Here is a 57,671-nt window from a genome sequence, read left to right on the forward strand (position 1 = left end):
GAGTCCGGCGAGGTGGCGGCGGCGGCCGGGGTGCCGGCCGTCAGCGACGTGACCGAGACCGCCGTCCGGGTGGTGGGGGGCCGCATCGTCGCCCGTGCCGACGGGCACGGGGCCGGGCACGCCGCAGCGTCGGTGTCGGACTGAGCGACGACGAACCGGCCCCGACCGGCCGTGGTGGCGGCGGGTCGGGGCCGGTCGGTGGTGCGTACGGCACTGCCGGGGGACCCGTGGTCGGGCCCGGCGGCGCCGCAGTTCAGTTGTCGAAGCCGACAGGGGAGTTCGGCCGGTCCACGTCGACGAACTCGATGTCGTCGACCGGACGGTCGGCGCGGGCGATCGCCGCCCGAGCCGCGGTGCTGGCCGCCCAGCCGACGGCCGCACCGACGAGTGCCGCACCGATCAGCAGGGTCCAGGGCAGGGCGGGCCGCCGGCCGGCGAGGGCGTCGAAGGCCGCGACGGCCCGCTTGCGGGCCTCGTCGGTGGCCGTCCCGACCAGGTCACCGGCGTCGCCGGTCAGGTCGGAGCCGCTTCGGCGGGCGGTCCGGGCGGCGTCGCGGACGCTGTCCCCGGCGGAGCTCACCGTCGAGGTCAGGTGCTGCCAGGCCTCGTCCGCGATCCGCTCGGGCTTGCTGCGGCGCTCCAGCAGGTTGGTTCCGAACATCGTGGGTTCCTCCTCGGGTGCCGAAGGCCACTTCGGATTCGGCGACGGTCGGGCGTTGTCACGTTCAGCTACTCCCGCCTGTGCCCAGACCCACCGGTCGGCAAACCCCCGGACGGCCGCCGATCGTGCGTCGATGTCCTCAACTGGTGTGGGGAAGGCGTACGCGGGTGGGATCCCCCGTACGGGGCGCCGTCGGGTGCCGCCCCCGATGGTAGGTACGCCGATCAATGCCGGTGGGGCCGGGCCGGGTGCGCCGGCCCGGCCCACCCCCGGCGGACGCCCTCGACGCGCCAGCCCCGCCGGACCCCGGTGTGTCCGCCGGGCGGTACACCTCCCCGGGTGTTCCACCGGGCGGAACCGCTTGCGGGCGGGCGGTGGAGGTGACTGTGCGCGACGGGTGAACTGCGATAAACAGGATGAAAAGCCGCAGGATTCCGCACCGGTGTCGGTTGGGGTGCCCGGTCGGTGACGAGGTCCGGACGAAGCGTTCGGGTGGTCGGGGGCAAGGCTCTGACCAGCATCGTTGCCGCACGGGGCGCGCCGGTGGCAGAGGGTGTGGGCCGAGGGTGCCCTCGGACGTTACCCTTGTCCGGCGACGGGCGGCCGATGGCCGATCGTCGTCACAGGTGACCAGAAGGTGCGGAGAAGGGCAGCTGGCATGTCCGATCCGCAAATTGCTCATCCCGAGGGGTGGCGACCGAGGCCGTGGGAGGAATACTCTCGGTCGCGGCCCGCGTACTGATGAGGCGCCCGATAACGGGCGAGTGGAGGTGCTCGCGTGAGCCTGTCGATCGTGAAGTCGGTTCTTTCCGGTGGTGTCATCGAGATCGCCCCTCGGGGTGAGATCGACGTGGACACCGCGTACGAGGTGCGCGAGGCCATTGCCGAGGTCCTCGCCAAGGGACGCCCGTCCCGGATCGAGCTCAACATGCGGCTCGTCACCTTCATCGACTCCGTCGGCATCAGCGCCATGGTCGCCGGTTTCCAGACCGCCGAGGTCAGCGGGGTGAAGCTGGTGGTCACCGAGCCCAGCCGGTTCGTGCACCGGCAGCTCTGGGTCACCGGCCTGCTCGGTCTCTTCGGTGCCCCCGAGCCCTACTACGCCGGTTCGGCCACCCCCGAGGTGCTCCCCGGCGCCTGAGCCGTCCGTCGACGTCGTCGCGGTCACAGCGGTACGTCGATCACTTCGGTGATCGCCCGGATCGCGGTGACCGAGGCGTACCCCTCGGCGAGCAGCGCCAGGTCCGAACCGGGTGGCAGGGCCTCCCCGGGCTCCTCCAGGGAGGTCCGGACGAAACCGTGTCCGGCCTCCGCCACAGTCATCTGCACCTGACCGAAGCTGGCGAGCGACCCTCGGCGTACCCCGAGGAGCCTGTCGTAGGGGCGGTCCGGCACGTTGACGTTGAGGATGTCCTCGACGGGCAACGCGGTCAGCCGGGGGAGCAGGTCGAGGGCCACCCGGGCCGCCGTGGACCAGTGCCGTTCGGCGTCGCGGACCAGGGCCGCCGCAGCCACGGCGGCACCCCCGCTGCCGGGGGTGGCGTCACCGGCGTTGAGCACGTCAAGCGAGACCGCCAACGCCCGGCAGCCGTTGGCACCGGCGGTGAAAGCGGCCCCCACGGTGCCCGAATGCAGCACCGCCCGCCCGGCGTTCGCCCCCCGGTTGATCCCCGAGAGCACCACCGTCGGGGCCGGACCGAAGGCACCGTGCAACCCGATCAACGTGATGAAACCCGGAGAGCCGCTCACCGCGTACGCCGGGACGTCGGGCAGCCCCGGCAGGGACTGCTGGTGGACCACCACGTGCCCGTCCCGCTCCACCGCCGTCATCGCCGCGCCGGTGCCGCTCATCTCCTCCTGCGGGGCGGCGACCACCACGTCCAGCCCCCGTTGCACAGCCGCGCGGGCGAGCTCCTGGATGCCGGGGGCGGCGATGCCGTCGTCGTTGGTGACCAGGACCCGTAGCGTCATCGCTCGACCGCCCGGTGGGCCAGCTCGTCGGGGCTGATCCGTTCCTGGGGGCGGGACCCGGCCGGAACGAGACGGACCCGGTCGACGAGTCCGTTGATCGAGTCGAGCCGCCCGGTGCCCAGCCCGTGCCGGGTGACGTTCAACGCCCCCGCCGCCGCCCCGGTACGGATCGCCGTCCGGATGTCACCGCCGACAGCCACCACCGCCGCCGCCCCGGCGGTCATCGAGTCACCGGCCCCCCGAGGGTCGGCGGCGTGCAGTCGGGGCATCTCCACCTCGAACACCTCCCCGTCGACGAGGGCCAGGGCCGGTTCCTCGGCGCGGCTGACCACCACCGTCTGGGCACCGGCCTGGTGCAGGTCGTACATGACCCCGGTGAGTTCGGCGACGCTGTCGTCGGCGGCCAACCCGTCGCGCAGCAGCTCCTCGTGGCTGACCTTGCAGAGGAACACCCCGCTGTCCAGGACGGCGGCGAGGTGCTCCCCGGAGAGGTCGACCACCACCCGACTGCCGTTCTCCCCGAGGTCGGCGGCGAACCGGCGGTACACCTCGGGTGGGACGAGCGACGGCTCGTTGGGGCCGCTCAGGACGCTCACCGGGGCCCGCAGCCCCTCCCCGAGGGCGAGGTTGTAGAGCTCGTCGAGCTCGTGGCGGGTGAGCCGCTCACCAGTCACGTCGACGATCTCCTGTCGGGAACCGTCGCGGCGGTCGTGCACGTACCCGCCGTTGGTCGAGTGGCGGCGTACCGTCCGCAGGTCCACCCCCTCGGTGGCGAGCAACGGCTCCAGGACCTGGCCGAGTTCCCCGCCGATGCTGGCGCAGAGCACCACCGGGACCCCGAGGGAGGAGATCATCCGGGCCTGCCAGACGCCCTGCCCGCCCGGGTGCAGGTGCAGCTCCGGGTGGTCACTGGGCTGTTCGATGGTGACCGTGAGCAGGGGAGTGGGCGCGAACACCATCACGTGCCCGTCCATGGGGCCACCTTCCGTCCGTACGCCGGGTCGCTCACCTGATAACCGTCGACGCGGTGGTCCGGGCACGCCTCGTCGGGCACGAAAACGCCGGGCGTACGCCTCGTCGGGCACGAAGAACGCCCGGTGCCCCACCGTCGTGGCGGGACACCGGGCGTACCCGAGGGTCAGTACACCGACAGGTGCACGTGGTTGGTGTGGTCGCTGGACGGGTCCCCACCCGCTCCGCTGTAGGCTCGCCAGCCGCTGCTGGGCAGCCAGATCTGCCGGTACCAGATCACGTACAGCACGGCCAGCCGGTCGGCGTTGCGGACGTAGTACGCGGCGAGGTTGTTGCCGTACGTCCGGTCCCCGCCGGTGGCGTGCCCACCGAATCCGTTGCGCTGTGCGGCGAAGTCGCACGCCCGACCCTTGGGGTGCTCACCGGAGCCGCCCGGCCGGTAGCAGGAGACGTACCGGGTGAAGCCGGCGGCCTTGGCCTGGTTGAGGGCGTGCAGGGTCCGGGGGGTGATGCACCCGTTGGCCGGGGTGGGGTCGTTGACGCTGCACGACTCCCGGGGCCAGGACCCGTCGGAGTTGCGCGGGGCGGGCTTGGCGGTCTTGGTGCTGTTCCCGCCCGGTCCGCTGGACCCCGTGGACCCGCTGGACCCACTCGACCCGCCGCTGCTGCTGCGCTGCTGGGCCTGTTGCTGCTGCTGTTGCTGGCGGCGGCGCTCGGCCTCCTCACGGCGCTCCTGCGTGACGGCGACGTCGAGGGCCTTCTCGGCCTGGTCCTTGCGCTTTGCCATCGTCGCGACCTGTTTGCGCTGCTCGTTGACCTCGGCATCCAGTTCGACCTTGGTCCGGGCGGACTGGTTGCGGGTCTCCTGGAGCTTGCGCAGCTCCCGCTCCTCGCTGGCGGCGACCTGGTCGAGCGCGGCGGCCCGGTCCATGAAGCCCTCCGGGGAGGTCGCGTTGAGCAGGGCGTTCGCCGCGCCGAGTCGGCCGGTCCGGTACGCGACCTGGGCGATCTCACCGACCTTGGTGTTCTGGACGGCCAGGTCGGAGTCGATGGTCTTGAGCCGACCGTTGAGTTCCTGTTGCCGCTGTGTCGACTTCTCGAGCTTGGCCTTCGCCTCCAGCCATCCCTTGCTGGCCGCCTCCAGCTGGTTGCGCAGAGCCGGGGTGCCGCCCTCGGGATCGGCGTCGGGTGCCGCCAGCAGACCTCCCCGGGTCGCGGCCTGGGCCGGACCGACCGGTGCGACCGCGCCACCGAGGGCGAGGGTCGCGACGAGCAGGGCCGCCATCCGGGCGGTGATGCGTCGCGGTGATGCCACTACTGCCAATGGACCTGTCCTTCCGTCAACCGCCGACCGGGTTAGCTGACGGGTTCGGGACGGAAGATCCCTACCGCTGACGCGGATGCACCCCAGGAACGTGGTTCCCCGGCTCGCCCGGGTGGGCGATTAGGCGGCGGCCACCGTGGGCGCCGATGGGCGCCGCCCGGCGGAGGCCGGGACCGAGCCTACCGGGGTGGGTGTGACGGTTGCAGTCAAAGTGACCGATGGTGTCGGAGAGGCGCACGACAAAGCGCAGCAAAAAGAACATTCCTCGTGGAAATTTAAGCCTGTGCTAATCACCACTCGATGGTTCCGCAGACACCCGCTGACGCTCCGGGTTCGACCTGCAACGTGGCGTGCTCGATGTGGAACTCCTCCCGGAGCGTGGTCCGGGCCGCCGCGAGCACCGTGGCGACCTCCGCGCCCGGGGTGGTGGTCAGGTGGGCCGAGGCGACCTCCATCCCGGAGGTGAGCGTCCACAGGTGCAGGTCGTGCACCTCGGCCACGCCGGGGACCGCCGAGAGCCGGTCGTGCACCTCGGTCACCTGGAGGTGTTCCGGGGCGGCCTGGACCAGGATGCGCAGGGCGGCCCGGGCCAGCCGCCAGGTCCGGGGGAGGATGAACACGCCGATCGCGACCGCCACCACCGGGTCCACCCACCACCAGCCGGTGAACGCGATGACCAGCGCGGCGGCGATCACCCCGACCGAGCCGACCAGGTCGGCGAGCACCTCCAGGTACGCGCCGCGCAGGTTGATGCTCTCCTCGGCGCCCTTGCGCAGCAGTCCGAAGGCGACCACGTTGGCCAGCAGGCCGAGCACCGCCACCCCGAGCATCGGGCCGGTGAGGACCTCCGGCGGATCGCCGATCCGGCGGGCCGCCTCGACGAGGACGTAGACCGCGACCCCGCTGAGCAGCGCCGCGTTGGCCAGGGCGGCGAGCACCTCCAGGCGGTAGAGGCCGAAGGTGCGCTGCGGGTCGGTGGTGGCCCGGCGGGTCGCGGTGATCGCGGCCAGGGCCAGGCCGATGCCGAGCACGTCGGTGAACATGTGCCCGGCGTCGGAGAGCAGGGCCAGCGAGCCGGTGCGGAAGGCGGCGACGGTCTGCACCACTGTGAAGACGGCCAGCAGGGCCAGTGCGGCCCAGAGTCTGCCGACGTGTCGATGGGCGGCGTTCGCCACCGCCGCCGAGTGATCGTGCCCTGCGCCCACGCCCACACCCTCCGTCGTCCGACCCGACCGGGATACAACCTATGCTTACATCGCTATGTATGCAAGTGTCGGACGAGGGGAGGCCGGTCGACAGTCGGAGTCGACGTTCAGCCGGTGGGATCGAGGGTGACCAGGCGCTGGGTGGCCCGGGACAGCGCGACGTAGAGCGTACGAACCCCGGAACCCGGATCGGCCCGGATCTCCCCGGGCGCGACGAGCACCACCCCGTCGTACTCCATGCCCTTGGCCTGGAGGCTCGTCACCACCTGGAGCCGGGGCTCGGCCACCTCGGCCAGCCACCCGGCCACCTCGCGGTGGCGGTGCACCGGCGTGATCACGCCGACGGTCCCCGGCACCTCGGCCAACATGGCCGTCGCCGCGGCCACCGTCTCCGGCGCCAACTCGGCCGCCGACAGCACCCGCTGCACCGGCTCCACCCCGGTGGAGCGGACCGCGACGGGAAGGGGCAGGTCCGGGTCCACCCGACGGATCTCGGCCGCCGCCACCGCGAAGATCTCCGCCGGGTTGCGGTAGTTGGTGGTCAACGTGAACCGGTGCCGCCGACGTCGACCCAGCGCCTGGTCCCGGGCCCGGGTCAGCTCCGCCGGGTCACCCGTCCAGGCGGTCTGGGCCGGGTCGCCGACGACGGTCCAGGACGCCAGCCGCCCCCGTCGGCCGATCATCCGCCACTGCATCGGCGAGACGTCCTGCGCCTCGTCGACGACCACGTGGGCGTACTCCCGGTAGTCCTCCGGGCGCTGCCGGGCCGCCTCCCGGACGGCCCGCTGCCGGTCGGCGAAGGTGCTCAGCTCCCGCACCCCGCCCGCCAGGGCGTACGGGTCCCGCCGGGGGCGGGCCGGCTTCACCGGCTGACCCAGCAACGCGTCCAACTCGTCGAGCAGGGCGATGTCGGCGATGGTCAGGCCCTCGGTGTCCAGGCTCCGCCAGGACTCGGAGAGCAGCCGGACCTCCGCCCGGGACAGGATCCCTCCCGCGTACGCCCGCAGCCGCTCCGGTCGGGTCAACCAACCCAGCACGTGCCGGGGGTGCAGGCGGGGCCACCACGCCTTGAGGAACTCCCGCAACTCCGGCCGGTCGACGATCTCGCCGTCGAAGGTCCGCTGGTCCGGCAGGTGGCCGACGTGCAGCGTACGCACCTGCGCCCAGAGCGCGGTGAAGATCCCGTCGAACCCGGCCCGGCGAACCTCGTTGCGGCGGGCACCCCGGACCAGCGCCCGTTCCCGGATGCGGTCCAACTCCGCCTGGCCCAGCCGCAGCAGTTCACCCCGGTAGAGCAGGCGCAGTTCGGTCGGACCGTCCGGCACCGCGTCGCGGGTCGCCCGCTCCAGCACCTGGCGCATCCGCAGCGACCCCTTCACCGCCGCCACGTCCGCCGGATCGGTCCGGGTCGCCGACATGCCCACGAAGAGGGTGCCCAGGGAGCGGAGTGTCGCGCTCTCCTCGCCCAGTGAGGGCAGCACCGAGGCGATGTACTCCACGAAGACCGAGGAGGGGCCGACCACCAGGATCCCGCCACCGGCGTACCTGTTGCGGTCGGAGTAGAGCAGGTACGCCGCCCGGTGCAGGGCGACAGCGGTCTTGCCGGTGCCGGGCCCTCCGGAGACGATCGTCACGTCCTTGCCGGGGGAGCGGATCGCCTCGTCCTGCTCCCGCTGGATGGTGGCCACGATGTCGCGCATCCCGCGACCGGTGGCCTTGGAGAGGCTGGCCAGGAGGGCACCGTCACCGACAACTGTCATCTCCGGCCCGGCGGCGGCCGGATCGAGGAGGTCGTCCTCGATCCGGGTGACCCGCTCGTCCGAGGACTGGATCATCCGCCGCCGGATCACGCCCAGCGGCTGGGCCGGGGTGGCCCGGTAGAACGGCTCGGCGGCCGGGGCCCGCCAGTCCACCACCAGGGTCTCGGCGTCGTCGTCCCGGACACCGAGCCGACCGACGTAGAGGGTCTGCCTGTCGCGCAGGTCCAGTCGGCCGAAGACCAGCCCCTCGTGCTCGGCGTCGAGCAGGTGCCGCCGCTGCGCGGCGTGGAAGACCATCGCGTCCCGCTCCACCAACGCCCCGAGGGTGCCGACCCGGGCCTGCCGGTATCCGTCCCGCTCGGCGCGGGCCGCCGCCCTGCGCAGTTCGGCCAGGCGGGTGTACACCCGGTCCAGGTGCCGTTGCTCGACGGCGATCTCCTGGTTCAGGCTCGTGTGGTCGGTCAACTGAGCTGGCTCCCGTGGCACGGCGGCCGTAGCCGCGGTGGGCGCGTCGGCCGGATGCCGGGCGACCGGGTGAGACTACGACCCGTCGCTGTGGTCCCTGTCGGCGGCCATGCCGATCCGCAGGTCAGCAGGGGGTGTCGCGCTCGGGCGGAGAACGAGCGCACCGCCCGTCGGCGGCCGACGGGCGGTGCGGGGTGTCGCGGGGTGGGGGTGAACCCGAGGGGCTCAGCCCTCGAAGACACCGGCCTCGACGAGACGCTTCTCGGTGGCGTCCCAGCCGTCACCCGGGAAGCTGGCGTTGAGGGCGTTGATCTCGGCCCGGATCTTGGTGGCGTGCCCGGCACCGGCCAGCACCCGGATCTCCTCGACGAAGGCCTCGGAGTCGGTACGCAGGTGCGCGGTCTTGCCGTTGGTCAGGTTCCGGATGTAGGCGTGCTTGCCGCCGTTGAGCGGGATGAGGTACTTGAACTCGCCCAGCACGCTGAGGGCGCCACCCTGGCCAGCCTGGCCGGCCCGGACGGACGCGCGCGCGGTCTTCGAGGTGTTGCTCGCCACGGAGGTGCTCCTTGTAAGACGTACGGGAAGGTTTGGGTGACGTCCAGGAGGGACGGGACGTCAGGGATCTTCCGGCGGCAAGAAACCGCCGAGGGAACTCTACACGACCAGGAAGCCCGAGTGCTGCTCGCGGCCGGTCCCGAACGTGCGCGGACCCCCGCTCGGGTGCGACTGTTCCGTCCGCGAGTTTTCCGATTCCCTGGCGCACCATCCGTCCCAGCAGTCATGCTGTCTTCGCAGACCACTCGGTGGACGCGAGGTCGTAGGGGAAGACGCACCTCGGTCTCCGGGAGGTCACCGTGCCAACGCGTGGCGTCGTATACGTCCACTCGACCCCGCTCGCCGTGTGCTCACACGTCGAGTGGGCGATCGCGCGCGTCCTTGCCGCGCCGGTCAACCTGCAGTGGACGGCTCAGCCCGTCGACCCCGGCGTCCGCCGGGCGGAGTGCGGGTGGACCGGCCGCCCGGGAACGGGCGCCGAACTGGCCGCTGCCCTCCGACAGTGGCCGATGATCCGTTTCGAGGTCACCGAGGAGCCCAGCCCCGGGGCCGACGGGGAACGCTTCATGTACGTCCCCGGCCGAGGGCTGTTCCGGGCCGCCGTCGGGGCGGCCGGTGACATCCAGCTCGGTGAGGACCGGCTCCGTACCATCATGGCGACCGCACGCGCACCCGAGGCGCTCGCCCACGCCCTGGACAAGGCGCTCGGCACGGCCTGGGACACCGAGCTGGAGCCCTACCGGCACGCCGGCGACGGCGCCCCGATCACCCTGCTCACCCGGGTCGGGTGAGCCCGGCGGCCGACCCCCGACCCGATCGGTGATCCTGGTCACCGACGCCCGGTCGCCGTGGTCGGCGTGTCGGAGCCGGGTTGCCCCGATCCGTGACCGGCTGGTGGGATGGGCCGCGTGTCGACTTCCCCTCGCCGCGTCGCCGTCGTGCTCGTCGCCCTGACCGCCCTGCTCGCCTCGGCCTGCTCAGGCGAACGGGAGCGACCCGCCGCAGGGACGGCCGAGCCGTCGACGGAGTTCGTCACCCCCACCCCGTCCCCCTCGGGGGCCGACGCCGCCGGTCGCGCCGCAACCCTGGTCGGCACCCTCTCCGACGAGGACCTGGTCGGCCAGGTGCTGATGGCCTACGCCTACGGAGACTCGGCGACCGAGGTGTCCGCCGGGTCGGCGGCCGGCAACCGGGCCCTGGCCGGGGTGGACACCCCCGCCCAGATGATCGAGAAGTACCGGCTGGGTGGGTTGATCCTTGTCGGGTTCAGCGCCGACGACCCCACCTCGGCCAACCAGGTGACCACCAACGTCGACAACCCCACGCAGGTCCGGAAGCTGACCACCGGTCTCCAGGAGGCGGCCGGGAAGCTGACCACCGGTGCGGCACCGTTCCTGGTCGGCATCGACCAGGAGTACGGCGTGGTCACCCGGGTCACCGACGGGGTGACCATGCTGCCCAGCGCACTGGCCGCCGGTGCCGCCGACGATCCGGCCAAGACCGAGGCCGCCTGGCAGGTCGCCGGTACCGAGCTGGCCGCGATGGGCGTCAACATGGACTTCGCCCCGGTCGCCGACGTCCTGGTCAGTCGGAGCACGGTGATCGGTTCCCGCTCCTTCGGCGGTGACACCGAGCGGGCCGCCGCACAGGTCGGGGCCGCCGTCCGGGGGTTGCAGTCGGCCGGGGTGGCGGCCACCGTCAAGCACTTCCCGGGCCACGGCCACAGCGCCGACGACTCACACCACGAACTGCCGGTCCTCGGGCAGACCAAGGGGAAGCTGGCGAAGGAGGCATGGCCCCCCTTCTCGGCCGGGATCGACGCCGGGGCGCTGGCGGTGATGTCCGCCCACCTCGACGTCCGCTCGGTCGACCCGGGCACCGCGGCGACCTTCTCCCACAAGGTGCTCACCGACGTGCTCCGGGGCCAGCTCGGCTTCGAGGGGGTGGTGGTCACCGACGGGATGAACATGGAGCCGGCGAAGAAGTGGTCGCCGGGGGAGGCGGCGGTCCGGGCCCTCAAGGCCGGCAACGACCTCATCCTGATGCCCCCGAACGTCACCCAGGCGTACGACGGGCTGCTGACCGCGCTGCGCGACGGGTCGCTGCCCCGGGAACGGCTGGTCGAGGCGGCCACCCGGGTGCTCACCCTGAAGTTCCGGCTGGCCGACCGACCGGCCCCGGACCTGTCGGTGCTCGACAGCCCGGCGCACCGGGACGCGGCAGTGCAACTGGCCACGGCGGCGGTCACGGTCCTGCGCGGGCCGTGCCGCCCCGCCCCGGTCGGCGGGAAGCTCACCATCACCTCCTCCGGCGGCCGGGAGGGCACCCGCAGGGCGCTGACCGAGGAGTTGCGCCGGGCCGGGGTCGAGGTCGGCTCCGGTGGCAAGGTCGTGCACCTGGTCGGCTACGGCGACAGAGCCGGCGACCTGCGGGCCGACGCCGACGTCACAGTGGCCATGGACACCCCGTATCTGCTGTCGGGGGCGAAGTCGCCGGTGCTGATGGCCACCTACTCGTCGAGCCGGGCGGCGATGACCGGACTGGCCCGGGTGCTGGCCGGGTCGGCGGAACCGACCGGACGTGCCCCGGTGAAGGTCACCGGACTGCCCGCCACCACCTGCACCGACTGACCGGGCCGAGGCCCGACCGGTGACCGTCCCGGGGCGGAGTCGACCCACCGTCGCACCCCGGACCGACTCCCCGGCCTGCCGTCGGGCTGCCTCCCCGGCCTGCCGTCGGACCGACTCGTCGGCCTGCCGTCGGGCTGCCTCGTCGGCCTGCCGTCGGGTGGTCTCGTCGGTCGGGCGGTGGGCACCGGGAGTCGTCGGCTTCGGGTTCGTCGCCGCCGTCCTGCTCGCCACCGGTACGCCCCCGGCCGACCTGCTCCGCTTCACCGGGTACGCCGTCCTGGCCGTCCTGCTGCCCGGCACCCTCCTGTACCGGGCGCTGCGCCGACGGCCGCACACCCTCATCGAGGACCTGGCGATGGGGGCTGCCGTCGGGCTGACCCTGGAACTGGTGGCCTGGGCGGTCGCCGTCGGGTTCGGCGTACCCGGCCGGCTGCGGCTGTGGCCGCTGCTCGTGGTCCTGCCGTTCGTCGTCGTCCCCGCACTGCGTCGGCACTGGCGGGGCGGGTACACCGTCGCGGTCCCCACCGGGTGGGCCTGGTCGGTCACGGCGGTGCTTGTCGGGTTCACCTGGTACCTGGTCGAGTCGTTCCTGCGGGTCAACCCGGTGCTGCCCACCCGGGAGGGGCAGTCGCAATACGTCGACCTGGCCTTCCAGCTCTCCCTCGCCGGGGCGGCCACCCACCGGGTGCCGCCCGAGGTGCCGCAGGTCGCCGGGGAACCACTGCACTACCACTGGTTCGGCTTCGCCCACCTGGCGGCGGCCAGCCTGATCAGCGGGGTCGACCTGACAGTGGTCTTCTTCCGGCTGGCCGTACCGGCGCTGTGTGCGCTCGCCGTCGTGCTCGTCGCGGTGGTCGGGTGGCGGATCACCGGGCGGCCGTACGCCGGGGTGGCCGCCGCCGTACTGATGTTCACAGTCGGGGAGTTCGGGTTCGAGACCGGCGTACGGCAACTCTTCGGCACCCAGACCACCTTCATCGTCTGGGGCAGCCCGTCGATGACGTACAGCTGGGTGTTGCTCCTGCCGTTGCTCGCCGCCCTCGGTGAGGTCGTCGGCCGGGCCGGGGGGTCGGCCGTGCCCCCGCTGGGACGGGGCAGGTGGCTGCTGGCCGCCGGTCTGCTGGCCGCCTCGACCGGCGCGAAGGCCTCCTCGGTCCCGGTGGTCCTGGCCGCGTTGGCCCTGGTGGTGGCGGTGGCGGTGGTGGCCGGGACGAGGCGGTCGACGGCGGTTGCCCGGCGTCCGGCGGCCGGTGCGGCGGGGGCCTGGCGTGGGCGGGTCGGTCCGGTGGTGGTCGCCGCCGGGCTGGCCCTGGGGGCGCAGGTCTTCGCCACCGGCGTGCTCTTCGCGTTCGAGACGCACGGTGTCACTGTCGAACCCCTCTCCGGGTTGCGTCCCTACGTCGATCCGGGCGGGCCGTCGGCGGTGACCGGGCTGGCCTGGCTGGCGGCGGTGGTCGCGTTCCTGCTCAACCTCCATCTCCGGCTGGCCGGTGTGGTGGCGGTGCTGGCCGCGCGGCGGTGGCGACCCGAGCCGGTGCAGGTCTTCCTCCTCGGCGGCGCGCTCGCCGGACCGACGGCGTACCTGCTGGTCGCGCATCCGGGCAGCAGCAACCAGTACTTCCTGCGGGCCGGGTTCACCTTCGGCGTGATCCTGTCGGGTTGGGGGTGGGTGGAGGTGCTGGCGCGGGCCCGGCTGACCCGTCGGGGCGGCCTGCTGCTCGCCGGGGCGGCGGCCGGGTTCGCCCTGGTGCTCACCGCGTACCAGGTGCGGTTCCCGGCGGCCGGGCCGACCCGGGGGTACGCGGCGCTCCTGCCCCTGTTGACCTGGGCGGCGGCGCTGACCCTGGTGGCGGTGCTCGGGGCGATCGGCTGGTCGGTGCTGGTCGCCCGACGCCGGGTGCCGGTGGGGCGGGGGGCGGCGGTCCTGCTCACCGGTGTCCTGGTGGCCGGGGCGCCGGGGCTGGTGCTCGACGCTGCGGCGGCCCGGACCCACCCCAACGGCGGGGCGTACGCGGTGGTGCCGATGCCGGCGTCGCGGGTGGCGGCGGCCCGGTGGGTGCGGGACCACAGCGGACCTGACGACGTCCTCGCCACCAACGTGCACTGCTGGCGGGTGGGCGTGGACGGGTCGTGTGACGCCCGCTCGTTCTGGCTCAGCGGGTACGCCGAGCGGTCGGTGCTGGTGGAGGGCTGGGCGTTCGCCCCCCGGATGGTGGGTGCCGTCGGGGGCTGGTCGGCGCCGTTCTGGGATCCGGCCCGGCTGGCCGCCAACGAGGCAGCGTTCACCGCCCCCACCGTCGCCGGGCTGGCCGACCTCCGGGACCGGTACGGGGTGCGGTGGCTGGTGGTCGACAGGCAGGTGGAACCGGAGTCGGCGGAGTTGGTGACCCTCGCCGACCTGCGCTTCACCAACGGCCGACTGGCCGTCTACCGCCTGCCCTGACGCTCCTCGCGGTGCCCGACGTCCGTACACACTGGAGGGTTTCCGGTCGGTGGCTCAGGATGAGCGGGGTCGTTCCCCGACGGGCCTGTTTGTTCACAGAAGGAAAGAAGTGTGCTGTCCCGGTCGGGTGGTCGACCACCCCGTGTCGCCGCTTCCTTCGCTGTTTCGCCTGTTCAAGGCGGGGTTGTCGGGGCGCCGAGACTCATTCGTTACTTGACCCAATACTTCGTTCGCCGTAGAAAGGAAATGTGACTGACGTGGTGACGCCACCAACGAGCCCGGTGAGCCGGGAGCGGTCGAAGGAGATCAAGCGCCTCTCGGTGATCTCCACCGCCCGCCAGGTCCGGGTGCTCTCCCGCGCCGAGTTGACCGAGCTCACCGGCCTGAGCCCCGCCACGCTCACCCCCCTGGTCCGGGAGCTGATCGCCGAGGGTTACCTGATCGAACGGGGGCCGGGCGCCTCCCGGGCCGGCCGTCCCCGCGCCATGCTGGAGTTCAACCCCCGCGCCGAACTGGTCGCCGCGGTCTCGCTGGAACCGGCCCGGATCAGTTGCGAGATCGCCGACAGCGACGGGACGGTCGTCGCACACCGGACGATCCGCCTCACCGGCGACATCGTCGACACCATCTGCCGATCCGTGCCGGAACTCGCCGGTGACGGACTGCCGGCGCTGCGCGGCGTGGCCATCGCCGCACCCGGGGTCAGCTCGGGCGGGGCGGTCCGGCTCGCCCCCTCGGTAGGGTTGGTGGAAGGACGTCCGATAGGGGAGTCGGTCCAGCGCCACCTCGGCGTACCCGTGGTCGTGGACAACGACGTCAACCTGATGGCGGCCGGTGAGCACGCCGTCGGAGCCGGCAGCGACGTGGCCGACCTGCTCCTGCTGCACGTCGCCGACGGCATCGGCGCCGGTCTGGTCCTCGACGGGCGGGTCCGTCGGGGTGCCGGTGGGGCGGCCGGGGAGGTCGGGTTCCTGCCGCTGGACCCCGCCGACCGGGAACACGACGGGATCGGCCCGTTCGAGGCCCGCTGGTCGGAGAACGCCATCGCCGAACGGGTCGTCGCGCTCGCCCCGGGCCGCCGCCCCGCCGCCCCGGTGGCCGGTCTGGTCGACCTGGCCCGGACCGACGAGCGGGCGGCGGCGTACCTGGACGAGGTCCTCGTCGCGTGGTCCCGGCTGATCGTCTCCTGCGTCTGCGTGATCGACCCGGGGCGGGTCCTGCTCAGTGGGGCCGCCACCCAACTCGACGACGCGTCAGTCGACAGGATCCAGACGCTCGTCGCGGCCACCGCACCGGCCACCACCGAGGTACGCCGGGCCGTGCTCGGCGACCGGGCGGTCCTGCACGGCGCCGTCACCTACGCCCGGGCCGCCGCGGCGGCCGGGTCACCGAACCTGATGCCCAGCCCCTGAACGAACGACCCCTTTCCCCTCGGAGGTACCCATGAGACGTCGAATTCTCCTCGCCGGAGCCCTGGCCACAGTCCTCGCCGCCGGCACCGCCTGCGGCACCGGCGGGTCCGACGACGCGGCCGACGGCAGCGTCGAGCAGCTGACCATCTACACCGCCCGGGACAAGAAGGTCACCGACTTCGTCGTCGAGCGGTTCACCCAGCAGTACCCCGAGTACCAGGGGAAGGTCGAGATCCTCAACATCGGCGCCCAGGAGATCCTGGAGCGGGTCCGGGCCGAGAAGGCCAACCCGCAGGCCGACGTCTGGTGGGGCGGCACCCAGCAGGGGCTCAGCGCCGGGGCGTCGGAGGATCTGCTGGAGTCCTGGCAGCCCACCTTCGCCGAGAAGATGGACGACCAGTACAAGGACGCCGAGGGTCGTTGGTTCGGGGAGATCCTCCTCCCCGAGGTGATCATGTACAACAACGAGGCGCTCACCCCGGAGCAGGCCCCGAAGGACTGGGACGACCTGCTCGACGCGGAGTGGAAAGACAAGATCATCATCCGGGACGTGGCCGCGTCCGGCACCATGCGGTCGATCTACGCCTCGATGATCCAGCGCCTCTCGCCCGACGGCAGCAACCCGCAGCCCGGGTACGACTGGCTCAAGCGGCTCGACGCCAACACCGGGTCGTACGCTGCCAACCCCGCCGACCTCTACCTGAAGATGTCCCGCCAGCAGGGGGTCATCAGCGCCTGGAACCTGCAGGACGTCCTGTTGCAGGCCAACCAGTCGAACATGCCCTTCGGGTACGTGATGCCGACCTCCGGTGCCCCGGTCCTCGTCGACGGGCTCGGCAAGGTCAAGGGCGGCAACAGCGACGGCGCGGAGAAGTTCATCGAGTTCCTCTTCGACGACTCGCTCCGCGCCGACCTCGCCAGGGACTACTTCCAGATCCCGGCCGTGGAGATCGCCGACCAGCCCCAGTGGCTGGCCGAGCTCGGCCTTCAGCCGATGGACGTCGACTGGGACGTCATCGGTGAGAAGGAGACCGAGTGGATCAACCACTGGAACAGCCAGATCAAGAACCAGGGCTGACCACCGACGTACGGGTGCGGGGCCGGACGGTCCCGCACCCGCACGCCGCCCCGCCGCAGGACATGAAGGAGGACATCATGATCGATGTCACGCTGGAGTCGGTGAGCAAGCGATTCGCCCGTGCCGGCGACACCGCGGCCGTCGACGACGTCGACATCAGGATCGCCGCCGGTGAGTTCTTCACCCTGCTCGGCCCGAGCGGCTGCGGCAAGACCACCACCCTCCGGATGGTGGCCGGGTTCTACTTTCCCACCTCGGGCCGGATCCGGTTCGGGGAGGAGGACGTCACCCGACGCCCACCGAACAAGCGCGACACCGGCATGGTGTTCCAGAACTACGCCCTGTTCCCGCACATGTCGGTGGCCCAGAACGTCGGGTACGGGTTGAAGATCCGCAAGGTGGGTCGGGCCGACGCGAAGCGCCGCATCGAGGAGGCCCTCGGCCAGGTCCACCTGGCCGGATACGGCGAGCGCCGCATCGACCAGCTCTCCGGTGGTCAGCAGCAGCGGGTGGCCCTGGCCCGCGCCCTGGTCATCCGCCCCCGCACCCTCCTGCTCGACGAGCCGCTGTCGAACCTCGACGCCAAGCTGCGCGAGGAGACCCGGACCGAGATCCGCCGGATCCAGAAGGAGAGCGGCAACACCGCCATCTACGTCACCCACGACCAGGCCGAGGCGATGGCCATGTCGGACCGGATCGCGGTGATGGAGTCCGGCCGGGTGCAGCAGATCGGTGCCCCGCAGGAGATCTACCACCGGCCCGCCAACGCCTTCGTGGCCCGCTTCATCGGCCGCAGCAACGTGCTCTCCCTGCCGGTGTCGGCGGTGACCGACGAGAGTGTCACCGTCGCCCTGCCCGACGGTGCCGAGACCGTCGTCGCCGCGCCCGTCGGCCACGGACTGCGGGCCGGGGAGGCCGCCCTGGTGTCGGTCCGGCCCGAGCACATCGGCCTGACCTCCACCACCGACCCGGGTGCCCTGCCCGGCCGGGTCACCGAGCTGGAGTTCACCGGGATGGCCACCAACCTGGTGGTCGAGGTGGCCGGCGAGTCGGTGCAGGTCGCCGCGATCGACGTACCCGCCGGGATCTCGGTCGGCGACCAGATCGGGCTGCGGCTGACCCGGGAGCGGATGTGGGTGGTGCACCCGTGACCGCAGCTCCCTCCGCCGCCACGGTCCCGCCGATCACCGAGGATCCGACGCCGGGCGGTGGGCGTCGTCGAAACCGCCTCGCGGAGCGCTTCGGCGGCGGTGCCAGCTCCCGCTGGTTCCCGTACGTCCTGGTCTTTCCGCTGGCCCTGGTGCTCTTCGGGTACGTCGTCCAGCCGATGTTCGCCACCTTCGCCGAGAGCGTCGGGGTGGACGGGGTGGCCAACTACACCCGGTTCCTCAGCGGCGAGGGGGTGGCCCGGTCGGCGCTGGTCACCTCCCTGGTCATCTCGGCGGCCAGCGTGCTGCTCTGCGGGATCGTCGGCGTGGCGATGGCGTTCCTGCTCAAGCGCTTCCAGTTCCCCGGTCGGGGGCTGATCGAGGCGATCATCCTGGTGCCGGCGGCGCTTCCCCCGCTGATCGGGGCGATCTCCTTCCAGCTGCTCTACAGCGAGACCGGCATCCTGCCGCGCGGGTTGCAGCAGCTGTTCGGTACGGAGAACCCGGTCCTGCCGTTCAGCGGCATCGCCGGAGTGCTCGTGGTGCACACCTTCACCATGTACCCCTTCTTCTACCTGGCCGCCTCCGCCGCCCTGGCCGGCATGGACCCCTCGGTCGAGGAGGCCGCCTACAACCTGGGGGCCGGTCGGGTGCGGGTCTGGCGTACCGTCCTGCTGCCGATGCTCACCCCGGCCCTGGTCTCGGCCTCCCTGCTGGTGTTCATGACGTCGCTGGCGTCGTACACCGCCCCGCTGCTGTTCGGGGTGGACCGGACGATGACCATGCAGATCTACATCAACCGCACCAACGGCGACCTCCCGATGGCCTCCACGTACGCCTCGGTGCTGGCTGTGGTGTCGGTCCTGTTCCTGCTCGGCATGCGCTGGTACGAGGGGCGGCGCAGTTACCGCTCCCAGTCGAAGGGGGTCGCCGCGCACCGACGGGAGATCACCAACCCGTTCGGCAAGTGGGCGGCGCTGGCCGCCTCGATCCTGGCCACCATGGTGCTCCTGGCCCCGGTCGGCACCATCGCCCTCGTCGCTTTCTCCGAGGACGGCTCGTGGACGACCCAGGTGGTGCCGTCGGCGTACACCTGGCAGAACTTCGTCACCATCTTCACCGACCCGAGGGCGTTCCAGCCGATCCTCAACTCGCTGCAGATGAGCCTGATCGCCACCGTCGGGTGCGTGGTGATCGGTGTCCTCATCGCCTACGCGGTGCGGCGGCTCAACTTCCGGGGCCGGGCACTGCTGGACGTGGCGGTCATGCTGGCCTGGGCCCTGCCCGGCACCGTGGTGGCGATCAACCTGATCTCGGCGTTCAGCACCGGTAACGCGTTCAGCTTCGGGCAGGTGCTGATCGGCACCTTCTGGATCATGCCGCTGGCCTACTTCGTCAGGTTCCTGCCGCTGGTGTTCCGGTCGAGTTCGGCGACCCTGGCCCAGATCGACCCGTCGCTGGAGGAGGCGGCCCGCAACCTGGGCGCGTCCTGGGTACGGGCGTTCGGCACCGTCACCCTCCGGCTGATGGTGCCCGGGGTGGCGGCCGGTGCGCTGCTCGCCTTCGTCAACGGCGTCGGTGAGTTCGTCGCCTCGGTGCTGATCTACACCTCGCAGACCGCACCGATTTCCGTCGAGATCAACAACCGGATGTACTCGTTCGAGATGGGCACCGCAGCCGCGTACGGCATGCTCCAGGTGGTGCTGATCTTCGTGGTGATGGTGGTGTCCGGTCGGCTCCAGAGCGGCCGGCGGGCGTCCCGGGAGGCGGCGAAGTGGACGGCGTGACGACAGACGTGACAGCGCACTGGCCGACCTCCGGCGGGCTGGCCCCGATCACCCGGGTACCCGGGGGAGAACTGGCCGCCGTCGCCGCCGCCGCGGACTTCGCGGTGCTGCCGGTCGGCGCCGTCGAGTGGCACGGTCCGCACCTGCCGCTCGGCACCGACCTGATCCTCGCCGAGGGGTTCGCCGCCGAGAGCGGTGCCGCCTCTACCGGGGAGACCTCCGGTGCCGCCGAGGTGGCCGCCGGCGGGCGAGGGGTCCTCTTCCCCGCCGTGCCGTACGCCGCCTGCCCGGGGCAGACCCGACCGTGGCCGGGCACCGTGTCGATCCGCCCCGAGATCGCCGTCGGGTACCTCGCCGACGTGATCGAGGGGATCGTCGCCGCCGGGTTCCCCAGACTGCTGATCGTCAACGGACACGACGCGAACATGTCGACGGTCCGGGCCGCGATGGAGTGGGTCTCCGGCCGACGGCAGGCCAGTCTGCTGCTGGTCAACTGGTTCCAGCTGGTCACCCCGGCGGAGACCACGCAGATCTACGGCGACCTGCCGGCCCGGGGGCACGGCGGGGCGTACGAGACCTCCGGGGTGCTCGGCTTCGACCCCGACGCGGTACGCCTCGACGCGGTCACCGACCTGCCGCCCAAGCCGAAGCTGCCGGTCACCCACCCGTACGTCCTCGTGGAGTCCCGCCCCGATCCGTGGCAGGGCTGGTCCGGGCACATCTCGCTGGCCAACGTGGACGCCGGGGACCGCCTCCGGCGGATCGCCGGGGCGCGCCTGCGGGAGGTCGTCGCCGCCTGGGTGGCCGCCCCGCTGCCCGCCCCACCCACAGCCGACCCGCTGCCCGGCCCGACGTCCACCGCCGAGCCACCTCCCGGCCCGACGTCCACCGCCGACCCGCTGCCCGGGGAGGACGCGTGAGCGCCGACCGGGGACTGCGCGTCGTCGACTTCCACCTGCACTTCCGCATCGGCGTCGACGAGACGGTCCACGCCTGCGAGGACGCCGCCGGGATGCACCCGGGCGGGGAACACGAACGGGCGGTCCGGGCCGCCGCCTCCGCCCCGTACGGGCGGGCGTGGCGGCAGGCGTGGAGCTTCCCCGACCCGGAGCCCCCCGCCGACAGCTGGGAGGACGAGGCCGACAGGTGGGCCGACGAGCTGCGCCGGCTCGACGTCGACAGGGCGGTCTTCGTCACCGGTGGCGGCAACGACGCCGTCGCCGACGTGGTCGACAGGCATCCGGACCTGCTGCTCGGCTTCGCCCACCACGACCCGTACGCCCCCGGGGCCGCCGCCGAACTGGAACGGGCGGTGACCGAACGGGGTCTGCGGGGGCTGAAACTGTTCGCGCCGCTGCTGCGCGGTCCCCTCGACGCCGACGACCTCGACCCGCTGTGGGCCACCGCCCAACGCCTCGGTGTCCCGGTGCTGATCCACATCGGGCACTACGGCAGCGCCGGGGGGCTCACCTTCGGCCGGTACGGCGGCCCGCAGGAGCTGGCCCGGATGGCCCGCCGGTTCCCGGAACTGGCAGTCGTGGTGCCCCACTTCGGCGTGCAGTACGTCCAGGAGTTGCTCTTCGCCGCCTGGGGATGTCCGAACATCCACGTGGACACCTCCGGGTCCAACCAGTGGGTGCGCTGGATGCCGTACAAACTGACAGTGGAGGACCTGTTCCGGCGCTGCTACGAGACGATCGGCCCGGAGCGGATCGTGTTCGGCAGCGACTCGTCCTGGTTCCCGCGCGGGTACGTCACCCGCTACCTCGACGACCAGCTGCGCATCTGCCGGGAGCTGGGACTGCCCGACGACCACCTGCGCGCGATCTTCGCCGGGAACGCCGAACGGCTGCTCGGCCTGGGCGTCTGACCGGCTGACCGCCGGGGTCCGGCCCTCGTCGCGTCGACCCCGGCCTGGAAGGAAGTGAGCACCTCACCATGAGCACACCCGCGCTGACCACGTACCAACGGCACCACCTGCGGCCCACCTACACCCACCACGTCGGACACCTCTACCCGGCGATGGTGCGGGCCAGCCAGGCGCACGTGGTGATGCTGACCGAGCAGGGACTCGTCCCGGCCGACCGGGGCGCCCGGATGCTGCGCGGGCTGGCCGACCTGCGTACCGACCCGGCCCCGCCGCCGGAGTTCGACGGCAGCATCGAGGACACCTACTACCTGCTGGAGAAGCGGCTCGCCGCGGCCTGCTCGATCCCCACCTCCGAGCTGGACGTGCAGATGGCGCGCAGCCGCAACGACCTCGACGCCGGGGTGTTCCGGATGCTGCTGCGCGATCAGCTCACCGGGGTCCTCGACCGGGTGCTCGCCGCCGGGACCGTCGCCCTGGACGCCGCCCACCGGTACGCCGACGTGGTGATCACCGGTTACACCCACCGTCGTCCGGCCCAGCCCACCACCATCGGTCACGCCCTCGCCGGGTACGCCGAGGCGCTGCTCGGTGAGGCGTCCGCGTACGCCGACGTGATCGACCAGCTCAACGTCTCCCCGCTGGGCTCCTGCGCGTTCGCCGGCACCGACCTGGACATCGCCCCCGCCCGGGTGGCCGAACTGCTCGGCTTCGCCGCCCTGGTCACCAACTCCTACGAGGCGGTGGCCGGCGCCGACCACCTCGTCCGGGTGGGCACCCTCAACGCCCAGTCGCTGGCCACCGGGGCGCGGCTGGCCCGCACCCTGATGGACTGGCTGAGCTGGCGGTGGGTGAGCACCCCCGGCGACTTCACCCAGGGCAGCAGCATCATGCCGCAGAAGCGCAACCCGGTGGTGCTTGAACACCTGGTGTCGTACGCCGGTCAGGCCGCCGCCGACGCCGCCTCGGTGCTCAACAACGTGGGCGCGGCCTGGTGGGAGGACTCCAACAACGCCACCACCGACGTGCAGGTCCGCCTCTGGGAGAGCAACGACCGGGCCGACCGGTTCTTCGCCCTGCTCGGGGGCTTCCTCGCCGAGATCGAGCCGCTGGAACCCCCGTCGGCGGCCGAGATCGTCGCCTCCGGTGCCACCACGACCGCCGCCGCCGACGCGCTCGCCCGGCACGGCGTACCGTTCCGGGCCGCCCACTCGCTCCTCGGCCGCCTGGTCCGCGCCGGCACCCCCGACACCTGGACCGCCGACGAGGTCCGGGCCGCCGCCGACGGACTGGTCCCCGGCGGGCTCGCCGACGACGCGGTCGACGCCCTGATCGCCGCTGCGGTCCGCCCCGAGCTGGTGCTGAACCGGGTGCAGGCCGACGGCCCCGGTGCCGACGCCGTCCGCGCCCAGGTGGCCACGCTGCGGGTCGGGCTGGCCGGGGTCACCGACCGGCTGACCGGGGTACGGGATCGCCTCGGTCACGCCGACGCCGCCCTGGACGCCGTCGCCGCCGAACTGGCCGCCCGGTGAGCGTTCAGGTCGCCGGTGTCCGGGCCGGTGTCGACGGGCTGCTGCTCGGCATCGACTTCGGCGGCACCAAGATGGCCGTCGGGGTGGCCGACCGTCAGGGGCGGTTGCTGGCCCGGCGGCGGATCCCCACGTACGCCGAACGGGGTGCCCCGCAGGCCCTCGACCGGGCCCTGAACCTCGCCGCCGAGCTGGTCGCCGGGGTCGGCGGCCCGCTGCTCGCGGCCGGGGTCGCCTCGCCGGGAGTGGTCCGACCCGACGGCATCGACCTGGCCCCCAACGTCCCCGGCTGGGAACTGTTGCGGCTGGCCGAGGCGGTCCGCGACGGTCTCGACGTCGCCGCCGTGGCTGTCGACAACGACCTCAACGCCGCCGCCCTGGCCGAGCTGCGGATCGGCGCCCTGCGCGACGCCGACCCCGGCCTGGTCGTCGGGATCGGCACCGGGGTGGCGGCGGCCGTCACGGTGGGCGGCAGCGTCCTCGCCGGACACCGGGGCGCCGCCGGTGAGATCGGGTACGCCGTCGCCGGTGGCCCGTGGCCGGGAACCATGCTGGAGCTGGACTTCTCCGGCCGAGCCCTGGACCGGCTCGCCGAGGAACTGGGGTTGGCCGGGGGAGCCGCCGGGTTGGCCGGGGCGGCCGAACATCCAGGGGCCGCCCGGGACGCCCTGACCGCCCGGGTCGACGAACTGGCCCGCCACCTGGTCACCTGCTGCCTCCTGCTGGACCCGGCGCGGGTGGTCCTGGTCGGCGGGGTGGCCGGCAGCGCGGTCATCCGTGGCCTCCTCGTCGACCGGCTGGCCGAGGTCCTCCCGCACCGTCCCGACGTGGTCCTGTCCGCCTTCGCCGACGACGCCGCCCTCCTCGGCGCGGTCACCCTCGCCCGAGAGGCCGTCCACGTGTGAACCGACCCCGGGAACTTCCCCGGTGGCTCTCCGAGCGAGCTGCCTCCGCCCCGAACCCCGGAGCGTGTTGCCCCTCCGGCAGCCAACATCCGCCGAGATCTACGGAGGAGGCGCAGTCAGTCGGCAGGGTCCCCCGGGTGGGGTCAGCCGGTGGGGGCGACGGTCCGGACGGCCAGCCGGAACACGGAGAGTACGTCCTCGATCTCCGCGATCAGGCTCTCGCTGCTGCTGAGCAGCACCGTTCGACCGCTGGCCCGGACGGCGAGGGCGAATTCCCGCCGTGACTCGCCGGCCATCTCCGGAGTGGAGATCCAGGTCGCCTCGACCGCGTCCCCGAGCGCCGTCTTCACGGTCCGGTACTGCGGGTCGTCGACCTGCTTCACAGCGGCGACGAACGACTCCACCGCCGGGCGGGGCCGACGCTTCGGCTCGTCCACGCTCCACACCCGCAGGAACCCGGCCTTGATCGGTTTCGCGTCGACCTCGCACACCACGGTGGCCCCGCCCTGCCGGGTCAGCACGTCGCGGATCTCATCGTCGACGTCGTCGGGAATCTCGATCCTGGTGGCTTTCGTCCCCTCGGCGAGGGAGAAGACCAGCGGGAGGTGACACGCGCTGTCCCGTCCACCGACGGTCCCGGCGGCCTGCGCGGGCGGGACCTTGTCGTACCAGGGTGCGTCGTCGGCGGTGGGCGTCGTCGCGGTCTCGGTGGCGGCGGTGGGCGTCGCGGCGGTCTCGGGGGACGTCGCTGTCGGATTCTGGGCGGCGGGTTCGGAGGCGGCCTCGCCGCAGCCGGCGACCAGGGTCAGGGTGAGCGCGGCCAGCACGGCCATTCTTCGATGCATCGTCAGGTCCTCAGTGTCCCCGCCGTCACAGGCGGCCGAGAGATGCTAGCCCACTGCCCCCGAGGCCCCGCCGCACCCGCTGTCCGACGGCACGAAAAGAAGGAAAGGTCCCCTCCCACCGCCCCCGACGCCCCCGGTCTCCGGCGGCACGGAAAAAGGAAAGGGTCCCTCGTCGACGAGGGACCCTTTCTCACACCGCGTGCGGGCGGCCGGGGTCGCCGCTGGGCGGGTTGGTGCTCAGGGACGGGTGAAGACGAGAGCCACGTTGTGCCCGCCGAAGCCGAACGCGTTGTTCAGCGCGGCCGGGACCTCCATGTGCCGGGCCTTGTTCGTGGCCACGTCGAGGTCGAGGTTGTCGTCCGGGTCGTCCAGGTTGATCGTCGGCGGAACCACGCCGTCCCGGATGGACAGGATGGTGGCGATGGACTCCAGGGCACCCGCCGCACCGAGCAGGTGCCCGGTCATCGACTTGGTGGCCGACAGCACCGGGTGGTCACCGACCGCTGCCCGCAGGGCACCGATCTCCAGCATGTCCCCGACCGGGGTGGAGGTGGCGTGCGCGTTGACGTGCGCGATGTCCGTACCGGCCATGTCCGCGTCGGCGAGCGCCTTCTTGATCGCCCGGATCGCGCCCTCCCCCTCGGCGTGCGGCTGCACGATGTCGTACGCGTCGGACGTGACCCCGGCCCCGGCGAGCCGGGCGTACACCCGGGCACCCCGGGCGGCGGCGTGGTCGGCCCGTTCCAGGACCAGCACCCCGGCGCCCTCACCGAGCACGAAACCGTCGCGGCCCTTGTCCCAGGGACGGGAGGCGCGCTCCGGGTCGTCGTTGCGGGTGGACATGGCCCGCATCGAGGAGAACCCGGCGATCGGCAGTGCGTGGATGACCGCCTCGGTCCCGCCGGCCACCACCACGTCGGCGCGGCCGGCGCGGATCAGGTCGAGCCCGAGCGAGATCGCCTCCGCCCCGGTGGCGCAGGCACTGGCCACCGCGTGCACCCCGGCCTTGGCACCGAGTTCCAGCCCCACCCAGGCGGCGGGGCCGTTCGGCATGAGCATCGGGATGGTGTGCGGGGAGACCCGCCGCGGACCGGACTTCTCCAGGATGTCGTCCTGGTCCAGGAGGGTGACGGCGCCACCGATCCCGGATCCGATGCTGACGGCGAGTCGTTCCTTGTCGAGCCCGGAGTCGGCCAGCCCGGAGTCGGCCCAGGCCTGCTGCGCCGCGATCAGCGCGATCGCCTCGGAGCGGTCCAGCCGACGCATCTTGATCCGGTCGATGACCGTGCTCGGCTCGACGGCGAGATGGGCGGCGATACGGACCGGCAACTGCTCGGCCCACTCCGCGGTGAGCGGACCCACCCCGGAGCGGCCGGTGAGCATGGCGTCCCAGGTCGACGCGACGTCCCCGCCCAGCGGGGTGGTCGCGCCGAGCCCGGTGACGACGACGTCGAAGCGACTCATGTCAGGGCCGCGCCTCGATGTAGGTGACAGCGTCACCGACGGTCTTCAGGTTCTGGACCTCGCTGTCGGGGATCTTGACGCCGAACTTCTCCTCGGCGGCCACCACGACCTCCACCATGGAGAGCGAGTCGACGTCGAGGTCGTCGGTGAAGGACTTCCCCTCGGCCACGTCCTCCGGGTTCACCCCGGCCACCTCTTCGAGGATCTCGGCGAGGCCGCTGGTGATCTCTTCACGGGTCATTGCGGATGGTTCCTCTCGATGCGGTTGCACTCGACGGGCGGCGACGCCGTCCGTCACGTCCGGCGCTGCCGCCGGTACGGGTCTCGGGGGGACGCCCGGCACGGCTCGCCGGAGCGTCCTGGGTCCGCCCGGCGTGGGGTGCCGGGCGGGGTACGTCACGGGCAGCGGACGACCTGACCGGCGTAGGTCAGGCCACCGCCGAAGCCGAACAGCAGGACCGGTGCCCCGGAGGGCACCTCCCGGCGCTCGACGAGCTTCGACAGGGCCAGCGGAACGCTCGCCGCCGAGGTGTTCCCGGATTCGACGATGTCCTTCGCGATGATCGCGTCGGGCATGCCGAGCCGCCGGGCGATGCCGTCGATGATCCGGGTGTTGGCCTGGTGCGGCACGAAGGCGGCGATCTCCTCCGGGGCCACTCCGGCCCGCTCGCACGCCTGGAGGGCGAGGGGGGCCAGGGTGGTGGTAGCCCACCGGAACACCGACTGCCCCTCCTGCCTGACGTACGGACGCCAGCCCTCGATGCGTACCGCGTCGCTCTTCTCCGGCACCGAACCCCACACCACCGGGCCCACCCCGGCCGGCTCGCCGTCGGCGGTGGCGGTGAGCACCGCGGCACCCGCCCCGTCGGCGAAGATGATGCAGGTCGTCCGGTCGGTCCAGTCGACCATGTCGGAGAGCTTCTCGGCGCCGATGACCAGGGCGTTGCGGGACGCACCGGCCCGGATCGCGTGGTCGGCGGTGCCGAGGGCGTACGCGAATCCGGAACAGGCGGTGTTGACGTCGAAGGCGGCGGGGCCGGGGATGCCCAGCTTGGCCGCGACCCGGCAGGCGATGTTGGGGCTGCGGTCGATCGCGGTGCAGGTGGCCACCACGACGAGGTCGATGTCGGCCGGGGTCAGCCCGGCGTTGGCCAGCGCCTTGTCGGCGGCGGCGGCGGCCATGTCGGCTACCGACTCACCGGCTTCGGCGATCCGCCGGGAGACGATGCCGACCCGGTCGCGGATCCACTCGTCGTTGGTCTCGACCAGTTCGGCGATGTCGTCGTTGGTCACCACCCGCGACGGCTGGTAGTGCCCGAGCGCGAGGATCCGGCTCCCGGTCATGCGTCCACCTCCGTGGTCGACTGGCGATCCGAGGCGTTGCCGTGCCGGGCGATCAGGTCCCGCGCGGCGGGCAGGTCGTCCGGGGTGTTCAGGGTGACGATCTCCGGCAGGCCGGGACCCTTGAGTTCCCGCTTGACCAGGCCGGCGAGGCTGCCGGCCGGGGGCAGTTCGAGGACGGCGGTGACCCCGAGGTCGGCCAGGGTCCGCATGCACAGGTCCCACCGGACCGGGGCGGTGACCTGGTGGACCAGGCGCTGGATCACGTCCGGGCCGTGGCCGACGGCCGAGCCGTCGAGGTTGGACAGGAGGGTCCGCACCGGGTCGGTCGGGGTGATCTCGGCGGCCACCACCGCGAGGGCCTTCTCGGCCGGGGCCATGTACGGCGTGTGGAACGCCCCGGCTACCTGCAACCGGATCACCCGGGTCTTGGCCGGCGGTGCGGCGGCGAGCTGCTCCAGCCCGGCGATCGAGCCGGCGGCGACCACCTGACCTGCACCGTTGCGGTTGGCCGGGTGTAGTCCGGCGGCCTCGATCGCGGCGAGGACCTCGTCGGGGTCGCCGCCGAGCAGGGCGGCCATCCCGGTGGGCTCCAGCGCGCAGGCGGCGGCCATCTCCCGGCCGCGTACGCCGGCGAGGGTGATCGCGGTCTCGGCGGTGAGGACACCGGCCAGGGCGGCTGCGCCCAGCTCGCCGACGCTGTGGCCGGCGGTGACGGTGACCTCGTCCATCGGGAGGTGTTCGGCGGCGAGGAGGGCCGCCGCGACCAGCAGCGGCTGGGTGCGGGCGGTGTCCTTGATCTCCTCGGCGTCGGCCTCGGTGCCGAGGTGCACCAGGTCGACCCCGGCCAGCTCGGACCACGAGCGCAGTCGCGCCTCGCTGCCGGTCAGGTCGAGCCAGGGTAGGAGGAAGCCAGGTTTCTGCGAACCCTGGCCGGGCGAGAGTACGGCGAGCACGACTATGACTCTCCCGGACTACTCACGAGTTCAGGGTGTCGACTGGCACCAAACCACACTAGGACCATTGGAGAGACCCTACAAAGATTGACGTCGATCATCGATTTTCTGGGTGTTTTTGGCACTGGATGGAGAAATCAGGTGATTCGGCGTCGGATCCAGTCGACCGATCGTCAGCGCGATCTGGAGGGCGAAGGCGTCGCGCGGCGTCAACGGCGAGAAACCCGTGACGTCGCTGACCCGGCGCAACCGGTAACGCACAGTGTTCGGATGGACGAACAGGGCGCGGGCCGCGCTTTCCAACGTCCCCCCGGCGGCGAAGAAGGCGTCGAGGGTCGGCAACAGCTCACCCCCGGCCCGCACCAACCCCGCGTACACGTCGTGCCGCAACCGGCGGCGGGCCTCGGTGTCCCCGGCCAGGGCACGCTCCGGCAGCAGGTCCTCCGCCGACACCGGCCGGGGGGCACCCGGCCAGGCCGGGGCCGCGCGGAACCCGGCCAGCGCGGCCCGCGCCGACTCGGTCGCCTCGTCCAGACTCGGCACCGCCGGACCCACCACCACCGGCCCCTCCCCGAAGGCCTCCGACAGGTTCCCCGTGGCGCTCACCGGATCCGCCGCCCCGCCCAGCACCACCACCAGCCGGTCACCGTGCACCCCGCCGATCACCTCGGCGCCGATCCGGCGGGCCTGCCGGTAGACGGTGTGCAGCACCGCCGCCACCGCACCACCGGGGGACCGGCCCACCGCCACCGCCACCGGCGGGGCGTCAGTCCAACCCAACGCCGCAGCCCGGCTCGCCAGCACGTCCGGGGAGTCCCCGCGCAGCAGCGCGTCGACGAGCAGCGCCTGCAACCGGGCGTCCCAGGAGCCCCGCGACTCGGCGGCCCGCGCGTACGCCCTGGCGGCGGCGAACGCGATCTCCCGGGAGAAGCGCAGCATCACCTCCCGGAGCTGCTGCTCCTCACCGGGCGCGGCCAACTCCCCGGCCTGCTCCTCCACCACGTCGATGGTCACCTTGATCAGGGCCACCGTCTCCTGGAGGCTGATCGACCGGGCCAACGCCTGCGGAGCGGTGGCGAAGACCTCGTCGGAGACCTCCTGGCTGCTGTCGGCCGTACCGCCGCCGTCGCGCAGCCACTCCACCAGCGAACGGACCCCGGACTGGGCGACCAGCATCACCCAGGACCGCTGCTCGGCCGGGAGCGCCCGGAACCACGGCAGGGTCTCGTCCATCCGGGCCACACTGGCCGTGGCCAGCCCACCGGCGGCCCGCTCGATACGCCTGAGCGTCGCCGACAACTCCGTAGCCTGCCCCACCCCTCCACCCTGCCACCCGGCCGCCCGCGACCGACCGTCGGGCCGGTCCGGCTCACCCCGGCGGCTCGGGCAGCCCCGACTCCTGGGCCAGGATGGCGGCCTGCACCCGGCTGCGCAGCGACAACTTGGTGAGGATCCGGCTGACGTGGGTCTTGGTGGTGCTCTCCGCCAGGCCCAACCGGTCGGCGATCTGCTGGTTGGACAACCCCCGCCCCAGGCAGGCGAGCACGTCCCGTTCCCGGGGGGTGAGTGACCGCACCGCCGTCCTGGACTGCGCCGACGCCGTCGGGGCGGTCGCCGCGAAGGCGCTGATCAACCGCCGGGTCACCCCGGGGGCGATGATGCCCTCGCCCTGCGCCACGGTGCATACCGCCGCCACCAGCCCCGCCGCGTCGGTGTCCTTGAGCAGGAACCCCGACGCCCCGGCCCGCAGCGCCCCGAAGACGTACTCGTCGAGGTCGAAGGTGGTCAGCACCAGGACGTCGGCCAGCTCCTGCGCGACGATCTCCCGCGTCGCCGAGATGCCGTCCAGCACCGGCATCCGGATGTCCAGCACCGCGACGTCGGGACGCAGCGCCCGACACAGGTCGACAGCCGTCCGGCCGTCGGCGGCCTGACCGACCACCTCCACGTCCGGCGCCCCGGCCAGGATCAGCGCCAACCCGGCCCGTACCGCCTGTTGGTCGTCGGCGAGCACCACCCGCACCGGACCCGACCCTCCCGTCGTGCGTACCCCGTCGATGGTGTCGCCGAGGCCACCGGGCGACGTGGGCCCGCCGTCCGTCCCTGTCACGCCACCGCCTCCGTCGTGGGCAGCTCCGCGTGGATCCGCCACCATCCGTCCTCCTTCCGGGCGGAGAACCGGCCGTCGAGCAACGCCACCCGCTCCCGCATCCCGATCAGGCCGGCGCCCGCGCCGGGCACCGCCTCCCGCCCGGCCCGCACCCGGTTGGTCACTGTCACGACCACCACCCCCGGCTGGTACGTCACCGCCAACTCCGCCTCCCCGGCCCCGTGCTTGAGGGCGTTGGTCAACGACTCCTGCACGATCCGGTATCCGGCGAGGTCGACGGTGACCGGCAGGGGACGCGGCACCCCCGTCACCGTGGTACGGACCGTCAGACCGGCCGCCCGCACCCGCTCCACCAGGACGTCGAGCTCGCTGAGCCGGGCCCGGGTCGGCTCCTCGGCCGAGTCCGGACCGTCACCGTCCCCGGCCGGTTCCCGCAGCAGTCCGATCATCTGCCGCATCTCCGCCAGCCCCTGCACGCTGTTCTCCCTGATCACCCGTAACGCCGAGTCCACCTGCGCCCGGTCCAGTCCCGGTACGGACAACAGGGCGGTGGCGTGGATGGCGACGGCGCTGAGGTGGTTGGCGACCACGTCGTGCAGCTCCCGGGCCATCCTGGACCGTTCCGCCCCGACCGCCTGCCGCCGGTCCAGCTCCACCAGCCGGGCGGTCTGCTCGGCCCGGAGCCGTTCGGCCACGGCCCGGTCCCGGTACTGCCGGACCGTCGTCCCGGTCAGCACCGGCAGCAGCCCGATCAGCGCCACCACGACGCCCAGGGCCAGGGCCTCCCAGTCCCACAGCACCAGGACACCGACCACCGGGGTCAGCACCGTCAGCACCACAGTCACCCGCAGCAGTCGCCGCCAGAACCGGGGTGAGCCGTACACGCAGGAGTCGTAGAGCACCTGGGTGTAGATGATCGCGGTGGCCACCGAACCGCCGAGGGCCGTGTCGGCGACGAACGCCGCGGTGCCGAGGGCCAGGCCGGTCCGGGTGGCCACCCGACGCAGGGCGACCGCAACGCAGACCGCCACCAGGGGGAGCAGGAACCAGGGCCGGGGCAGCTGCGGCAGCCAGTCCAGACCGGCCCGGAAGCCGACGCTGTACATGACCAGGCCGCCGACCAGCGACCCGCCGGCCAGCGTCAGGTCACGTCCCCGGGTCCCGGACCCGAGCCACGACGGCACTCGCACGTCGCCGATCACACCACACCCCCGGCCCGTCGACCTCCGACCTCGGAACGACCCGGCCGGGGACCGCATCCCCCGAACGACCCATCCGCAACGGCGGGCGGCGCTGCTGGCCGGGGGCCGTTCGCCGGAGCCGGGCGGACCAGTACCGTACAGACACGCCGGGAAGGGGACCGCCCGGCGAGGGCGAGCGTGAGGAGACCGGGATGGCGCACGGGGAGGCCGAACACGGCTGCGCCCAGGGCGAGAGTTGCCGGCCGGGTCATCATGAGCAGCCGGGGGCGGGCAAGCACCCGAGGCGACCCGCCTGCGGAGCCGCCCACCCGAGCGACCAGTCGGTCGCCCGCACCCCGGAGTGCACCGTCGACGAGCCGGTGGTGCCGCGGCAGCGTACCGGCGAGGTGGTCGGTGGGTCGCCGACCGAGGACGGCCGGTCCTGCCTCAGCGACCTCCCCGGCTGGGCCGGGGCTCACCGGCACGGGCCGGTGCGGCCCCGCCGTCGTCGCACCGGTCGCCGGGAACGTCCCCCACAGCGCTGGTGCTGAGTCGGCGCGGGCAGGGTGTGCAACCCCCGCCCGCGCCGGTGTCCACCACGGCGTCGACCCGGGCCGACGCCGACCGGATCAGCGGGACCGTCGCCGGACCAGCAGCGCGATGCCGGCCAGCCCGATGGTGATGGTCACCGCCACCGCCACGTTGATCAGCAGCAGCCGCCGCAGCTCACCCACCGACTCGTTGATGCTCCGGCTGGCGTTCAACGAGTCGTCCGGGATCACCCGCTCGCCGCCGCCGATGCCTCCCGAGAGGGTGTCGAGCTGTCGCTCCAACGGCACCCCGGCGCCACGCAGCGTCTCGGACATGTTCAGTCGGCCCAGGAACCAGCCCGAGCTGGTCTTGCGCTCGTCCGGCTGTTTGGCCGGCCGGTAGACCCGTGGCCCGCCGACGGCCTTCGGATACAGGTCGTAGGTGTGCTTCGGCTCCTCACCGGCGAACACCACCACCGTGTACTTCGGGCCGAGGTCGGCCTCCTTCGGCCCCTTGGCCTGCCCGGTACGACCGAGCCAACTCACCTGGTCGATCACCGCGTTGACGTGCCCGTCGTGCGTGTCGACGCGCAGCCGTAGCGGCTCGGTGAGCCCCACCCCGGAGATGTCCACCCCGGGTGGTGGTTTCGGCTTCGGTGCCGCCCAGGCGGTGCCTGCCGCTCCCAGCGACAGCACCGCACCCATCAGAAATCCACTCAGCACCTTTACCAGCCGGCTCGCCGTGTCGCCCATCGGCCGCCCCCTCCGCCCCGTCGATGGTTGGCTTGCTGCAGGTCAGGCGTGGTCGTATGACGACGGTGACCGTGGCCACAGGCCCGGATGTCCACGTCAAGGGTTGCAGAACGACGCTAGAACGCAGCTACTGGAACAGTAATTGGAACTATCTGCGATCTCGAATCGACTAATGACCAGCCGTTGATCAGCGGGCGGATCTTACCTTTGCGGAGGTGTTCATGGGGGGCAGGGTGGTACGCGCGGTGCGCGCCTCGCTGGCCGTCGTCGGTGTGGTGCTGGGAGTGACGCTGCTGCTGCCGGGGTCACCGGCTGCCGCGCACAACTCGTTCACAGGCAGTGACCCCAAGGACGGGGCTATCCTGGCCGAGGCACCGCAGGAGGTCGAGCTGCGCTTCCTGTCGAGTGTGTCCAACCGGTCCGAGATCACCGTCACCGGGCCGGACGGGACCTCGGCGGCGGCCGGTGAGCCGACCTTCGACGGGAAGACGGTGACGGTTCCGGTGCAGCCCGGCCCGGCCGGGGAGTACACCGTCGCCTTCTCGGTGCCGTCGGCCGACGGCCACCGGGTCCGGGGCGAGGTGACGTTCACTGTCACCACCGGGGTCACGCCCGAGGCGTCGCCCAGTGCGGAGCCGTCGGTCGAGCCGTCGCCGAGCGCCGAACCGGCGGCGAGCCCGGTCCCGGCCGCCGACGCCAGCGACGACGGTGGCTCAGGATGGCTGTGGGCGTTGGGTGGGGTGGCGCTGGTCGGGGCGCTCGTCGCCGGGCTGCTGCTGCGTCGCCGCGCCGCCCGCTGACCGCCGAGGACGTCCGGCCCCGCCCGCAGGTGGCGGAGGGGGCCGGACGTTTCGTCGTGCGTCGGCTCACCGGCAGCCGGACGGCACCGGGCGGTCGTGCGTCGGCTCAGGGGAGCCGGACGCGGGCCGCTCCGGGTGGTCGTGCGTCGGCTCAGGGGAGCCGGACGCGGGCGGCGCGCAGCCGGGCCAGGGACCGGTCCCGGCCGAGCACCTCCAAGGACTCGAACAACGGCAACCCGACGGTACGACCGGTGACCGCGACCCGGACCGGCGCCTGCGCCTTGCCCAGCTTCAGACCCCGCTCGGCACCCACCGCCTCCAGCGTCGACTTGAGGGTGTCGGCGTTCCAGTCGGCCAGCGCGTCGAAGGCGGCGATCGCCGCGTCGAGCAGGTCGCCCGCCCCCTCCTTCATCGCCTTCTTCCAGGCCCCCTCGTCGATCAGCGGGTCGGCCAGGAAGAGGAAGTCGACGTTGGGCACGATCTCGCTGAGGACCGCGATCCGGGTCTGGGCCAGCGGTGCGACGGCGGCGAAGGCGGCGGCGTCGAACTCCTCCGGCTGCCACGGCGGCGGCGGGATGGTGGCGGTGCCGGTCAGCCACGGCTGGCAGGCGGCGACGAACTCGTCCACAGGCAGCGCCCGGATGTACTCCCCGTTGAACGCCCGCAGCTTCTTCTCGTCGAAGAACGCGGGAGAGGGGTTCACCTCCGCCAACCGGAACTCGTCCTCGATGACCGACCAGGGCACGATCTCCCGGTCGCCGGAGGGGGCCCAACCCAGCAGCATCAGGTAGTTGCGCATCGCGTCGGCGAGGTAGCCCTCGTCCTTGTACGCCTCCAGCGCGACCTTGTCCCGCCGCTTCGACAGCTTCTGCCGCTTCTCGTTGACGACCACCGGCACGTGCGCCCACACCGGCGGCTGCACCCCGAGGGCGTCCCAGAGGAGCTGCTGCTTGGGGGTGTTGGGCAGGTGCTCCTCGGCCCGGATCACGTGGGTGATCCCCATGCTCATGTCGTCCACCACGTTTGCCAGCAGGAACACCGGCGAGCCGTCACCCCGGGCGATGACGAAGTCCTCGATCAGCTTGTTCTCGAAGGTCGGCTCGCCCCGGATCAGGTCGACCACCACCGTGGCACCCTCGTCCGGGGTGCGGAACCGCAGGGCCCGCCCCTCACCCGGGGGCAGCGCCCGGTCCCGGCAGAACCCGTCGTAGCCGGAGTACTGGGAGCCGCTGCGGGCCTGCACCGCGTCCCGGGTGCAGTCGCAGTAGTACGCCCGACCGGCGTCGTGCAGCCGCCCGGCGGCGGCCCGGTGCTGTTCGGCGTACGCCGACTGGAAGTAGGGACCCTCGTAGGTGCCGCGCTCGATGCCGATCCACTCCAGGGCGGAGAGGATCCCCTCGGTCCACTCGGGCTTGTTGCGCGCCGCGTCGGTGTCCTCGACACGGAGCACGAACACCCCGCCCTGCTGCTTGGCGTAGATCCAGTTCTGCAGTGCCGAGCGGGCACCGCCGACGTGGAACATACCGGTCGGGGAAGGGGCGAAGCGTACACGTACCGTCACGTCCCCAGCCTACGGCCGCCGCCCCCGGCGCAAGGAAGGGCCCCTTGTTAACGCCCACGGTATAGAGGGTCACCCCTCTACAGGTGCGCGTCTCACAGGTGCGCGCGGAGCACGGTTCACGGTGCGCGGTTAGCGGTGCGCGGTTAGCGGTGCGCGGTTAGCGGTGCGCGGTTAGCGGTGCGCGGTTAGTGGTGCCCGGTTAGTGGTGCGGGGTTGGCGGTGAACGGTGGGCGGCGCGGTGTGCTGGGAGGCCGTACGCCGGGTCAGGGGACCGAGCGGATCTTCAGGACCAGGGCGCTGCCGAGGAGGGTGACCAGCGCGGTGACCACGTACAGGGTGGGGTAGCCGCCCAGGTGGACCACGATCGGCGCGGAGATCACCGGCCCGAGGACCTGTGGGGCGCTGTTCGCGATGTTGATCACGCCGAGGTCCTTGGCCCGGTCGGTGGCCCGGGGGAGGACCTGCGTGATCAGGGCGGCGTCGACCGACAGGTAGACCCCGTACCCGGCACCGAGGATCAGCGCCGCGACCAGCGCCACCGGCCAGGTCGGTACGGCGGCCAGCAGCAGCGCGGCCACCGCCATCACCACCCCGGCGACGATCACGAAGATCCGACGCCGTCCCGAGCGGTCCGACAGTCGACCGGCGATCACCGCGGTCCCCGTCAGCCCGACGGTGTAGAGCAGGATCAGCATCAGCAGGGCACCCCCGGGATCCGGATGGCGCACCTTGTCGGTGAGGAAGTAGAGCAGGTAGAGGGTGGCCAGCGCGTTGCCCACCTGCACCAGGAACCGGGTCAGCCAGGCCCAGGCGAAGTCCGGGTGCCGTCGGGGATCGATCCACATCGAGGCGATCAGGGCGCGCAACCGTACCGGCGGGCGGTGCGTCCTGGGCAGCGGATCGTCGGTGGTGAGCAGGGCGAACGGGACGGCCAGCACCAGGATCGCCGCCGCGACCGCCAGGTATCCGGCGGTGTTGCCCCGGACCAGTGCGGTGACCAGGACCGCCCCGGCGACCAGGCCGAGTGCCTGGGGGATGCCCACCCATCCGGCGACCCCGCCGCGTTGGGCGACCGGCACCCGGTCCGGGATCGCGGCGGTGAGGCTGGCCAGCATCGCGTTGAAGCAGACCTGGGCGGCGACCCACCCCAGCGCCACTCCGAGGATGGTCCGCTGCTGGGCGAGCAGGACCAGGGCGAGGGCGCCGAGGACCGCCCCGCCGACGGTCCAGACGTGCCGTCGGCCGAACTCCCGCCCGCCCAGCCGCAGGCAGGTCCGGTCGGACCAGGCTCCGGCGAGCGGGTTGGCCAGGACGGCGGCGAGCGCACCCAGCCCGGTGACCACGGCGAGCATGGCCTCCTTGTCGCCGGGGGCGATCTGCTCCACCTGCTGTGGCAGGAGCACCTGGATGGGGGTGAGGAAGGCCATCCAGACGCCGAGGTTCGCCGCGAAGGCCAACGCGATCCAGCCCCGCCGGACCGGGACCGTCGGTTCGGCGAGTGCCGCCGGCAGCGCCGCCGGGATCGGGTCGACGGTGGTCACCGGCGGGGTGCGGCGCGGTGCGCCGCGATGAGGTCCCGCAACCAGGTGTAGGAGGACTTCGGGGTACGGGTCTGGGTGTCGTAGTCGACGTGGACCAGTCCGAACCGTTTGGTGAACCCCTCGGCCCACTCCCAGTTGTCCAGCAGGGACCAGACGTAGTACCCCTGGACGTCCACCCCGGCGGTGATCGCCTCGTGGACCGCGCGCAGGTGCCCGTCGAGGTACGCGATCCGGTCGGTGTCGACCACCCGCCCCTCGGCGTCGGGGCGGTCGTCGTACGCGCACCCGCTCTCGGTCACCTGGACGGGCGGGAGGGTGTCGCCGTACTCGGCGTGCAGCCAGACGAGGACGTCGCGCAGCCCGCCCGGCGCCACCGGCCAGTCGCAGGCGGTGCGGGGGTACCCGTCGAGTTCGACGAGGTCGAAGGGGAGGGGGGAGCCTTCGGGGGCGGCTCGGATGCCTGTGGGGTTGTAGTAGTTGACCCCGAGTACGTCGATCGGGGCGGCGATCACGTCGAGGTCGCCGTCGCGTACGGCGGGGGTGGTCAGGCCGGTGGGGTAGCCCCGGCCGAGCAGCGGATCGGTGAAGAGCCGGTTGTGCAGGGCGTGGTATCCGACGGCGGCGGCCCGGTCGGCCTCGGTGTCCCCGACGGGTCGGATGGGGGAGTAGTGGTTGGTGATGGCGACCGGTCCGGCGCCTCGGGCCCGCAGTGCCGCCACCGCCAGCCCGTGGGCGAGCAGCTGGTGGTGGGCGACGGGCAGGGCGTCGAGGAAGAGCGCCTGGCCGGGGGCGTGCTCACCGGTGCCGTGGCCGAGGCTGAGGTGGATGAACGGCTCGTTGAGGGTGATCCAGAGCTTCACCCGGTCGCCGAGGCGGGCGGCGACGGCGTCGGCGTACTCGGCGAAGCGTTCGGCGGTGTCCCGGTGCAACCAGCCGCCGGTGTCCTGGAGCGACTGTGGCAGGTCCCAGTGGAACAGGGTGGCGACCGGGTCGATCCCGGCGGTGAGCAGGTCGTCGACGAGCCGTTCGTAGAAGTCCAGCCCGGCGGGGTTGACGGCACCACCGTCGGGGCGTACCCGGGGCCACGCCACCGAGAACCGGTACGCGTCGACGCCCAGGTCGGCCAGGAGCGCGACGTCGGTGGTGTGGCGGTGGTAGTGGTCGCAGGCGGTCTCGCCGCTGCTGCCGTCGACGATCCGTCCCGGCGTACCGGCGAAGGTGTCCCAGATGGAGGGAGTCCGTCCGTCGGCGTCGGCACCCCCCTCGATCTGGTACGCGGAGGTGGAGACCCCCCAACGGAAGCCGGCGGGGAACGCGGGCATGGGCGTGGTCGTCATGCACCCTCCACCAGAGACGCAGCCGAACGTGAATGGTGTTCGGAACTCTAGGGCGTGCCGACCGGGAAATCCATAGGCGGCCTGCGATCTGAGGGCAAGGGGTTCCGGCGTGTCTTTTTCCAAACACGTCCCATTGCGTCCGTTTTGCCGCATAGAGTGACGAATATCGCGGATGTCCTCAATGGGGGAATAGAAATGATCCTCGTGGAACGTAGTGCGCACGTGGCGGCGCCGGTGGAAGCGGTCTGGGAAGTCGTGCAGCGGGCCGAGCAGTTGCCGGCCTGGCTGGCGGGAGTTCGCGCCGCCGAAGTCCTCTCGGGTGAGGGCTTCGGTCGGCGACAACTGGTCCAGGCCGGGCGCGGTGCGGCGCACGAAGCCGAGGTGATCGCCTACCAGGAGCCGACCCTGATCGGTTGGCGGGAACGCGCCAAGGGCGCCGGTGCCCGGGCCGAGGCGCGGACCGAGATCTACGTGCAGCTCACCGCCGACGAGCAGCGGGGCGGCACCGTCGTCCGGCTCATCGTCGTACGCTGGCCGGCCGGACCGGTCAAGGCGGCACTGCTGCGGCTCGGCCTGCGCCGGGTCGGCGCGGACCTGGAGGACTCACTGGCCCGGCTGACCGACCTGGCCGCCGTCGGCTGACCGGTCCGTCTTCGGGAGTCGCCCGCGATGGTGGTGGGCCCCCGGACGTTCCCGCCAGGAACGCCCGACCCCACCGCCTCTACCATCCCCCCGTTCGTCGGGGGGACCTGAAAACGATCAAGGGGTTTGCGTCCGATTCTCGCCGAATCATGACGCAAACCCCTTGATCAACGGGGCCTGACGGGTGTCAGCTGTCGCCGCCGGTCTCGCCCACCGGTGCGGCACGGACGTCGTCGATGGCGTACTTCTGGGCCGCCTCGGCCGGCGCGGACGCCGGGACCGCGCCACGCCGGGCGAGCTGCCGCAGCGTCGCGACGACCACCGTCTCGGCGTCGACGTGGAAGTGCCGCCGCAGCGCGTGCCGCGTGTCGGACAGGCCGAACCCGTCGGTGCCCAGTGAGGTGTAGTCCCCCGGTACCCAGCGGGAGATCAGGTCCGGTACCGCGCGCATCCAGTCGCTGACAGCGACCTTCGGCCCCTCGGCGTCGGCCAGCTTCCGCTGGATGTAGGGCAACCGGGCCTCGGAACCCGGGTCGAGCAGGTTCTGCTCCTCACACTCCACGGCGTCCCGCCGCAGCTCAGTCCAGGAGGTCACCGACCAGACGTCGGCGGCCACCCCCCAGTCCTGGGCGAGCAGCTCCTGGGCCTTGAGCGCCCACTGCATGCCGGTCCCCGACGCCAGGATCTGCGCCTTCGGACCCTCCGCCGCCGACGACGGGGCGGGGGAGTACCGGTAGATGCCCTTGAGCAGACCCTCGACGTCCACGTCGGCCGGCTCGGCCGGCTGGTGGATCGGCTCGTTGTAGATGGTGAGGTAGTAGAAGATGTTCTCCGGGTCCTCGCCGTACATCCGGTGCAGACCGTTCTCGACGATGTGCGCCAGCTCGTACCCGAACGCCGCGTCGTACGACACCACTGCCGGGTTCGTGGCGGCCAGCAACAGCGAGTGGCCGTCCTCGTGCTGGAGACCCTCACCGTTGAGCGTGGTCCGCCCGGCGGTGGCCCCGAGGACGAACCCCCGGGCCATCTGGTCGGCAGCCGCCCAGAACCCGTCACCGGTGCGCTGGAACCCGAACATCGAGTAGAAGATGTACATCGGGATCATCGGCTCGTCGTGCGTGGCGTACGCGCTGCCCGCAGCGGTGAACGAGGCGACCGAACCGGCCTCGTTGATCCCCTCGTGCAGGATCTGCCCGGCGGTGGACTCCTTGTACGACAGGAACAGGTCCCGGTCGACCGAGGTGTACTGCTGTCCGTGCGGCGAGTAGATCTTCTGCGTCGGGAAGAGCGAGTCCATCCCGAAGGTCCGGGCCTCGTCCGGGATGATCGGCACCCAACGCTTGCCGAACTCCTTGTCCTTCATGATGTCCTTGAGCAGGCGGACGAAGGCCATCGTGGTGGCGACCTTCTGCTTGCCCGACCCACGCTTGACGTCGGAGAACCGCTCGGTGCCGGGGATCGCCAGCTTCCTGGTGCTGCGCCGCCGCGAGGGGAGGTACCCGCCCAGCTGCTGACGCCGCTCCTTGAGGTACTCGATCTCGTCGGACTTCTCGCCCGGGTTCAGGTACGGCGGGAGGTAGGGGTTCTCCTCCAGCACCGAGTCCGGGACGTCCAGGTAGAGCCGGTCGCGGAAGGTCTTCAGGTCCTCCAGCGTCAGCTTCTTCATCTGGTGGGTGGCGTTGCGGCCCTCGAAGTGCGAGCCGAGCGTCCAGCCCTTGATCGTCTTGGCCAGGATCACCGTCGGCTGCCCGGTGTGCTCCGTCGCCGCCTTGTAGGCCGCGTAGAGCTTGCGGTAGTCGTGGCCACCCCGCTTGAGGTTCCAGATCTCGTCGTCGGAGAGCCCATCGACCATCTTGCGGGTCCGGGCGTCCCGACCGAAGAAGTGCTCCCTGACGTACGAGCCGGACTCGGCCTTGTACGTCTGGTAGTCACCGTCGAGCGTGGTGTTCATCAGGTTCACCAGGGCGCCGTCGGTGTCCGCCGCGAGCAGCGGATCCCACTCCCGACCCCAGACCACCTTGATGACGTTCCACCCGGCACCCCGGAAGAACGCCTCCAGCTCCTGCATGACCTTGCCGTTGCCGCGTACCGGCCCGTCCAGGCGCTGCAGGTTGCAGTTGATGACGAAGGTGAGGTTGTCCAGCTCCTCGCGGGCGGCCACGCCGATCGCGCCGAGCGACTCGACCTCGTCCATCTCGCCGTCACCGAGGAACGCCCAGACGTTCTGGTCGGAGGTGTCCTTGATGCCCCGGTGGTGCAGGTAGCGGTTGAACCGGGCCTGGTAGATGGCGTTCAGCGGGCCCAGGCCCATGGAGACCGTCGGGAACTCCCAGAAGTCCGGCATCAGCCGGGGGTGCGGGTACGACGGCAGTCCACCGCCGGGGTGCGACACCTCCTGCCGGAACCCGTCGAGCTGGTGCTCGGTCAGCCGCCCCTCCAGGAACGCCCGCGCGTACATCCCGGGCGAGGCGTGACCCTGGTAGAAGATGTGGTCCCCGCCGCCGGGGTGCTCCTTGCCCCGGAAGAAGTGGTTGAAGCCCACCTCGTACAGGGACGCGGAGCTGGCGAAGGTGGAGATGTGGCCGCCGACGCCGATCTCCGGGCGCTGCGCCCGGTGCACCAGCATCGCCGCGTTCCACCTGACGTACGCCCGGATCCGTCGTTCGACGTGCTCGTCGCCGGGGAACCAGGGTTCGCTCTCCGGTGCGATGGTGTTGATGTAGTCGGTGGTGGTCAGGGACGGGACCCCGACCTGGCGCTCGCGGGCTCGTTCGAGCAGGCGCAGCATGACGTACCGGGCGCGTTTGGTTCCACGCTCGTCGATGACACCATCGAGCGACTCGACCCATTCGCCGGTCTCTTCTGGGTCGATGTCCGGAAGCTGGCTCGGCAGACCAGCGGTGATCACCGGGCGCTTGCGTTCCGTAGCCACAGGCGTTCCCTCGGTTGTGTGTGGGACAGGTCTCTAGCGCCATCCTGCCCTTTGGTGGACCCCCGCGTCACGTCTGCGCCCCACAGACGCGACACTCAACACAGGTACCGACCGGTAATTTCATCGCAACAGGTCGGTTTCCTGCCGGTATAGCACCACGCTGACCTGCGGTTTCGGCGCTCGTCGGCGGGGTCGACGCGATCCGACCCCCGGTGACCGAGGGTCACCGGTGAGCCGTCAACCGGGCGGGTCCCGGGCGGTGACGGAACCGATTCGGTCATCGGTGCGCCAGACGGGTTGCGCACCGAGGGTGGTTGTGCGTCCGGCGCGGTGATCGTCCGGTTGCGCAGTGGTCCTACCGTACGGTCCATGACGAGACGGCGGGCCGGGGCGGGCGTACTCATCCTGGCCGGGGCACTGATCCTGCTGGTGGCGCTGGTCGCGGCGACCGGGGGTGACGTCGGCATCGCACCCGTCGGCCTGGTCGGGCTGGTCCTGTTGGCAGTCGGCCTGCGGCTGCTGCCTCCCACCTGTGAGGGTGGGGGCTGATCGTCGCTCGCGGCGCGGCCCTGCGGTGGGTACGGCAGAATGCGGCGTATGCGCAGCGAGGTGATCACCGTACAGACCGGATCCCGTCCCACCGTCCGGGACATCACCGGCGAGGCGGAGCAGTTCGTGTCCGGCCAGGGTGACGGACTCCTGCACGTGTTCGTCCCGCACGCCACCGCCGGACTGGCGATCGTCGAGACCGGTGCCGGCTCCGACGACGACCTGCTCACCGCCCTCGACGAGTTGCTGCCCACCGACGACCGGTGGCGGCACCGGCACGGCTCCCGGGGGCACGGACGCGACCACGTCCTGCCCGCCTTCGTGCCACCGTACGCGTCGGTGCCGGTCCTGGACGGGCGGCTCGCCCTCGGAACGTGGCAGTCGATCTGCCTCGTCGACACCAACGGGGACAACCCGACCCGCCAGGTCCGCTTCTCCTTCCTCCCCGGCTGACCCCGGCTCCTCCCCGGCTAACCCCGGAACTCCATGGATTCCTGTCGATAAATGAGGGTCCGGGGTCGAATGTGTCCCGACGACCGGGGAGTGTCCGAGTGGGCGGAGGCGGTCGAATTCGGTAATGCTGTCGGACGTGAGCACCCCGCAAAACCTCGACGAGCGGTTCCGGGAGGAACTGGCCGCGCTGGCTGGTCCGGATCAGCGACGTGACCTCGGCGAGCCGGTTGCCCCGAGCCCGGTGCCGACCGACGACCGCACCGACCCGGCCGGCGACGACACGCCCGCCGCCCCGGACCCCGCCGCCACCGGGCTGCCACCGCAGGCCCCGCTGACCGGGGCCCGGGCGCTGGAGCTGTTCCAGGCGCAGGTCGTCAGCCGACAGCTCGACCTGGCCGGTCGGTGGCTCTACAGCTTCGGCGAGGGTTTCCACACCACCGCCTCGGCCGGACACGAGGGGAACGCGGCGGTGGCCGCCGCACTGCGCCCCACCGACCCCGCGCTGCTGCACTACCGCTCCGGGGCGTTCTACTGCTACCGCGCCGGCCAGGCCGCCACCGACCCCGCCGCCACGCCTCCCACTCCCACGCCTCCCGCCGCCCCCGACCGGGCGACCCCGACGGGCTACCCCGACGCCACCGGTGCCTCTGGTGCCCCCAGCGCCCCCGGTGCCTCTTCTGGTGCCTCCGACGGTGCCTCCGGGAGCCCGACCGGCGACCCGACCCAGGACGTCCCCCCGACGGCCCCGGACGGCTCAGCCGCCAGCACCGACGGCCCTGCCGCGAGCAACCCCGGTGGCTCAGGCACGAGCAACCCCGGCGGCCCCGCCGCGAGCAACCCCGACGGCTCAGGCGCGGGTAATCCCGGCGGCCCTGCCGCGGGTGCCCTCGACGAATCCACCGCGAGTGCCCCTGACGACCCTGCCGCGATCGGCCCCGACGAGGCCGACGCGTCAGCCTCCGGCGGCCCGCACGAGTCGACCTCGGGTGTCGAGGTCGGTGCGCCCTACCTGGAGGCGGCCCGGGACGTACTGCGGGGGATGGTCGCCTCGGCCCGGGAACCGCTCGCCGGGGGCCGGGACAAGGTGTTCGGCCGGGCCGACCTGAACCTGGTGCCGGTGACCGCCACCGCCGCCACCCACCTGCCGCGCGCTGTCGGCCTCGGGCTGGCCCTGGAACGGCTGCGCCGGGTGGACGTCTCCGCCGACCAGGACGCCCGTACCGGCTCGGATCCCTCCGCCGGTACGGCCCCCGACGGGCGCGGCGGCGATGCCGGAGGCGGCCCCTGGCCCCCGGACGCCATCGTGGTCGCCTCGTTCGGCGACGCGGCCGTCAACCACGCCAGCGCCGCCACCGCCCTCAACACGGCCGGGTGGTGTGACCACACCGGGCTGCGGGTGCCGATCCTCTTCGTCTGCGAGGACAACGGCCTCGGCAGCGGTGTCCGCTCACCTCGGGGCTGGGTGGAGCAGACGCTGCGGTCCCGCCCCGGCGTCAGGTACTTCGCCGCCGACGGCACCGACCTGGAACAGACGTACCGGGTGGCGGGCGCGGCGGCGGCCTGGGTACGTCGCCACCGCCGCCCCGCCGTGCTCCACCTGGACACGGTACGGCTGATGGGGCACGAGGCCGAGGACGAGACCGGATACCGCGCAGCGGCCGAGATCGACGCCGACCTGGCCCGCGACCCGGTCCTCGCCACCGCCCGTGCCCTGGTCGTGGGCGGCTTCGTCACCGCCGAGGACCTCCTCTCGCACTACGACGAGGCGGGCTGGCAGGTGCGTCGACTGGCCGAGGAGGTGATCGAGGAACCGAAGCTCGCCGAGCCGACCGAGGTCCTCTCCCCGCTGGCACCCCGCCGACCGGTACGGGTCTCCCGGGCGGTGGCCGACGCGGCGGCCCGGGCTGCCGGACCGAACGCCGCCGCCCGCGCCGAGGCGTTCGGCGACAAACCGCCCGAGTTGGCCGGCCCGCTGACCCTGGCGGAGAGCATCAACGCCGCCCTCACCGACGGGATGCTGGCCCATCCGCAGATGGCGGTCTTCGGGCAGGACGTCGCCGCCCGGGGCGGACTGTTCGGGGTCACCGAGGCGCTGCGGGACCGGTTCGGTCCGGCCCGGGTCTTCGACACCCTCCTCGACGAGACCTCCATCCTCGGGCTCGGCCTCGGTGCCGGACTCGCCGGACTGCTGCCCGTCCCCGAGATCCAGCACCTGTCGTACCTGCACCACGCCGAGGACCAGCTGCGCCAGGAGGCGGCTGCACTCCAGTTCCTGTCCCAGGGGGCGCTGCGCAACCCGATGGTGGTCCGGGTGGCCGGGTTGGCGTACCAGGAGGGGCCGGGCGGGCCGACCCGCAACGACAACGCGGTGGGGGTCCTGCGGGACGTGCCGGGCCTGGTGGTCGCGGTACCGGCCCGACCCGACGACGCCGCCCCGATGCTGCGTACCTGCCTGGCCAGCGCCGCTGTGGACGGCACGGTGGCCGTCTTCCTGGAGCCCGGCGCCCTCTACCAGGCCCGGGACCTCTACACCGACGGTGACGGCGAGTGGCTCGGGGAGTACGCCGAACCCGCCGCCTGGAGCGCGGGACACGTCCCGATCGGCCGCGCCCGGGTGTACGGGGTCGGCTCCGCCGAGGACCTCACCATCGTGACGTTCGGTAACGGGGTCAGGTTGTCGCTGCGGGCGGCGGCCACCCTCGCCGACGAGGGGTTCGGTAGCCGGGTGGTGGATCTGCGCTGGCTGGCACCGCTCCCGGTGGCCGATCTGTTCCGGGAGGCCTCGGCCACGGGCCGGGTGCTGGTCGTCGACGAGACCCGGCGGACCGGCGGTGTGGGTGAGGGGGTGATCGCCGCCCTCGTCGACGCGGGATACGTTGGGGCGGTACGCAGAGTGGCAGCGGTTGACTCGTTTGTACCATTAGGCCCGGCTGCCCGTCAGGTTCTGGTCTCCGAGGATGCCATCACCCAGGGTGCCCGTACGCTGCTGGCGCGGTAAATTCCGTTCCACCCGGTGCGCCACTTGCGCGCGGCGGCACAAGTGTGTGGACTTGCCCTGACGGCGTCGTGACGCGATGCCGGGCAGCACGAGATGAGGAGGCACGCGACAGTGAGCGCGACCGCTGGTCAGGCCGCCGACGGGGTACGTAGCCTCGCGGACCGGTTCGGAATCGAGCCGGGGATGGTCGTCATGGAGATGGGGTACGACGAGGACGTCGACCACGAACTTCGTGACGCCCTTGCCGACCGTTGTGGGGACCTGGTCGACGAGGACACCGACGAGGTGGTCGACGCGGTGTTGGTCTGGCACCGCGACGACGACGGCGACCTCTTCGAGCTTCTCGTGGACGCCCTCGGCCCGCTGGCCGACAACGGGGTCGTGTGGCTGCTGACGCCCAAGTCCGGCCGCGACGGACACGTCGAGCCGAGCGAGGTGGCCGAGTCCGCCCAGACCGCCGGCCTCCAGCAGACCTCGACCATCAGCGCCGGCCCGGACTGGAGCGGGGCCCGTCTGGTCCTGCGCCGGGGCAGCAAGGCCAAGAAGTAGCAACCGGCGCCCCCACCGGCCGGCGGAGGTCGCCGACCCCGGTGGGACGGGGCACGGCCTGACCCCACCGGCGTGTGGCAGGCTGGTCGACCGTGACTACCCAAGGAGCTCGCATGCCGATCGAGGTTGGTGCCCAGGCGCCGGACTTCGTGCTGAAGGACCAGAACAACCAGGAGGTCAAGCTCTCCGACTTCCGGGGCAAGCGGACCGTCCTGCTGGTCTTCTACCCCCTCGCCTTCACCGGTGTCTGCCGTGGCGAGCTGTGCGAGGTGCGGGACAACCTCAACCAGTACGTCAACGACGACGTCCAGGTCCTCACCGTCAGCGTCGACTCGGTCTACGCGCACAAGATCTGGGCCGACCAGGAGGGCTACCAGTTCCCCCTGCTGGCCGACTTCTGGCCGCACGGCGCGGTGGCCCAGGCGTACGGCGTGTTCAACGACGTGGCCGGGATCGCCAACCGGGGCACCTTCGTCATCGACCGGGACGGCGTGGTCCGGTTCGCCGAGATGAACCTGCCCGGCGAGGCCCGTGACCAGGAGGCCTGGCGCAAGGCGCTGGCCGAGACCGCCGCCGCCTGATCCCGTTCGACCGGGTCGGTGGCCGGCAGGTAAGCTGACCAGCCACCGGCCCGCGTCTGCGGCGTACCGGGCGCGTAGCTCAGTGGGAGAGCACTCGCCTTACAAGCGAGGGGTCGCAGGTTCGAAACCTGCCGCGCCCACCCCCCCGATCAGCACGTGCAGCAGGCCGCCGGATGACCGGCGGCCTGTTCTCGTCGGCGCGAGTGACCCCACCGCCGAGATCTTGGCGCGTTTCGGCCCCCGGAGGGGCCACCGACCTCCACTGTCGTGGCGGCGGGACCACAGAGGGTGGGAGTCGTCAGGCCGGGTCCAGGTAGGCCCGCCTGACCCGGAGCAGCCACGCCTCGACGGTGGCCCGGTCGGGTCGGATCGGCAGCGGGGACGTGACCGAGTCGAACCGGGCCTGCGCGTCGGCCAGGACCGGGCGGGCGATCTCCGGGTTCGTGGCCACTGCGGTTCCGAAGTCGACGTACCGCTGGGGGTCGTCGAGTCGGATCGGCAGGTGTCCGGTGGCGTACAGGGCGAGACCCTGGTCGAGGAGGCGGAGCAGGTGTCGGCCGTGTTTGGCCTGGCGGTTGCGCATCTTCGACGCGAACCGGCCGGTGTCGAGCAGCCGCTTGAACTGGGCGGTGGCGTACCCCAGGTAGGCGTCCCTGACCCGGGTGGCGCAGAGGAATGCCGTCCGGATGGCGATCAGGTCGGCACCGAGGTCGGTGCGGACCTCGTACAGGTCGTCGGGGAGCCAGAGCAGCTCGGTGACCGTCGGGTTCCCGGCGAGCAGGAGCGTGGCCGCCTTCGCCGCCTCGTGGTAGGTGACGTCCGGATCGTGGTGCACTATCGACGCGGTCCGCCCGGTGGGCGGGTCGAGGCCGTGGAAGGCGACAGTGGGCGCGGCGTACACACCGAGCCGGTCCACGTCGGACCCCGGCCCGGCGAGGCCGTAGGCGGTGGAGCCGACGATGCCGGTGAGGAGCAGGTTCGCCACGTCAGAAGTCCCCCTCGGCCACCTGGAGGCAGGTCAGGCCGAACTCGTCCCGCCACATCCGGACCACCTGGTCACGGTCGTCGAGGACGAAGGCCACCTCGTACCGGTCCCGGACCAGGGTCCGGTACATCTCCGCCTTGACCACCGAGTCCTTCCGGTTGTCCCGTTGTGGGCGCAGGTGCAGGTCGTCGTAGGGGACACGCTGGGCGTCGAGCCAGAGCTCGGTCTGCCACCGGCACACCTCGTCCCGCCCGGAGAGCAGGATGATCCGGTGCCGTCCGGCGGCGGCGAGGGTCTGGACGAGTTCGACGACTGCCGGGTTCGGCAGGTCCTCGCCGACCCTGCCCCAGTCGAAGGGGGACCGGTCCCCCCGCAGGGCGAGGGTCCCGTCGATGTCGACGAGAACGGCTCGGGTACGGCTGGTCATCGCCGGGCCTCCCCTCGATCGCGGTCCGGTGTCCACCTTTCCTGATCATGCTCGCCGTCGACCGTCGACACCAGCGGATAACCCGACCGGGCTCACCCCTCACAGCGCAATCCGGAGGGTCGCGGCGAGGTGGGCGAGGGCGGGATCGGCGTGGGAGGAACGACGGAGCAGGGTACGCAACGTGCTGCGGGCGGCGGGGCGGTGACGTACCTCGGTGGGGGCGGTCCGGTCGGCGAGCAGCAGCGCCCGACCTGCCTCCGGCAGGTCGTTTCGACGCAGGAATCCACCGGCGACGTCGACCAGGTAACCGGCCCGCAGTTCCAGGGTGAGCCGCTGGAAGGCCGGGTCGACGACGAGTTCCCGGTGCAGCCGAAGCGGGTCGGGGTGCTCGTCCAGGTCGAGGGCGGCGGTGACCCGGGTCAGCGTGACCAGGGTCGGGCCGAAGCTCGTGCCCTGGTGCTGATGGTCGTCGCCGAGTGAGTCGGCGATCTCGACGGCGTGCTCCAGTAGGTCTGCGCTGCTGTGTCGGTCGCCGTGCCTGGCGGTGGCCCGGGCAGCCTGGAGCAGCAGAGCGCCGTACACCCGGAGGTGTTCCGGATCGGCGGTGGGCGGGTCGGGCGGCGCGAGACTGTCGGCGACGGCGAGGGCGACCTCCCACGCGTGGCGGGGGCGGCCCAGGGCGCTGACCACCTGGGCGAGGGCCACGGTCGCCGAGGCGACGAGGAGGGGGTCAGCGGTTCGCCGACAGGTCGTCATGGCCCGGTCGGCGGTCAGCCAGGCCGTCGCCAGCTCACCCAGCTTGTGCAGTACCGCCGAGGTGACCTGGTACACCTGCCCCAACAGTCGGCAGGGGACCGGGTCGTCGGGTTGCGCGGCTCGGGTGAGCTGCGCGTCGGACAACAACCCCGGAAGGGTACGCAGCAGGTGCCGGTAGTCGGCGTGCCCGAAAGCCAGCCAGGCGTGCGCCACTCGTGCCGCTAGGGCAGCACGGCTCGGCTCGGTGTGGGCGGTGCGGGCAAGAGCAGCGTCGTACCGGAAAAGGACGGTCCGTAACGGGTCCAGTTCGGTCCCGATCAGCGGATCGATCGCCCCGCCGGTGCGCTGTGCGGGCGGAGGATCGGTGCCGAGGAGGAGTTCGACGTCGATCCGGAGCGCGACGGCGATGTCCTGGAGGGTCGACAGCTTGTCCAACCGGCGGACACCCCGCTCCACCTTGTCAACCCAGCTCTTGGACTTGCCGATGGCGTCGGCGAACACCTGCTGCGACATCGCCCGCCGACTGCGCCAGTACGCCACCCGTCGCCCGACCGGCAGTTCACTGCCCACAGCGGTAGCCCCGCTTCTGCCCGTACGTGAGCAGCGGTGCCTGTCGCGTCAACGGCGTCAGCCGAATCGTCGGCCCGTCATTCCACCTGTGCCGCGCCTCCGGCTTTCCCCGCTGCCGCTCCGCCTCGTCCAGGATCCGCTGCCGTGCAGCCCTGAACTCCGCCTCCTGCACCGCCTTGCCCAAGTCGCTGCTCCGAGGGGAATTCAGACTTCTAGCCGAACGCAGTCGGAGCCAGCCCCAACCCGGTCTTGAGAAACGGCGGACACGGGAAGCGAACTGCCTCAGCTTGACAATCATGATCGCTCCTTCGGGTGTTCGAGCTGGTGGCCCTGGGATTCCGGATGGGATTCCTGTTCGTAAAAGTTCTGCTTCCGCACTTCGGCTCGGTCTGGCCGACCTCAATAACCGATGGGAATCAGGGTCTGGCAGGCTCACTGGTGTGGCCAGGCAATGGCAGTGCAAGATGGGGGCAACGCGATGCAATCGAGCGAGCCGAGGTTGCGGTGAAGATCGAGCAGTGGACGGGGAGGTCAGCTTCCCTGCTTCAGCAAGCAGCGGGGATGACCAACGAGGGTTTTGCTGAGTGGCTCGGGGTCAGTGTCCGAACAGTTGCCTACTGGCGAAGCCGGCCGACGACTATCCTCGGAAGGACGAACCGGGAGATCCTGGCTACTGCTCTTGGCAGAATTTCAGACGTGGTGAGCCGACGATTCTGGAACCTCGCCGGGGAAAGTCATGACTCCCTGGAGGGATTTCCTGACGCAGGTGGTGTTGGTCGTCTGCTGGCCAAGGCGGCAGAGTTCATGTCTGAAGACCGCATGTTGGCTTCCTGCTCCGTTTCGGTTGAGAGCAGGGATCTGCTGCAGGAGGAAGTCGTTTCACTCGCCCGATGCGGAGGTATGTCTGCTTCCGAGACTTTTGGAGTGGCGTACGAGATATGTGAGAACGCGCGAGCCCTCGCCTATTCGAGCCGTCGCCCTCGTGAGCTTGTCGATCTTTACCTGACCCTTGCCCAGTCGGTTGGGCTGATGGCTTCATCCGCATTCGACCTTGGGTTCTGGCGTGAATCCGCAACCCTGGCACGGGCTTCGACGCAGTATGCCGATCTCGCTGGCCATGCATCAATGAAGGCGTGGACTTATGGGCTCCGCATGACGCTGCATAATTGGCGTAATGAGCCAGGAGTGGCTCTCGACCTGCTGGCGAAGGCGTTGGTCGGGGCACCTGAAGGGGGGTCGAAGTTTAGGTTGCACCATATTGCTGCTCGGTCACGAGCGATTCTTGGTGACCCGGGGGGAGTGGCCGAAATGCTGAGTCAAGCACGCAGGGATCGGGATCTCGTCGCCGGTGGCCCAGATGATCTGGGTGAATTCGGTGGGGAGTTCTCCTTCGGTGTGGCCAGGGCTGAGGCGTGTGCGGCGGCCGCATGGCTGGATGTGTCAGAAGGTAAAAATGCAGCGAAGTGCACGAGCGAGGCCCTGCGGTTGTATAGAAATATGCCCGAAGTGCGTCGCCCCTACTCCCAGGTCGCCGGAACCCAGATTGATCTGGGGGCAGCATGTCTGCTGATAGGTGACCGGGATGCTGCCGTAAGTGTTCTTCGATCGATTTTGGATCTTCCCCAACAGAAACGGAACACCTCCCTCGTGGGGCGGATGTCGAAGGTGTCCCACATCCTTGCTGCTCCGCAGTGGCGAGAAGATGCCGTAGCTGGTCAGGTGGCGGAGGAGGTTTCTCTCTGGCTCAGCGAAGCGTCAAGAAGCAGTACGTGACGAGCGCGCCCAGGCGACAAGAATCTGTTCTTCCTTCCTCCTGTCGAGGCCGATTTCCATGGGACGCTCATGCGCGTTCGTCGGATTGGAATCAATCAGCCAGCGCCAGGTATCCAGGACGGTGTCGACCAGGGGGCGACAGGCCAACCCCACGCTCGCTGCTCGGGTCGCATCGACCTGCCAGACTCCCGGATGCGTCCGCCAGAGTGGAAGTTCCGACCACTGTCGGACACCTGCGCTCGTCAGCACGTCGTCCGGCACCCAGGTGAAATCGGGCCGTCCGCCGGTAACCTCGGCACAGGAGCCGACCAGGTCGGCGAAGGTGGACCTTCCGATGGGTGCGCAGACGTTGTAACACCCCGACCGTTCGTCAATGATCGTTTGCAGGGCGAAGGCGGCTAGGTCCCGTACGTCGACCGGTTGGATCGACCGTTGGGGTGGAGCAGGCACGAGCACCGGCCCGCCGGACGCGATGCGGTGCAGCCACCAGGGCAACCGGCCGACATACTCGCGCGGCCCAAGAATGACACCCGGCCGCAGGACCGTCGTCCGATGTTCACCGAAGGCCAACCGGACGGCGTTCTCACACCCCGACTTCTGGTAGCCGTAGCGGGTGGGTCCGTCCTCGGTGTCGGTACCGTGATCCTCTCCGGCGTCGGCAGGGCAGGCCAGGATGGGCGACTCCTCGGTGAGTGGCTCAACCGGCCAGTCCCGATACACGCTGACCGTGGAGAGAAAGACGTATCGATCGACGACATGCGCCAACGCCTCAGCCACATCGAGGGTGTTGCGCGGAACGTATCCCGAGGTGTCCACCACCGCGTCCCACCTGCCGGTCGACGCGAGCATGGCAACGTCGTCAGGCCGACTGCGGTCCCCGCGTCGGGCGTCGACCCCTGCGAGGTCGTCACCCGCGCGGCCCCGGTTGAAGGTGGTGACCTCCCACCCGAGTTCGAGAGCAGTCGCCACCACCGCGTGTCCGACGAAGCGGGTTCCACCCAGCACCAGCAGTCGCATGGCAGGATCATGCCCTCTTCCGTCCCGTCCCGTCCTGTCGTGGCGGGTCGGATTGAGACCATCGATGACCAAGGGGTGTCGCAGGGACCCGAGAAGGCTGCTGGACTGTCGGATATCTAGGGCGCGCAGATGAGCATCGAGCATGTCGAGGCTATGCAGGACCACTGGTGGTGGCGACCCGGTTGGCGGGTGGGCCGACGGTTCTACGCCTGTCACTTCGAGTTGGGCGCACAGAGCGCTCTGGTCGACCTGGTAGCCCGGTGGCAGGTCGTACTACGGGATTTCTCGGGGCTCGATCTCATCCCCGGTCGGTGGTTGCATCTGACCACTGAGGGGATTGGCTTCGTGGACGAGGTGGGCTCCGACGAGGTTGTGGAGTTGCGGCAACAGTTGTCCGTCCGGCTGGCCGCGCTGTCGACACCCGTGGTCACCTTCCACCGGCCGGTGGTCCGGCCGGAGGCCGTCTACCTGCCCGCCACACCGGTGGAGTCGATCGAAGCTGTCCGCTCGACCATCCGTGACGTCGTCACCGAGGTGCTCGGTGACGACCGTGTCGAGGCGACACCAGCGCAGTTCCGCCCGCACGTCAGCATCGCCTACTCGAACACCGGCCAGCCGTCCCGACCCATCGCAGAGGCGCTGTCCCGTGTCGACGTCGATCCTGTCACGGTGGCCCTCGACCGGATCGGGTTCCTGGAGTTCCACCGGGACTACCGCATGTACGAGTGGACGACGGTGGAACGGTTGGGCATCGGGTGCTGCTCGAAGTGGAGTCGTGACGCTGCCCGAGGGTGATCTGCCCCGGGGCTGGTCGTCCGCCAAACCGTTGGGACCCATCACGGTGGTGCGCTCGGCACTCCGCGACATCGTCGCGGAGTGCCGAGCCGAGTGACAAGCCGTTGTTGGAGATCCCGGCGGGATCACCGCCGACGCCGAACCACTCCTGCGATGGGTCCCCGTGTCAGCCGGGAAAGTAGATCACCGGCAGGAAGCCTTCGTCTCCGTACGCCTTGCCGTCGCTGGTGAGTAGGGATGCGTCGTGTTCGAAGGCGGCCACCAGGGCTGCGGCGCAGTCGAGGTGGCCGGTGAGGTTGCGCCAGTACGACAACTCCAGCCAGTCCTCGCCGGAGGTCGACAGCATGGCGCAGGCCTCCCGCCCGAACAGCGCCTGCAGGAGCGACCGTTCGGTGGGATCGGCGATGCTCGCCAAGGCCTCGGCGGCGGCGACCGATGGCACGCCGAACCGGACACCGTCCTCGGTGACCTCGTGCAACGGCTCGGCGACGTGCATCGAGCCGGCGGCGTAGGCACACAGCGCGGACCGATCAAGGATGAGCCGTACGGGTAGCTGGTCGGCGTTGCTCATGCGGCCGAGGGCTGGGTCAGGTGGCCGGGCTCGTCGAGCGCTCCCTGGCGGGCGCGTTCCCGCACGGCGGCCCGTCGTTGCGGGGTCCATTCGGCTTCGACAGCAGCCCGGCGGGCGCGGGCATTGGCCACCCCTTCGGGGGTCACCTCGATGCCGAACTCCTGGTGCAATGCAGCGAGTTCGTCCAGCCTTATCCGGGCACGGACGGTCTCGACGAGGAAAGCGCTGGTGTTCTCCTCGCGTTCCAGGCGTTCCGCCACGTCCTCCGGCACGGAGATCGACAACTTGCGGTACCGCTCGGTCATACCGGCATCCTATCCCGGTGCGACCGGGTGTCGTACCGACACGTGGGTAACGGGAAAAGCCGAATCCGGTTACGGTTTCGGTGGGCGGGAACGGCCTTGGCGGGCGGTATGCGGGAGGGCGACGAGGTGGCAGATCAGCCGGGCGCGTACGACCACGACCTGCATGACGACCCCGACTTCTCGGCGTATGCCTTCAACCAGCCGGATCCCGTGGAGGCTCCGATCGGGCAGGCGCAGGCAGAGCAGCCCACGTCGAAGACGAGCCCAACCGGAAAGCGGCGACTGGACCCCACCGATCCGAAGCTGACGCCTCGGCAGCGGGCGGGACTGCGGTACCGGGCACGTCAGGCGGCACCACCCGACCAGCCCCTGGACCCGGCCTTCGCACCGCGCCCCAGCGGGCGGCCGAAAAGCGATCCGGCGAGGCAGGGCCGCGTTGACCGCCCTGTCCATCCTCGGGTGCGGCTCGACCCCGACGGCGAGAATCTCACCGCCATGCAGCGGGTGGGCCTGCGGCATCGGCAACGGCAGAAGGCCATCCGTGCCGGCAATGCGACCGATGAGAGCTTCGCCCTGCGGTCGCCGGGCCGTCCCCGGGGTTCCACCCGATCCGGCCGACCGGGTCCGGGCACCGGGCAGACGGGTCCGAGTCGTCCGACAGACGAGGTGACCGTCGCCCAGGTTGCCGCGATGTCCCTGAGGGACGGGCCTTCGGACACCAGGGGAGCCGGCAGACCGACCACGCCCGCGTCACCTTCCCCCGGGTTCGGTCGGGAGATTTCCCCGACGCCCCGGGGACGCGCCTGAAGGGGATTTGTCGGGAATCCCACGGTAGGCCGGGTCCTGGCGGTGGACGGGTGACGGTGGACGCCGTTCGCATGTCCGCCCGGGAAGCGGGAACCCGGGGGCATCGCGGCGAAGGGAAGAGCTGGCATGGGCGACGGGACCGGACTGGCCATCGGGGTGCTCGGCTCCTACGGCGGGCGCAACCTCGGCGACGAGGCGATCCTCACCGGCCTGCTCACCGACCTGCGCGAGCAGGAGCCCGACGGGCGGATCACCGTCTTCTCCCGTAACCCCGAGCACACCCGTCGCGCCCATCCGGACGTGCGGGCGGTGCCGTGGGAGGGGGTCAGCCGGGTCGACTCGTCGGTGATCCTCGACGAACTGGACCTGCTGATCCTCGGCGGCGGGGGGATCCTCTACGACCGGGAGGCCCGCCGCTACATGCGGGTGGTCCGGGCCGCCCAGGAGCGGGGACTGCCCCTGCTGACGTACGCGGTCGGGGCCGGGCCGTTGACCGACGGGGTGGACACCGAGATGGTCCGGGACACCCTGTCCCGGGCGATCGAGGTGACGGTACGCGACGAGGAGTCCCGGGTGGTGCTGGAGGAGACGGGTCTGCTCAACCCGATCACCGTCACCGGGGACCCGGCGTTCCTGCTGCAACCGGAGGAGTTCCCCACCCACCTGCTGCGCGAGGAGGGGGTGCCGACCGGGGCTCGACTGGTCGGGATGAGCGTCCGGGAGCCGGGGCGGGCCGCCGAGCGCCTCGACGTCGACGGGTACCACCGTCTCCTCGCCCAGATCGGTGACTTCCTGGTCCACCGGATCGACGCGTACGTCCTGTTCGTGCCGATGGAGCGTGACGACATCCGGCACTCGCACGGGGTGATGTCGCACATGACCGCCGCCGACCGGGGTCGGATCCTGCACGGGGACTACTCCCCGGGGCAGGTGCTGGGGCTGATGCGGCACTTCGACATCGCCGTCGGGATGCGCCTGCACTTCCTGATCTTCGCCGCGATGAGCGGCACCCCCTTCCTGCCCCTGCCGTACGCGGGGAAGGTGTTCGACCTGGCGGTACGGCTCGGCGTACCGGCGCTCAAGGGGGTGGCCCGGGAGGTGGAGGGTCCCCTGTTGGCCGAGGTCGACCGGCTCTGGGACGAGCGGGAGGCCCGGGCCGAGGCGACAGCCCGTCGGGTGGCCGACGTGTGCGAGGAGGCCCGGGGGACCTCTCAGGTCACCCGGGCCGTTCTCGACAGCATCCGTACCCGGACCCTGGCCGGTGCCCAGGAGCCGGTGACCCGCCCCTGAACCCGGCCCCGTGCCCGTGAGCCGGGTCGGGTCGCCGCCCGTGAACCGGGCCGCGCCGCCGGTGAGCAGGTCAGCCGCCGGTGAGCCGCGCCGCGCCGCCGGTCAGTCGACGCCGAACTCCATCGCGGCCCGGTCGAGGGCCTGGTCCTCCTCGGAGGTGATCCCCCGGGAGGCGATCGCCTCGGCCCCGCCCTCGGGCATCGCACCGATCAGCCCGGTCGAGGCCGCCTGGGCGGCGCCGACGAGGCGCTGCGGGGCGGTGCCGACCAGCCCGAGGGTGGCGTACTGCTCCAGCTTGGCCCGGGAGTCGGCGATGTCCAGGTTGCGCATGGTGAGCTGGCCGATGCGGTCCGACGGGCCGAAGGCCGAGTCCTCGGTACGCTCCATCGACAGCTTGTCCGGGTGGTAGCTGAACGCCGGGCCGGTGGTGTCCAGGATCGAGTAGTCCTCGCCCCGACGCAGCCGCACCGTCACCTCGCCGGTGACCGCCGTACCGACCCAGCGCTGCAGCGACTCGCGCAGCATCAGGGCCTGCGGGTCCAGCCAGCGGCCCTCGTACATCAGCCGGCCGAGGCGACGGCCCTCGCTGTGGTAGTTGGCGAGGGTGTCCTCGTTGTGGATCGCGTTGACCAGCCGCTCGTACGCGATGTGCAGCAGCGCCATGCCGGGGGCCTCGTAGATGCCCCGGCTCTTGGCCTCGATGATCCGGTTCTCGATCTGGTCGGACATGCCCAGCCCGTGCCGACCGCCGATGGCGTTGGCCTCCAGGACCAGGTCGACGGCGTTGGCGAACTCCTTGCCGTTGATCGTCACCGGTCGGCCCTGCTCGAACCCGATGGTGACGTCCTCGGTGAGGATCTCCACCGACGGGTCCCAGAACCGGACCCCCATGATCGGGTTGACGGTCTCGATACCGGTGTCGAGGTGTTCCAGCGTCTTGGCCTCGTGGGTGGCACCCCAGATGTTGGCGTCGGTCGAGTACGCCTTCTCGGTGCTGTCCCGGTAGGGCAGGTCGTGCGCCAGGAGCCACTCCGACATCTCCTTGCGCCCACCGAGTTCGGTGACGAAGTCGGTGTCGAGCCAGGGCTTGTAGATGCGCAGCTGCGGGTTGGCCAGCAGGCCGTACCGGTAGAACCGCTCGATGTCGTTGCCCTTGAACGTCGAGCCGTCGCCCCAGATCTGGACGTCGTCGGCGATCATCGCCCGGACCAGGAGGGTGCCGGTGACGGCCCGGCCCAGCGGGGTGGTGTTGAAGTACGCCCGACCACCCGACCTGATGTGGAAGGCGCCGCAGGTCAGCGCGGCGAGGCCCTCCTCGACCAGGGCGGCGCGGCAGTCGACCAGGCGGGCGACCTCCGCCCCGTAGGCGAGCGCGCGGCCGGGCACCGAGGCGATGTCGGGCTCGTCGTACTGGCCGATGTCGGCGGTGTAGGCGCAGGGGACCGCGCCCTTGTCGCGCATCCACGCGACCGCGACCGAGGTGTCGAGGCCGCCGGAGAAGGCGATGCCGACACGTTCACCGGAGGGCAGGGAGGTGAGA

The 57,671-nt window shown here is 71.6% G+C and carries 52 protein-coding genes, 1 tRNA gene and 1 riboswitch (2 of these 54 cut by a window edge); of the genes, 25 read left to right on the top strand and 28 right to left on the bottom strand.

Annotated elements, in window-relative coordinates; genetic code table 11:
• A protein-coding gene (locus tag ABT336_RS01210; protein ID WP_350894447.1) for a TetR/AcrR family transcriptional regulator crosses the window boundary here: on the top strand, window positions 1-144 show its final stretch. Its footprint begins 933 nt before the window's first position; 144 of the gene's 1,077 nt are visible here — the last part of the coding sequence; its start codon lies off the left edge, out of view; it ends in the stop codon at window positions 142-144.
• Window positions 145-253: 109 nt separating this feature from the next.
• Here the strand turns inward: ABT336_RS01210 and ABT336_RS01215 are convergent, their stop codons facing one another.
• On the bottom strand, window positions 254-661 hold the full coding sequence (locus ABT336_RS01215) for a hypothetical protein (RefSeq protein WP_350894448.1): 408 nt from the start codon (window positions 659-661) through the stop codon (window positions 254-256).
• A 778-nt stretch (window positions 662-1,439) separates the two neighbouring features.
• Here ABT336_RS01215 and ABT336_RS01220 point away from each other — a divergent pair.
• On the top strand, window positions 1,440-1,802 hold the full coding sequence (locus tag ABT336_RS01220; protein WP_350894449.1) for an STAS domain-containing protein: 363 nt from the start codon (window positions 1,440-1,442) through the stop codon (window positions 1,800-1,802).
• A gap of 23 nt (window positions 1,803-1,825) precedes the next feature.
• Here ABT336_RS01220 and surE read toward each other — a convergent pair whose 3' ends face one another.
• The 6 genes from surE to ABT336_RS01250 form a co-directional block, all read right to left on the bottom strand.
• Window positions 1,826-2,632, bottom strand: coding sequence for a 5'/3'-nucleotidase SurE (gene surE, locus ABT336_RS01225; protein WP_350894450.1), 807 nt, complete (start codon window positions 2,630-2,632; stop codon window positions 1,826-1,828).
• Window positions 2,629-3,606, bottom strand: a complete 978-nt coding sequence (locus ABT336_RS01230; protein ID WP_350894451.1) for a PfkB family carbohydrate kinase — start codon at window positions 3,604-3,606, stop codon at window positions 2,629-2,631. Before ABT336_RS01230 ends, surE begins: the two co-directional genes overlap by 4 nt.
• Window positions 3,607-3,770: 164 nt before the next feature.
• Window positions 3,771-4,889: a coiled-coil domain-containing protein gene (locus ABT336_RS01235; protein WP_350894522.1), complete on the bottom strand. Its 1,119-nt coding sequence runs from the start codon at window positions 4,887-4,889 to the stop codon at window positions 3,771-3,773.
• Between the two features lie 45 nt (window positions 4,890-4,934).
• Window positions 4,935-5,065, bottom strand: a riboswitch (cyclic di-AMP (ydaO/yuaA leader).
• 153 nt (window positions 5,066-5,218) lie between these two features.
• The gene (locus ABT336_RS01240) at window positions 5,219-6,133 is read right to left on the bottom strand and encodes a cation diffusion facilitator family transporter (protein WP_350894452.1); all 915 of its coding nucleotides are present in this window, start codon (window positions 6,131-6,133) and stop codon (window positions 5,219-5,221) included.
• Between the two features lie 107 nt (window positions 6,134-6,240).
• A complete protein-coding gene (locus tag ABT336_RS01245) occupies window positions 6,241-8,358 on the bottom strand; it encodes a HelD family protein (RefSeq protein WP_350894453.1) in 2,118 nt (705 codons plus the stop codon).
• Between the two features lie 225 nt (window positions 8,359-8,583).
• Window positions 8,584-8,913 carry a hypothetical protein gene (locus tag ABT336_RS01250; protein ID WP_350894454.1) on the bottom strand — a complete coding sequence of 110 codons (330 nt, stop codon included), beginning with the start codon at window positions 8,911-8,913 and terminating at the stop codon, window positions 8,584-8,586.
• A 299-nt stretch (window positions 8,914-9,212) separates the two neighbouring features.
• Between ABT336_RS01250 and ABT336_RS01255 the strand changes: the two genes are divergently transcribed.
• From ABT336_RS01255 to ABT336_RS01305, 11 genes are all read left to right on the top strand, one after another.
• The gene (locus ABT336_RS01255; RefSeq protein WP_350894455.1) at window positions 9,213-9,704 is read left to right on the top strand and encodes a DUF3145 domain-containing protein; all 492 of its coding nucleotides are present in this window, start codon (window positions 9,213-9,215) and stop codon (window positions 9,702-9,704) included.
• A gap of 108 nt (window positions 9,705-9,812) precedes the next feature.
• On the top strand, window positions 9,813-11,543 hold the full coding sequence (locus tag ABT336_RS01260) for a glycoside hydrolase family 3 protein (protein WP_350894456.1): 1,731 nt from the start codon (window positions 9,813-9,815) through the stop codon (window positions 11,541-11,543).
• A 19-nt stretch (window positions 11,544-11,562) separates the two neighbouring features.
• Complete coding sequence (locus ABT336_RS01265) at window positions 11,563-13,986, top strand: hypothetical protein (protein WP_350894457.1); 2,424 nt, start codon at window positions 11,563-11,565, stop codon at window positions 13,984-13,986.
• Window positions 13,987-14,234: 248 nt separating this feature from the next.
• Entirely contained in the window at window positions 14,235-15,398 is a 1,164-nt protein-coding gene (locus tag ABT336_RS01270; RefSeq protein ID WP_350894458.1) for an ROK family protein, read from the top strand.
• A gap of 31 nt (window positions 15,399-15,429) precedes the next feature.
• Window positions 15,430-16,476, top strand: a complete 1,047-nt coding sequence (locus ABT336_RS01275; RefSeq protein ID WP_350894459.1) for an extracellular solute-binding protein — start codon at window positions 15,430-15,432, stop codon at window positions 16,474-16,476.
• Entirely contained in the window at window positions 16,434-17,627 is a 1,194-nt protein-coding gene (locus ABT336_RS01280) for an ABC transporter ATP-binding protein (protein WP_350894460.1), read from the top strand. The genes ABT336_RS01275 and ABT336_RS01280 overlap by 43 nt, the downstream gene beginning before the upstream one ends.
• Complete coding sequence (locus ABT336_RS01285) at window positions 17,624-19,411, top strand: ABC transporter permease (protein WP_350894461.1); 1,788 nt, start codon at window positions 17,624-17,626, stop codon at window positions 19,409-19,411. The genes ABT336_RS01280 and ABT336_RS01285 overlap by 4 nt, the downstream gene beginning before the upstream one ends.
• Window positions 19,408-20,331, top strand: a complete 924-nt coding sequence (locus tag ABT336_RS01290; RefSeq protein WP_350894462.1) for a creatininase family protein — start codon at window positions 19,408-19,410, stop codon at window positions 20,329-20,331. Before ABT336_RS01285 ends, ABT336_RS01290 begins: the two co-directional genes overlap by 4 nt.
• Complete coding sequence (locus tag ABT336_RS01295; RefSeq protein ID WP_350894463.1) at window positions 20,328-21,281, top strand: amidohydrolase family protein; 954 nt, start codon at window positions 20,328-20,330, stop codon at window positions 21,279-21,281. The genes ABT336_RS01290 and ABT336_RS01295 overlap by 4 nt, the downstream gene beginning before the upstream one ends.
• A gap of 68 nt (window positions 21,282-21,349) precedes the next feature.
• Complete coding sequence (locus ABT336_RS01300) at window positions 21,350-22,810, top strand: argininosuccinate lyase (RefSeq protein WP_350894464.1); 1,461 nt, start codon at window positions 21,350-21,352, stop codon at window positions 22,808-22,810.
• Window positions 22,807-23,712, top strand: a complete 906-nt coding sequence (locus ABT336_RS01305; protein ID WP_350894465.1) for an ROK family protein — start codon at window positions 22,807-22,809, stop codon at window positions 23,710-23,712. The genes ABT336_RS01300 and ABT336_RS01305 overlap by 4 nt, the downstream gene beginning before the upstream one ends.
• 143 nt (window positions 23,713-23,855) lie before the next feature.
• Here ABT336_RS01305 and ABT336_RS01310 read toward each other — a convergent pair whose 3' ends face one another.
• The 8 genes from ABT336_RS01310 to ABT336_RS01345 all read right to left on the bottom strand — a co-directional run bounded on the left by ABT336_RS01310 (window position 23,856) and on the right by ABT336_RS01345 (window position 31,618).
• Window positions 23,856-24,557 carry a lipoprotein gene (locus tag ABT336_RS01310; protein WP_350894466.1) on the bottom strand — a complete coding sequence of 234 codons (702 nt, stop codon included), beginning with the start codon at window positions 24,555-24,557 and terminating at the stop codon, window positions 23,856-23,858.
• A 237-nt stretch (window positions 24,558-24,794) separates the two neighbouring features.
• A complete protein-coding gene (gene fabF, locus ABT336_RS01315) occupies window positions 24,795-26,021 on the bottom strand; it encodes a beta-ketoacyl-ACP synthase II (RefSeq protein ID WP_350894467.1) in 1,227 nt (408 codons plus the stop codon).
• A gap of 1 nt (window position 26,022) precedes the next feature.
• Window positions 26,023-26,262 carry an acyl carrier protein gene (locus ABT336_RS01320; RefSeq protein ID WP_350894468.1) on the bottom strand — a complete coding sequence of 80 codons (240 nt, stop codon included), beginning with the start codon at window positions 26,260-26,262 and terminating at the stop codon, window positions 26,023-26,025.
• Window positions 26,263-26,417: 155 nt separating this feature from the next.
• Window positions 26,418-27,365 carry a beta-ketoacyl-ACP synthase III gene (locus tag ABT336_RS01325; RefSeq protein ID WP_350894469.1) on the bottom strand — a complete coding sequence of 316 codons (948 nt, stop codon included), beginning with the start codon at window positions 27,363-27,365 and terminating at the stop codon, window positions 26,418-26,420.
• Window positions 27,362-28,318: an ACP S-malonyltransferase gene (locus ABT336_RS01330; RefSeq protein ID WP_350894470.1), complete on the bottom strand. Its 957-nt coding sequence runs from the start codon at window positions 28,316-28,318 to the stop codon at window positions 27,362-27,364. Before ABT336_RS01330 ends, ABT336_RS01325 begins: the two co-directional genes overlap by 4 nt.
• A gap of 78 nt (window positions 28,319-28,396) precedes the next feature.
• A complete protein-coding gene (locus ABT336_RS01335) occupies window positions 28,397-29,635 on the bottom strand; it encodes a PucR family transcriptional regulator (protein WP_350894471.1) in 1,239 nt (412 codons plus the stop codon).
• 52 nt (window positions 29,636-29,687) lie between these two features.
• Window positions 29,688-30,341, bottom strand: a complete 654-nt coding sequence (locus ABT336_RS01340) for a response regulator (RefSeq protein ID WP_350894523.1) — start codon at window positions 30,339-30,341, stop codon at window positions 29,688-29,690.
• 83 nt (window positions 30,342-30,424) lie between these two features.
• Window positions 30,425-31,618: a sensor histidine kinase gene (locus tag ABT336_RS01345; RefSeq protein ID WP_350894472.1), complete on the bottom strand. Its 1,194-nt coding sequence runs from the start codon at window positions 31,616-31,618 to the stop codon at window positions 30,425-30,427.
• A gap of 203 nt (window positions 31,619-31,821) precedes the next feature.
• On the opposite strand from ABT336_RS01345, the gene ABT336_RS01350 reads away from it, so the two are divergent.
• A complete protein-coding gene (locus ABT336_RS01350; protein ID WP_350894473.1) occupies window positions 31,822-32,160 on the top strand; it encodes a hypothetical protein in 339 nt (112 codons plus the stop codon).
• A 78-nt stretch (window positions 32,161-32,238) separates the two neighbouring features.
• On the opposite strand, the gene ABT336_RS01355 is transcribed toward ABT336_RS01350, so the two are convergent.
• A complete protein-coding gene (locus ABT336_RS01355) occupies window positions 32,239-32,892 on the bottom strand; it encodes a hypothetical protein (protein WP_350894474.1) in 654 nt (217 codons plus the stop codon).
• A 221-nt stretch (window positions 32,893-33,113) separates the two neighbouring features.
• Here ABT336_RS01355 and ABT336_RS01360 point away from each other — a divergent pair, with 221 nt between their 5' ends.
• The gene (locus tag ABT336_RS01360) at window positions 33,114-33,692 is read left to right on the top strand and encodes a copper resistance CopC family protein (protein WP_350894475.1); all 579 of its coding nucleotides are present in this window, start codon (window positions 33,114-33,116) and stop codon (window positions 33,690-33,692) included.
• Between the two features lie 151 nt (window positions 33,693-33,843).
• On the opposite strand, the gene gltX is transcribed toward ABT336_RS01360, so the two are convergent.
• The 3 genes from gltX to ABT336_RS01375 form a co-directional block, all read right to left on the bottom strand.
• Window positions 33,844-35,253: a glutamate--tRNA ligase gene (gene gltX / locus ABT336_RS01365; RefSeq protein ID WP_350894476.1), complete on the bottom strand. Its 1,410-nt coding sequence runs from the start codon at window positions 35,251-35,253 to the stop codon at window positions 33,844-33,846.
• Window positions 35,254-35,516: 263 nt separating this feature from the next.
• Window positions 35,517-36,794 (bottom strand): MFS transporter, encoded by a 1,278-nt coding sequence (locus ABT336_RS01370; RefSeq protein WP_350894477.1) that lies wholly within the window; start codon window positions 36,792-36,794, stop codon window positions 35,517-35,519.
• A complete protein-coding gene (locus ABT336_RS01375) occupies window positions 36,791-38,131 on the bottom strand; it encodes a GH1 family beta-glucosidase (protein ID WP_350894478.1) in 1,341 nt (446 codons plus the stop codon). The genes ABT336_RS01370 and ABT336_RS01375 overlap by 4 nt, the downstream gene beginning before the upstream one ends.
• A 195-nt stretch (window positions 38,132-38,326) precedes the next feature.
• On the opposite strand from ABT336_RS01375, the gene ABT336_RS01380 reads away from it, so the two are divergent.
• Entirely contained in the window at window positions 38,327-38,773 is a 447-nt protein-coding gene (locus ABT336_RS01380; RefSeq protein WP_350894479.1) for an SRPBCC family protein, read from the top strand.
• Between the two features lie 187 nt (window positions 38,774-38,960).
• Here the strand turns inward: ABT336_RS01380 and aceE are convergent, their stop codons facing one another.
• On the bottom strand, window positions 38,961-41,705 hold the full coding sequence (gene aceE / locus ABT336_RS01385; protein WP_350894480.1) for a pyruvate dehydrogenase (acetyl-transferring), homodimeric type: 2,745 nt from the start codon (window positions 41,703-41,705) through the stop codon (window positions 38,961-38,963).
• Window positions 41,706-42,074: 369 nt separating this feature from the next.
• Between aceE and ABT336_RS01390 the strand changes: the two genes are divergently transcribed.
• The 6 genes from ABT336_RS01390 to ABT336_RS01415 all read left to right on the top strand — a co-directional run bounded on the left by ABT336_RS01390 (window position 42,075) and on the right by ABT336_RS01415 (window position 46,975).
• Window positions 42,075-42,254: a hypothetical protein gene (locus ABT336_RS01390; RefSeq protein ID WP_350894481.1), complete on the top strand. Its 180-nt coding sequence runs from the start codon at window positions 42,075-42,077 to the stop codon at window positions 42,252-42,254.
• 48 nt (window positions 42,255-42,302) lie between these two features.
• Entirely contained in the window at window positions 42,303-42,707 is a 405-nt protein-coding gene (locus ABT336_RS01395; RefSeq protein WP_350894482.1) for a secondary thiamine-phosphate synthase enzyme YjbQ, read from the top strand.
• A gap of 469 nt (window positions 42,708-43,176) precedes the next feature.
• Window positions 43,177-45,705: a transketolase C-terminal domain-containing protein gene (locus ABT336_RS01400; RefSeq protein ID WP_502891074.1), complete on the top strand. Its 2,529-nt coding sequence runs from the start codon at window positions 43,177-43,179 to the stop codon at window positions 45,703-45,705.
• A gap of 111 nt (window positions 45,706-45,816) precedes the next feature.
• A complete protein-coding gene (locus ABT336_RS01405; RefSeq protein WP_350894484.1) occupies window positions 45,817-46,254 on the top strand; it encodes a DUF3052 domain-containing protein in 438 nt (145 codons plus the stop codon).
• 113 nt (window positions 46,255-46,367) lie between these two features.
• Entirely contained in the window at window positions 46,368-46,835 is a 468-nt protein-coding gene (locus ABT336_RS01410) for a peroxiredoxin (protein WP_350894485.1), read from the top strand.
• 68 nt (window positions 46,836-46,903) lie between these two features.
• Window positions 46,904-46,975: transfer RNA gene (locus ABT336_RS01415), tRNA-Val, on the top strand.
• 158 nt (window positions 46,976-47,133) lie between these two features.
• Here ABT336_RS01415 and ABT336_RS01420 read toward each other — a convergent pair.
• The 4 genes from ABT336_RS01420 to ABT336_RS01435 all read right to left on the bottom strand — a co-directional run bounded on the left by ABT336_RS01420 (window position 47,134) and on the right by ABT336_RS01435 (window position 49,757).
• Complete coding sequence (locus tag ABT336_RS01420) at window positions 47,134-47,820, bottom strand: nucleotidyltransferase domain-containing protein (protein ID WP_350894486.1); 687 nt, start codon at window positions 47,818-47,820, stop codon at window positions 47,134-47,136.
• A gap of 1 nt (window position 47,821) precedes the next feature.
• Complete coding sequence (locus tag ABT336_RS01425) at window positions 47,822-48,247, bottom strand: phosphatase domain-containing protein (RefSeq protein WP_350894487.1); 426 nt, start codon at window positions 48,245-48,247, stop codon at window positions 47,822-47,824.
• Window positions 48,248-48,346: 99 nt separating this feature from the next.
• Entirely contained in the window at window positions 48,347-49,573 is a 1,227-nt protein-coding gene (locus ABT336_RS01430) for a helix-turn-helix domain-containing protein (RefSeq protein WP_350894488.1), read from the bottom strand.
• On the bottom strand, window positions 49,563-49,757 hold the full coding sequence (locus ABT336_RS01435) for a hypothetical protein (RefSeq protein WP_350894489.1): 195 nt from the start codon (window positions 49,755-49,757) through the stop codon (window positions 49,563-49,565). The genes ABT336_RS01430 and ABT336_RS01435 overlap by 11 nt, the downstream gene beginning before the upstream one ends.
• A 128-nt stretch (window positions 49,758-49,885) precedes the next feature.
• Here ABT336_RS01435 and ABT336_RS01440 point away from each other — a divergent pair, with 128 nt between their 5' ends.
• Window positions 49,886-51,346 (top strand): hypothetical protein, encoded by a 1,461-nt coding sequence (locus ABT336_RS01440; protein ID WP_350894490.1) that lies wholly within the window; start codon window positions 49,886-49,888, stop codon window positions 51,344-51,346.
• Here ABT336_RS01440 and ABT336_RS01445 read toward each other — a convergent pair.
• On the bottom strand, window positions 51,329-52,363 hold the full coding sequence (locus tag ABT336_RS01445; RefSeq protein ID WP_350894491.1) for an NAD-dependent epimerase/dehydratase family protein: 1,035 nt from the start codon (window positions 52,361-52,363) through the stop codon (window positions 51,329-51,331). The genes ABT336_RS01440 and ABT336_RS01445 overlap by 18 nt on opposite strands.
• Before the next feature lie 129 nt (window positions 52,364-52,492).
• Here ABT336_RS01445 and ABT336_RS01450 point away from each other — a divergent pair, with 129 nt between their 5' ends.
• Window positions 52,493-53,158: a 2'-5' RNA ligase family protein gene (locus ABT336_RS01450; RefSeq protein ID WP_350894492.1), complete on the top strand. Its 666-nt coding sequence runs from the start codon at window positions 52,493-52,495 to the stop codon at window positions 53,156-53,158.
• Between the two features lie 166 nt (window positions 53,159-53,324).
• Here the strand turns inward: ABT336_RS01450 and ABT336_RS01455 are convergent, their stop codons facing one another.
• Together ABT336_RS01455 and ABT336_RS01460 are read right to left on the bottom strand one after the other, a co-directional pair.
• Window positions 53,325-53,729, bottom strand: a complete 405-nt coding sequence (locus ABT336_RS01455; protein WP_350894493.1) for a hypothetical protein — start codon at window positions 53,727-53,729, stop codon at window positions 53,325-53,327.
• Window positions 53,726-54,034 (bottom strand): hypothetical protein, encoded by a 309-nt coding sequence (locus ABT336_RS01460; protein WP_350894494.1) that lies wholly within the window; start codon window positions 54,032-54,034, stop codon window positions 53,726-53,728. Before ABT336_RS01460 ends, ABT336_RS01455 begins: the two co-directional genes overlap by 4 nt.
• A 933-nt stretch (window positions 54,035-54,967) precedes the next feature.
• Here ABT336_RS01460 and ABT336_RS01465 point away from each other — a divergent pair.
• The gene (locus tag ABT336_RS01465; protein ID WP_350894495.1) at window positions 54,968-56,131 is read left to right on the top strand and encodes a polysaccharide pyruvyl transferase family protein; all 1,164 of its coding nucleotides are present in this window, start codon (window positions 54,968-54,970) and stop codon (window positions 56,129-56,131) included.
• Between the two features lie 102 nt (window positions 56,132-56,233).
• On the opposite strand, the gene argG is transcribed toward ABT336_RS01465, so the two are convergent.
• Window positions 56,234-57,671 carry the 3' portion of an argininosuccinate synthase gene (gene argG, locus ABT336_RS01470; protein ID WP_350894496.1) on the bottom strand. It continues 11 nt past the right edge of the window, so only the last 1,438 of its 1,449 coding nucleotides appear in the window; its start codon lies beyond the right edge, outside the window; it ends in the stop codon at window positions 56,234-56,236.

Source organism: Micromonospora sp. NPDC000207, assembly GCF_040300925.1.
Lineage (GTDB): Bacteria > Actinomycetota > Actinomycetes > Mycobacteriales > Micromonosporaceae > Micromonospora.

Coding starts and splice junctions, on each gene's coding strand:
- ABT336_RS01325 (WP_350894469.1), bottom strand. CDS start 27,365: ATGACCGGGAGCCGGATCCTCGCGCTCGGGCACTACCAGCCGTCGCGG.
- ABT336_RS01230 (WP_350894451.1), bottom strand. CDS start 3,606: ATGGACGGGCACGTGATGGTGTTCGCGCCCACTCCCCTGCTCACGGTC.
- ABT336_RS01465 (WP_350894495.1), top strand. CDS start 54,968: ATGGGCGACGGGACCGGACTGGCCATCGGGGTGCTCGGCTCCTACGGC.
- ABT336_RS01260 (WP_350894456.1), top strand. CDS start 9,813: ATGGGCCGCGTGTCGACTTCCCCTCGCCGCGTCGCCGTCGTGCTCGTC.
- ABT336_RS01310 (WP_350894466.1), bottom strand. CDS start 24,557: ATGCATCGAAGAATGGCCGTGCTGGCCGCGCTCACCCTGACCCTGGTC.
- fabF (WP_350894467.1), bottom strand. CDS start 26,021: ATGAGTCGCTTCGACGTCGTCGTCACCGGGCTCGGCGCGACCACCCCG.
- ABT336_RS01360 (WP_350894475.1), top strand. CDS start 33,114: ATGGGGGGCAGGGTGGTACGCGCGGTGCGCGCCTCGCTGGCCGTCGTC.
- ABT336_RS01450 (WP_350894492.1), top strand. CDS start 52,493: ATGAGCATCGAGCATGTCGAGGCTATGCAGGACCACTGGTGGTGGCGA.
- ABT336_RS01460 (WP_350894494.1), bottom strand. CDS start 54,034: ATGACCGAGCGGTACCGCAAGTTGTCGATCTCCGTGCCGGAGGACGTG.
- ABT336_RS01390 (WP_350894481.1), top strand. CDS start 42,075: ATGACGAGACGGCGGGCCGGGGCGGGCGTACTCATCCTGGCCGGGGCA.
- ABT336_RS01275 (WP_350894459.1), top strand. CDS start 15,430: ATGAGACGTCGAATTCTCCTCGCCGGAGCCCTGGCCACAGTCCTCGCC.
- ABT336_RS01355 (WP_350894474.1), bottom strand. CDS start 32,892: ATGGGCGACACGGCGAGCCGGCTGGTAAAGGTGCTGAGTGGATTTCTG.
- ABT336_RS01300 (WP_350894464.1), top strand. CDS start 21,350: ATGAGCACACCCGCGCTGACCACGTACCAACGGCACCACCTGCGGCCC.
- ABT336_RS01380 (WP_350894479.1), top strand. CDS start 38,327: ATGATCCTCGTGGAACGTAGTGCGCACGTGGCGGCGCCGGTGGAAGCG.
- ABT336_RS01395 (WP_350894482.1), top strand. CDS start 42,303: ATGCGCAGCGAGGTGATCACCGTACAGACCGGATCCCGTCCCACCGTC.
- surE (WP_350894450.1), bottom strand. CDS start 2,632: ATGACGCTACGGGTCCTGGTCACCAACGACGACGGCATCGCCGCCCCC.
- ABT336_RS01445 (WP_350894491.1), bottom strand. CDS start 52,363: ATGCGACTGCTGGTGCTGGGTGGAACCCGCTTCGTCGGACACGCGGTG.
- ABT336_RS01425 (WP_350894487.1), bottom strand. CDS start 48,247: ATGACCAGCCGTACCCGAGCCGTTCTCGTCGACATCGACGGGACCCTC.
- ABT336_RS01410 (WP_350894485.1), top strand. CDS start 46,368: ATGCCGATCGAGGTTGGTGCCCAGGCGCCGGACTTCGTGCTGAAGGAC.
- ABT336_RS01320 (WP_350894468.1), bottom strand. CDS start 26,262: ATGACCCGTGAAGAGATCACCAGCGGCCTCGCCGAGATCCTCGAAGAG.
- ABT336_RS01350 (WP_350894473.1), top strand. CDS start 31,822: ATGGCGCACGGGGAGGCCGAACACGGCTGCGCCCAGGGCGAGAGTTGC.
- ABT336_RS01215 (WP_350894448.1), bottom strand. CDS start 661: ATGTTCGGAACCAACCTGCTGGAGCGCCGCAGCAAGCCCGAGCGGATC.
- ABT336_RS01235 (WP_350894522.1), bottom strand. CDS start 4,889: ATGGCGGCCCTGCTCGTCGCGACCCTCGCCCTCGGTGGCGCGGTCGCA.
- ABT336_RS01455 (WP_350894493.1), bottom strand. CDS start 53,729: ATGAGCAACGCCGACCAGCTACCCGTACGGCTCATCCTTGATCGGTCC.
- ABT336_RS01375 (WP_350894478.1), bottom strand. CDS start 38,131: ATGACGACCACGCCCATGCCCGCGTTCCCCGCCGGCTTCCGTTGGGGG.